39 protein-coding genes, 1 tRNA gene and 1 pseudogene (1 of these 41 cut by a window edge) are annotated in these 41998 nt (G+C 65.9%); 29 read left to right on the top strand and 12 right to left on the bottom strand.

Annotated elements, in window-relative coordinates:
- Window positions 1–534: 534 nt before the first annotated feature.
- The 4 genes from OIU93_RS06135 to OIU93_RS06120 all read left to right on the top strand — a co-directional run bounded on the left by OIU93_RS06135 (window position 535) and on the right by OIU93_RS06120 (window position 3336).
- Window positions 535–798, top strand: coding sequence for a phosphoribosyl-ATP diphosphatase (locus OIU93_RS06135; RefSeq protein ID WP_264269195.1), 264 nt, complete (start codon window positions 535–537; stop codon window positions 796–798).
- Window positions 799–907: 109 nt separating this feature from the next.
- Entirely contained in the window at window positions 908–1756 is an 849-nt protein-coding gene (gene hisG, locus OIU93_RS06130) for an ATP phosphoribosyltransferase (RefSeq protein WP_264269194.1), read from the top strand.
- 67 nt (window positions 1757–1823) lie between these two features.
- Window positions 1824–2594 (top strand): imidazole glycerol phosphate synthase subunit HisF, encoded by a 771-nt coding sequence (hisF, locus tag OIU93_RS06125; RefSeq protein WP_264269193.1) that lies wholly within the window; start codon window positions 1824–1826, stop codon window positions 2592–2594.
- Window positions 2569–3336, top strand: a complete 768-nt coding sequence (locus tag OIU93_RS06120; RefSeq protein ID WP_264269192.1) for a GNAT family N-acetyltransferase — start codon at window positions 2569–2571, stop codon at window positions 3334–3336. The genes hisF and OIU93_RS06120 overlap by 26 nt, the downstream gene beginning before the upstream one ends.
- Here the strand turns inward: OIU93_RS06120 and OIU93_RS06115 are convergent.
- Window positions 3333–3902 carry a TetR/AcrR family transcriptional regulator gene (locus OIU93_RS06115; RefSeq protein WP_264269191.1) on the bottom strand — a complete coding sequence of 190 codons (570 nt, stop codon included), beginning with the start codon at window positions 3900–3902 and terminating at the stop codon, window positions 3333–3335. The two genes, OIU93_RS06120 and OIU93_RS06115, sit on opposite strands and share 4 nt — an antisense overlap.
- 160 nt (window positions 3903–4062) lie before the next feature.
- Between OIU93_RS06115 and OIU93_RS06110 the strand changes: the two genes are divergently transcribed.
- Entirely contained in the window at window positions 4063–6066 is a 2004-nt protein-coding gene (locus tag OIU93_RS06110) for an amidase (RefSeq protein WP_264269190.1), read from the top strand.
- 22 nt (window positions 6067–6088) lie between these two features.
- On the opposite strand, the gene OIU93_RS06105 is transcribed toward OIU93_RS06110, so the two are convergent.
- Both OIU93_RS06105 and OIU93_RS06100 read right to left on the bottom strand, forming a co-directional pair.
- A complete protein-coding gene (locus tag OIU93_RS06105; RefSeq protein ID WP_264269189.1) occupies window positions 6089–6721 on the bottom strand; it encodes a TIGR03085 family metal-binding protein in 633 nt (210 codons plus the stop codon).
- A gap of 267 nt (window positions 6722–6988) precedes the next feature.
- Window positions 6989–7207, bottom strand: a pseudogene (locus tag OIU93_RS06100) (hypothetical protein); the annotation flags it as partial.
- Between the two features lie 102 nt (window positions 7208–7309).
- On the opposite strand from OIU93_RS06100, the gene hisI reads away from it, so the two are divergent.
- The 11 genes from hisI (at window position 7310) to pyk (ending at window position 22567) form a co-directional block, all read left to right on the top strand.
- On the top strand, window positions 7310–7711 hold the full coding sequence (hisI, locus tag OIU93_RS06095) for a phosphoribosyl-AMP cyclohydrolase (protein WP_264269188.1): 402 nt from the start codon (window positions 7310–7312) through the stop codon (window positions 7709–7711).
- A 46-nt stretch (window positions 7712–7757) separates the two neighbouring features.
- Window positions 7758–9317, top strand: coding sequence for an anthranilate synthase component I (locus OIU93_RS06090; RefSeq protein WP_264269187.1), 1560 nt, complete (start codon window positions 7758–7760; stop codon window positions 9315–9317).
- Window positions 9314–9919, top strand: a complete 606-nt coding sequence (locus OIU93_RS06085) for a Trp biosynthesis-associated membrane protein (protein ID WP_264269186.1) — start codon at window positions 9314–9316, stop codon at window positions 9917–9919. Before OIU93_RS06090 ends, OIU93_RS06085 begins: the two co-directional genes overlap by 4 nt.
- A gap of 113 nt (window positions 9920–10032) precedes the next feature.
- Window positions 10033–10284 (top strand): HGxxPAAW family protein, encoded by a 252-nt coding sequence (locus OIU93_RS06080; protein ID WP_264269185.1) that lies wholly within the window; start codon window positions 10033–10035, stop codon window positions 10282–10284.
- A 2-nt stretch (window positions 10285–10286) separates the two neighbouring features.
- The gene (gene trpC / locus OIU93_RS06075) at window positions 10287–11117 is read left to right on the top strand and encodes an indole-3-glycerol phosphate synthase TrpC (RefSeq protein WP_264269184.1); all 831 of its coding nucleotides are present in this window, start codon (window positions 10287–10289) and stop codon (window positions 11115–11117) included.
- A gap of 65 nt (window positions 11118–11182) precedes the next feature.
- Window positions 11183–12463, top strand: coding sequence for a tryptophan synthase subunit beta (trpB, locus tag OIU93_RS06070; RefSeq protein ID WP_264269210.1), 1281 nt, complete (start codon window positions 11183–11185; stop codon window positions 12461–12463).
- Window positions 12460–13254, top strand: coding sequence for a tryptophan synthase subunit alpha (gene trpA, locus OIU93_RS06065; RefSeq protein ID WP_372342875.1), 795 nt, complete (start codon window positions 12460–12462; stop codon window positions 13252–13254). Before trpB ends, trpA begins: the two co-directional genes overlap by 4 nt.
- Entirely contained in the window at window positions 13251–14282 is a 1032-nt protein-coding gene (gene lgt, locus OIU93_RS06060; protein ID WP_264269182.1) for a prolipoprotein diacylglyceryl transferase, read from the top strand. The genes trpA and lgt overlap by 4 nt, the downstream gene beginning before the upstream one ends.
- A 646-nt stretch (window positions 14283–14928) precedes the next feature.
- Window positions 14929–19533, top strand: a complete 4605-nt coding sequence (gltB, locus tag OIU93_RS06055) for a glutamate synthase large subunit (protein ID WP_264269181.1) — start codon at window positions 14929–14931, stop codon at window positions 19531–19533.
- Window positions 19526–20983 (top strand): glutamate synthase subunit beta, encoded by a 1458-nt coding sequence (locus tag OIU93_RS06050; RefSeq protein WP_264269180.1) that lies wholly within the window; start codon window positions 19526–19528, stop codon window positions 20981–20983. Before gltB ends, OIU93_RS06050 begins: the two co-directional genes overlap by 8 nt.
- A 66-nt stretch (window positions 20984–21049) precedes the next feature.
- Window positions 21050–22567 (top strand): pyruvate kinase, encoded by a 1518-nt coding sequence (gene pyk / locus OIU93_RS06045; RefSeq protein WP_264269179.1) that lies wholly within the window; start codon window positions 21050–21052, stop codon window positions 22565–22567.
- Between the two features lie 85 nt (window positions 22568–22652).
- Here the strand turns inward: pyk and OIU93_RS06040 are convergent, their stop codons facing one another.
- Together OIU93_RS06040 and OIU93_RS06035 are read right to left on the bottom strand one after the other, a co-directional pair.
- Entirely contained in the window at window positions 22653–23060 is a 408-nt protein-coding gene (locus tag OIU93_RS06040) for a RidA family protein (RefSeq protein WP_264269178.1), read from the bottom strand.
- A gap of 374 nt (window positions 23061–23434) precedes the next feature.
- Window positions 23435–23515, bottom strand: a tRNA-Leu gene (locus OIU93_RS06035).
- Between the two features lie 157 nt (window positions 23516–23672).
- Here OIU93_RS06035 and OIU93_RS06030 point away from each other — a divergent pair.
- From OIU93_RS06030 to OIU93_RS06015, 4 genes are all read left to right on the top strand, one after another.
- A complete protein-coding gene (locus OIU93_RS06030) occupies window positions 23673–24293 on the top strand; it encodes an ANTAR domain-containing response regulator (RefSeq protein ID WP_264269177.1) in 621 nt (206 codons plus the stop codon).
- A gap of 179 nt (window positions 24294–24472) precedes the next feature.
- Complete coding sequence (locus OIU93_RS06025; protein WP_264269176.1) at window positions 24473–24781, top strand: hypothetical protein; 309 nt, start codon at window positions 24473–24475, stop codon at window positions 24779–24781.
- A 193-nt stretch (window positions 24782–24974) separates the two neighbouring features.
- Window positions 24975–25181 (top strand): hypothetical protein, encoded by a 207-nt coding sequence (locus tag OIU93_RS06020; protein ID WP_264269175.1) that lies wholly within the window; start codon window positions 24975–24977, stop codon window positions 25179–25181.
- A 49-nt stretch (window positions 25182–25230) separates the two neighbouring features.
- Window positions 25231–25659: a VOC family protein gene (locus tag OIU93_RS06015; RefSeq protein WP_264269174.1), complete on the top strand. Its 429-nt coding sequence runs from the start codon at window positions 25231–25233 to the stop codon at window positions 25657–25659.
- Window positions 25660–25677: 18 nt separating this feature from the next.
- Here OIU93_RS06015 and OIU93_RS06010 read toward each other — a convergent pair whose 3' ends face one another.
- The gene (locus OIU93_RS06010; protein ID WP_264269173.1) at window positions 25678–26298 is read right to left on the bottom strand and encodes an L-threonylcarbamoyladenylate synthase; all 621 of its coding nucleotides are present in this window, start codon (window positions 26296–26298) and stop codon (window positions 25678–25680) included.
- Window positions 26299–26645: 347 nt separating this feature from the next.
- Between OIU93_RS06010 and OIU93_RS06005 the strand changes: the two genes are divergently transcribed.
- The 3 genes from OIU93_RS06005 (at window position 26646) to OIU93_RS05995 (ending at window position 28801) form a co-directional block, all read left to right on the top strand.
- On the top strand, window positions 26646–27851 hold the full coding sequence (locus tag OIU93_RS06005) for an inorganic phosphate transporter (RefSeq protein ID WP_264269172.1): 1206 nt from the start codon (window positions 26646–26648) through the stop codon (window positions 27849–27851).
- Window positions 27851–28090 carry a hypothetical protein gene (locus OIU93_RS06000; RefSeq protein WP_264269171.1) on the top strand — a complete coding sequence of 80 codons (240 nt, stop codon included), beginning with the start codon at window positions 27851–27853 and terminating at the stop codon, window positions 28088–28090. The genes OIU93_RS06005 and OIU93_RS06000 overlap by 1 nt, the downstream gene beginning before the upstream one ends.
- Before the next feature lie 147 nt (window positions 28091–28237).
- Window positions 28238–28801, top strand: coding sequence for a dihydrofolate reductase family protein (locus OIU93_RS05995; RefSeq protein ID WP_264269170.1), 564 nt, complete (start codon window positions 28238–28240; stop codon window positions 28799–28801).
- Here OIU93_RS05995 and OIU93_RS05990 read toward each other — a convergent pair.
- Together OIU93_RS05990 and OIU93_RS05985 are read right to left on the bottom strand one after the other, a co-directional pair.
- Complete coding sequence (locus OIU93_RS05990; protein WP_264269169.1) at window positions 28798–29367, bottom strand: adenylate kinase; 570 nt, start codon at window positions 29365–29367, stop codon at window positions 28798–28800. The two genes, OIU93_RS05995 and OIU93_RS05990, sit on opposite strands and share 4 nt — an antisense overlap.
- Window positions 29360–29878, bottom strand: a complete 519-nt coding sequence (locus OIU93_RS05985; RefSeq protein ID WP_264269168.1) for a hotdog fold thioesterase — start codon at window positions 29876–29878, stop codon at window positions 29360–29362. The genes OIU93_RS05990 and OIU93_RS05985 overlap by 8 nt, the downstream gene beginning before the upstream one ends.
- Before the next feature lie 85 nt (window positions 29879–29963).
- Here OIU93_RS05985 and polA point away from each other — a divergent pair, with 85 nt between their 5' ends.
- The 5 genes from polA to rpsA all read left to right on the top strand — a co-directional run bounded on the left by polA (window position 29964) and on the right by rpsA (window position 37815).
- Window positions 29964–32594 (top strand): DNA polymerase I, encoded by a 2631-nt coding sequence (gene polA, locus OIU93_RS05980; protein ID WP_264269209.1) that lies wholly within the window; start codon window positions 29964–29966, stop codon window positions 32592–32594.
- Entirely contained in the window at window positions 32594–33898 is a 1305-nt protein-coding gene (locus tag OIU93_RS05975) for a GNAT family N-acetyltransferase (RefSeq protein WP_264269167.1), read from the top strand. Before polA ends, OIU93_RS05975 begins: the two co-directional genes overlap by 1 nt.
- A gap of 53 nt (window positions 33899–33951) precedes the next feature.
- Window positions 33952–35247 carry a GNAT family N-acetyltransferase gene (locus OIU93_RS05970; RefSeq protein WP_264269166.1) on the top strand — a complete coding sequence of 432 codons (1296 nt, stop codon included), beginning with the start codon at window positions 33952–33954 and terminating at the stop codon, window positions 35245–35247.
- Between the two features lie 4 nt (window positions 35248–35251).
- On the top strand, window positions 35252–36166 hold the full coding sequence (locus OIU93_RS05965) for a polysaccharide deacetylase family protein (protein WP_264269165.1): 915 nt from the start codon (window positions 35252–35254) through the stop codon (window positions 36164–36166).
- Window positions 36167–36348: 182 nt separating this feature from the next.
- Window positions 36349–37815, top strand: coding sequence for a 30S ribosomal protein S1 (gene rpsA / locus OIU93_RS05960; protein WP_264269164.1), 1467 nt, complete (start codon window positions 36349–36351; stop codon window positions 37813–37815).
- 158 nt (window positions 37816–37973) lie between these two features.
- Here the strand turns inward: rpsA and OIU93_RS05955 are convergent, their stop codons facing one another.
- The 3 genes from OIU93_RS05955 to OIU93_RS05945 form a co-directional block, all read right to left on the bottom strand.
- Window positions 37974–38267 (bottom strand): hypothetical protein, encoded by a 294-nt coding sequence (locus tag OIU93_RS05955; protein ID WP_264269163.1) that lies wholly within the window; start codon window positions 38265–38267, stop codon window positions 37974–37976.
- Window positions 38233–39531, bottom strand: a complete 1299-nt coding sequence (locus tag OIU93_RS05950) for a S8 family serine peptidase (protein ID WP_264269162.1) — start codon at window positions 39529–39531, stop codon at window positions 38233–38235. The genes OIU93_RS05955 and OIU93_RS05950 overlap by 35 nt, the downstream gene beginning before the upstream one ends.
- Before the next feature lie 131 nt (window positions 39532–39662).
- Entirely contained in the window at window positions 39663–40232 is a 570-nt protein-coding gene (locus tag OIU93_RS05945) for an isochorismatase family protein (protein ID WP_264269161.1), read from the bottom strand.
- Window positions 40233–40338: 106 nt separating this feature from the next.
- On the opposite strand from OIU93_RS05945, the gene OIU93_RS05940 reads away from it, so the two are divergent.
- Complete coding sequence (locus OIU93_RS05940) at window positions 40339–41130, top strand: PIG-L deacetylase family protein (protein ID WP_264269160.1); 792 nt, start codon at window positions 40339–40341, stop codon at window positions 41128–41130.
- 29 nt (window positions 41131–41159) lie between these two features.
- Here the strand turns inward: OIU93_RS05940 and OIU93_RS05935 are convergent, their stop codons facing one another.
- On the bottom strand, window positions 41160–41998 hold the 3' portion of the coding sequence (locus OIU93_RS05935; RefSeq protein ID WP_264269159.1) for a methyltransferase. It continues 301 nt past the right edge of the window; 839 of the gene's 1140 nt are visible here — the last part of the coding sequence; its start codon lies beyond the right edge, outside the window — the gene reads right to left on this strand; the stop codon is at window positions 41160–41162.

The following is a 41998-nucleotide window of genomic DNA, read 5'->3' as shown; positions in this document are numbered from 1 at the left end:
CCATCGTGGAACACCCGCCGACAGCGAGGCCGGCACCCTTCCCGTGCCCAAAAACGAAACCGCCCCCGTCCGTCGCCAGCAGACGACGACCGGGGGCGGATCGGTGGATCAAGGCTTAGCCAGACCGGATTGTCCGTACGGACGAACCACAGGTCCTGACGCAGCAATCGTGTCGTGATGCCCCATTGTTGCGCTCGGTCCGCCCTGCGGTGGCTTCCATGAAACCGAAGCCGCCACCGGCCACGTGAGGGGAGGGCATGAAGGTGTGCGTGAAAACCCCGATAGATCGGCAACAGCCCCAGTCGACATCAGTAGTCCGCAGCCCTCCCGGCAGCCCGGCATCGCGGGAACCGATCTCGCAAAAGTGGACTTTCCCGCCATGCCGGCGAGCATCATCAGTGGTCGTGGTGCACTATGGCGGCACGCCTGCGACCTGTGCCAGGGCCGCGTCATGTTGAGCCGAGCGGGGGAGTGCTTCGTCACATTGGGGGTGCGGTAGTGAATGCGGCCAACGGGCCAAGATACCCTGACTATGTGAAAACTTTTGACACCCTCTTCGCCGAGCTCTCCGAGAAGGCCAAGACCCGCCCCGAAGGTTCGCGTACGATCGCCGAACTGGATTCCGGCGTGCACGGCATCGGAAAGAAGGTCGTGGAGGAAGCCGCCGAAGTGTGGATGGCTGCCGAGTACGAGACCAACGAGGCCGCCGCCGAAGAAATCTCCCAGTTGCTTTATCACCTTCAGGTGATGATGCTGGCCAAGGGCCTGACTCTGCAGGACGTTTACAAGCATCTCTAGCCGCCGCTTTCGGGACGCCCTGTCCTCCCGTGCCGCGGTGGCCAACAGGCACCATTTGTTGTCCTACATGCCGTAATACCCCCCCAGAGCCTGAAAAGAGAACCGCATCATGTTGCGAGTAGCCCTTCCCAACAAGGGAGCCCTGTCCGAAATCGCCTCGACCATGTTGTTGGAGGCCGGATACGTCCAGCGCCGCGACAACCGCGAACTGGTCATGGTCGACCCCGACAACGACGTGGAATTCTTCTACCTCCGTCCCCGTGACATCGCCGTGTACGTCGGCGGGGGCATCCTCGATGTTGGCATCACCGGACGCGACCTTTACCTGGACGCCGAGGTCAACGACCACGTCGACGAGGTCCTGCCGCTGGGTATCGGTGCCTCCACCTTCCGCTTCGCCGGCCCCGCCGGGACCTTCACAACCCAGCAGGAGCTCCAGGGCAAGCGCATCGCGACCAGCTACGACGCGCTGCTGCGCCAGTACCTGGAAACCAACAACATCGCCGCCGACGTGGTCCGCCTCGATGGTGCCGTCGAGTCCTCCGTGCGCCTCGGCGTGGCCGACGCCATCGCCGACGTCGTGGAGACCGGCAACACGCTCAAGGCAGCCGGCATGGCGGTCTTCGGCGATCCCATCCTGCAGTCCGAGGCAGTGCTCATCGGTCGCACCGGCCGCACCCCCGCCGGGCTCGAAGTCCTCAAGCGCCGGCTCACCGGCGTGCTGGTGGCCCGCCGCTACGTCATGCTCGACTACGACGTGCGCCGGGACCTGGTCGACGAGGCCACCCGGCTGACCCCGGGACTCGAGTCGCCGACGGTTTCCCCGCTGCAGGACTCGGACTGGGTTGCCGTGCGCGCCATGGTCAAGAAGAGCCACACCAACAACATCATGGATGAGCTGTACAACATCGGCGCCCGCGCCATTCTTGTCACCAACATCCACGCCTGCCGCATCTAGTGCCCGGCCCGCATCCCGGGCCCCGGAACATTTCCCCTTCATTGCTTCTCTAGGAGTTGATCCCCTCATGGCCGTTGCGATCCGCGTGATCCCATGCCTCGACGTCGATGCCGGACGAGTCGTCAAGGGAGTGAACTTCGAGGGGCTCCGGGATGCCGGGGACCCGGTGGAACTGGCCAAGCGCTACAACGCCGCCGGTGCCGATGAAATCACGTTCCTCGATGTGACGGCCTCCTCGGCCAAGCGCGAAACCACTTATGACGTGGTGGCCCACACGGCGGAGGAAATTTTCATCCCGCTAACCGTCGGCGGTGGAGTGCGCGCCGCCGAGGACGTCGATCGCCTGCTGCGTGCCGGCGCGGACAAGGCCTCGATCAACACGGCTGCCGTCGACCGCCCCGAGGTCATCAACGAAATCACCCAGCGCTTCGGATCCCAGGTGCTGGTGCTCTCGCTCGATGCCCGGCGCACCACGAACCCTGACGTCGAATCCGGTTTTGAGGTCACGACCCACGGAGGACGCACCGGCACCGGCCGCTGTGCCGTGGCCTGGGCCAGGGAAGCCGCTGAACGGGGCGTGGGGGAAATCCTGCTGAACTCGATTGACGCCGACGGCACCAAGGACGGCTTCGACCTTGAGATGATCCGCGCGGTCCGCGCGGCCGTCACCGTGCCGCTGATTGCCTCCGGCGGTGCCGGGGCACCGGAGCACTTCCCGCCGGCGATTGCCGCCGGCGCCGACGCGGTGCTTGCCGCCTCGATCTTCCACTTCGGTCCGGACGACATGATCAAGCAGGTCAAGGACGCCATCCGTGAAGCCGGTTTCCCGGTTCGCTAGTCCTGCGTCACTGGACGCCGTGATGTCCCGGGGATGGCGGGCACTTGAGGAGGAAGACCTCTCCGGGTGGGTGTGCCGCTTTTCCTCGGGTGTCACCCGCCGGGCCAACTCGGTGCTTCCGTTGTTCGGTCCGCCCGACACCAATGGCGCAATCGACGAGGTCGAAGCCGCCTATCGGCGCCGCGGGCTGCCGCCGGTCTTCCAGATCAGCCCCGATTCCCTGCCGCAGGACCTGGACTCGATGCTTGGTGCCCGCGGTTACTCACTTGCATCCCCGACCCTGGTGCAGGTGCTGAAACGCGAGGACTATGCGCGGGCCGTTGTCGGCGAGCCCGACCCGGGGATCGTCCTCCAGGATGCACCCTCCGAGGCATGGCTGAAGGCCCTGTGGGAATCCGAGGGACCGCATTCGCCCGCCGCACAGGCCGCCAGCGTCCGGATCCTGGGCAATACACCCTCCGTCTACGCCTCACTGGTCATTGAGGGGAGTATCCATGCCATTGCGCGCATGGCCTTGGTGGAAGACCTGGGCGGCATCTATGCCGTGGCCACCCGCGAGGAATCGCGTTCCCGGGGATACGGCCGGGCCGTGATGCGGGCCCTGGTGGCCGAGGCGGCCCGCCGGGATCTGGCAGGCCTCTGGCTGCAGGTCGTCGAGGGGAACTCGATCGCCGCCGGACTCTATGCATCCCTGGGATTTGAAACGGTGTCGCGCTACCACTACCGCCAGCTGCCGGCCTAGGCCGTCGCCGGCAGGAGTGCCTCCAACCCCCGTTCGAGGGCCGCACGTGCCGCAGCGGTGTCCAGCTGGTTCGATAGCCAGCGGCCGGAAATGCCTTCGACCAGGGCGGTGAGCAAAAGTGCCGTATCCCGGCATTGCCCGGTCCCCGCCCCGGTGTGCAGCTTGACCAGTTCCGCGACGTGGGACTGCCACGCCGCAGTGGACGTGGCCAGATGCCCGGCCAGCGGCGGCTCGAAGACCGCGATTGCCCTGATCTCGTTCCACACGATCGACTTCGCGCGCACCGATTCGTCGTCCTGGATCTCGGCCAGCAGCAAATCCCGCAGCAAGCCGCGGGATCTGCCCCCACCGGCAGCTTGTTCCCCGCGTTGGGCCAGCGAGTCCGCGTTCACATACTCCAGGGTGGCCGCCAGCAGTCCATCCCTGTCGGTGAAATGGTAGTAAACCAGCCCCGTGGACACGCCGGCCTGTTTGCAGACGTCTTGCACGCGCATCCCGCGGACCCCGTCACGGGCGATGCAGATGCTGCACGCCTCGAGTATCCGCTGCCTGGTGTCATTGGCCATGGCCGGTGCCGCATCTTTCCCTTGGTGGCCCGGGGTCTTCCCGAACCGTTGACCACACGCTATCTTTAACTGAATATCCAGTCAATTTTTTGTGTGCTCCTCCCCGTCGGACATCTCGATCGCGCAGGGCCGGAGCACCCCTTGTGAAGGGAACCCGATCATGGCCCTGCCGTTCAGCATCCACGAAGCCTCCATCGAGGGCGTCCTGCGTGCGCTCGATGACGGCACCGTCACCGCCGTCGAACTGATCGCCGCCCACCTTGCCCGGGTGGGACGCTTCGACAGGTCCACGGTGTGCCTCAACGCCATGGCCGTGCTGAACCCCAACGCCTTCTCCGAGGCCGCGGAATCCGACCGCCGCCGCAGTGCCGGCCGGGGCGGTTCCCTGGAGGGGGTGCCATTTACCGTCAAGGACAGCTACATGGTCGCCGGGCTCACCGTGGCTGCCGGTTCGCCGGCATTCAAGGACCTGGTGGCCAAGCACGACGCTTTCACTGTCGCACGCATCCGCGAAGCCGGGGGAGTGCTGGTGGGCAAGACGAACATGCCGCCCATGGCCGACGGCGGCATGCAGCGCGGTGTCTACGGGCGCGCCGAAAGCCCCTACAACGCCGACTACCTGGCGGCTGCCTACGCCTCGGGGTCCTCCAACGGATCGGGAGTCGCCACCGCGGCCAGCCTGGGGGTCTTCGGCATGGGAGAGGAAACCGTCTCCTCGGGCCGCAGCCCGGCCTCCAACAACGGCCTTTGCGCCTACACCCCCTCGCGAGGTGTCATCTCCATCCGCGGCAACTGGCCGCTCTTTCCCACCCGCGACGTCGTGGTCCCGCATACCAGGAGCATGGATGACATGTTCCGGCTGCTGGACGTGATCGTCGCCGACGATCCGGAAACCACGGGAGACTTCTGGCGCCACCAAAAAGCGGTGCCGCTGCCTGCTGCCTCGGCCATCCGGCCCGGGAGCTACGCGGAGCTGGCCGATCCGCAGGCCCTGTCCGGCAAGCGCTTCGGCGTGCCCCGCATGTATTTGGGCCAGGACCCGAGATTCCCGGTCAACCCGCGCCCCAGCGTCCTGGAACTCTGGGACGCCGCGCGCTCCCGCCTGGAGGACCTGGGCGCCACCGTCGTCGATGTCGACTTCCCGCTGATCGAAAAGTACGAGGGGAAGACCCCGGGTGGCGAACAACTCGGTGCGCTGGGCATCTTGCCCGAGGGGTGGATGGAGATGGAATTCAATGAGCTCCTCGCCCATGGATGGGACACGTTCCTGCGGGAAAACAACGACCCCGCGCTGAACAGGCTGGCCGATGTCGAGCATCTGCAGATCTTCCCGGCCCCTGTCGGATCGCTCCCAGACCGCTATGAAGAGGTCGAGGACTATGAAAACCGCTACCGCGACGTGGTGAAGATGGCCGCCGACGGGCTGCCGGACCCAGCCACGCTGCCCGGATTCCCGGACGGGCTCAAGGCACTGGAAAAGCTGCGCAAGGAGCTATTCGAAAATTGGCTCGCCGAGCATCGGCTCGACGGTGTCGTCTTCCCTGCCAACGCCGATGTCGGGGCAGCGGATGCGGACACCAACCCGGAATCGGCGGACAGGGCCTGGGAGAACGGTGTCTTCTTTTCCAACGGGAACTACGCCCTGCGTCATCTCGGCATCCCCTCGGTCACCGTGGCCATGGGGCTGATGCAAGACACCGGCATGCCGGTGGGACTGACCTTTGCCGGCCCCGCCTATTCCGACAACGCGATCATGGGCTGGGGGTGGGCGTTTGAGGACGCCGGCACCTTGCGCCCGGTTCCGTCGCTGGCGCCCGAGCTTGAAGGGGACCGCCACCGGGCAGCTTTCCGGGGACGGCCAGGCGCGCAACCGCCGGAAATTTCCATTCAGGGTCGCCTCGATTCCGGAAACCGCATAGGGGGCACCCTGCGGCTGCTGCTGGAGGGTGAAATCCGTGCGGCGGCGGACGCGGTGATTCGGTTGACGGTCAACGGCGAGCCGACCACGGTGATGCGCACGGGCAGCACCTGGAATGCCACGGCAATCCTCCCGGCGGCAGGGAAGCCGGCGGCCACTGGATCAAACCCGGCGGGCAGGATCCTTGCCGTTGTGCACGTGGTGGAAGGCCGGGGAATGGCGGGGGGAGACTTCGTGGAGGTCTAGTCCCGACTGCCCAAAGTGGTGGCTAGAGCGAGACCGAGAGCAGGGCGATGGCCTCTGCTGCACCCTCGAACGTCACCAGTGCTTCCTCGCGTCGTCCCGAGGCGTGCAGCAGGAGTTCGCCCGGGCGACCGGTGATGGCCACCGAGGTGCTGGCCTTGCGGGCCACGTGGCGTTGCCCGTCGGGGCGGACCAGGATGATACCGACATCCACGCCGCGGTAGTAGTGCGCGGCCCGGCGCACCAAGTCCTCCCACAGGAGATCCTCGTACTTGGCGTCAAGCGCACGGGGGACCCAGCGGTCGGATGCGCGGCGCACATCCTCGGTATGGATGAAGAACTCGGAGAGGTTCGCCGAATGGTCCACCCGCGGGTTGGACAGGGGTGAAAACCTGGGGGCGCCGCGCAAGAATTCGTTGACGAGGCTGGCGTAGGCGTCGCGGTTCCCGGCCACGTCCGCACGCCGGTCCAGCTCGGCCTCCATGCGGTGCGCCAGTGGTTTGATGACCAGTCCCGCAGCAAGCAGGGACTGCTCCCGAATGATCAGGTGCGCGGCGAGGTGGCGGGTCTGCCATCCGGCGCACAATGTGGGAGCCGTCGGCCCTGCTGCCAGCAGGACTTCGGCCAATACTTCACGCGAGGCTGGGACGAAATGCATCACTTCGAAACTAACACGTTCGGGGGCGCATGGAGCTTCTATTTCGCTCCGCGCCCAAGCCGCGTCAGAACGGTCCGCCGCGAATGGACCATTAAGCACGGCATTGGTGTCGAGTGCCACGCTCCCGGCATCGGGACGCAGGAGGAGTGCCTGCCCAGTCCTCCATGGCGCGGGGACCGAGCCCGGGCACGAAGCGCGGGTGGACACAAGTGGACGAGACGGCAGGTGCAGGCCCGACCCGAGTCCCACGCCAGGCTTGCGCTGGATTCCGGCGACGTGGTTCTTGACCGTGCCCGGTGACAGGAAGAGCGTCTCGGCGATCTCCGCTGTGGTCCTCGCCCGGGCGACGAGGCAGGCGGTTTCGTCCTCTACCTGGCCACCGCAGGCGCGCTCGGAGCCTTGCCCACCCTCGGGCTGGTGCAGCACCGGGGGAGGTCTCTCCCCGCTGGATGATCGGCGTGCGGGGCCGGCGGGTTCCGACCCCATGCGTAGGCCCAACGGCTGAGCTCCCGGATGCGCGGTGAGGCCAACGGGCGTGAAACGTGTTTCGGGACGGGTTTCACCGCCCGTGGCACTAGACTGGTACTGATGTCGCAGAACCCAGCCTTCGCCGCCCCCGCCTCCGTTGACGGGAAACTGTCCGCCCAGATTTCCGCCGCCCTGAAGAAGGACGAGGCCGGGCTTGTCGCGGCCATTGTCCAGCAACATGGCAGCGGCGAGGTGCTGATGCTCGGATGGATGGACGAGGAGGCGCTGCGTCGCACCCTGACCACCGGGAGGGTGACCTTCTGGTCCCGGTCCCGCAACGAATACTGGCGCAAGGGCGACACCTCCGGCCACTCCCAGCTGGTCCGCTCAGTGGCACTTGACTGCGACGGCGACGCCTTGCTTGTCATCGTCGACCAGATCGGCGCGGCCTGCCACACCGGGACGCGCACCTGCTTCGACGGACGCGAACTGCCCGCCGTCGTGGGCCGACGCGTTTCCTGACCTTTCCACCCGCTCCATCCGCACACGCAAGGACCATTCTTCGCTTATGCAAGCTCTCGGCGCCCTGACACCCACCCGCGAGGAATTCCGCGCCCTCGCCGCGGATCGCCGCGTCATTCCCGTGACCATGAGGGTGCTGGCCGACGCACTGACACCCATTTCCGTCTACCGCCGGCTGGCCGGCGGACGCCCCGGCACCTTCCTGATGGAATCGGCCGCGGCCGGGGGAGTGTGGTCCCGCTATTCCTTCATCGGCGTGAATTCGCCCGCGACCCTGACCACCCTTGACGGCCTGGCCCACTGGCAGGGCACCCCGCCGGCGGGCATGCCCAGCGAAGGCAACCCGGTCGAGGTCCTGCGCGACACCGTCCGCGCCCTGCGCACCGAACCCCTGGACGGCCTGCCGCCGCTGACCAGCGGCATGGTCGGCTTCATCGGGTGGGAGGCGGTGCGCCACTGGGAGAAGCTGCCCAACCCGCCGGCGGACGACCTGCACCTGCCCGAACTTGCCATGAACCTTGTCGGCGACATGGCAGTGCACGACAACACCGACGGCACGCTGACGCTCATCGCCAACGCCATCAACTTCAACGGCACCGCCGACGGCGTCGACGGCGCCTACGACCACGCGGTACAGCGCCTCTCCGGGATGCTAGACGCGCTTGGCGAGGCTGCGGAAAACCCCGTCTCGGTCCTTTCCGGAACCGATGTGCCGGCCGATACGCTGATGAACGCCGTCACCCACTCCTGGGACGAGGACTCCTACCGCCGCGCGGTGTTGCGCGGCAAGGAGGCCATCGTCGAGGGCGAGGTCTTCCAGGTCGTGGTCTCGCGCCGCTTCGAGCTGGAGACCCACGCCGATCCGCTGGATGTCTACCGGATCCTGCGTGGCACCAACCCCAGCCCGTACATGTACCTCTTCACGCTGCAGGACGCCCACGGCAAGGCGTATTCCATCGTTGGCTCCTCGCCCGAGGCCCTGGTCACGGTCAACGACGACCACGTGGTCACCCACCCGATCGCCGGCTCGCGCCCGCGCGGGGCCAACTACGAGGACGACCAGCAGCACGAGAAGAACCTGTTGGCCGACGAAAAGGAACGCGCCGAGCACCTGATGCTGGTGGACCTCTCGCGCAACGACCTTTCCAAGGTCTGCGTGCCCGGTTCCGTCGAGGTCACCCAGTTCATGGAGGTCGAGCGCTTCAGCCACATCATGCACCTGGTCTCCAACGTGGTCGGCAAGCTGAAACCGGGCACCGACGGCTACGACGTGCTTGCCGCGACCTTCCCCGCGGGGACCCTCTCGGGGGCGCCCAAGCCGCGGGCGCTGTCGCTGCTCGATGAACTCGAGCCCTACCGCCGCGGCATCTACGGCGGCGTGGTTGGCTACCTGGACTTCACCGGGGACATGGACATGGCCATCGCCATCCGCTCCGCGCTGATCAAGGGCAACCGGGCGTATGTGCAGGCCGGCGGCGGCATCGTCGCGGACTCCGACCTCGACGCCGAGGCCTTGGAAACCATCAACAAGTCGGCAGCCCCCCTGCGGGCCGTCTGGGCCGCAGGGACCATGGCGCCGGCACAAGTGGACGGCACCCAGGCATGAGCGAGGAAACCAAGCCGCGCAGGGGATCCAAGCGCAACGTCATGCTCCTGGGCCTTTTCGGCGCGGTCCTCGCGCTGGCCACCAGCACCCGGACCTGGATCAACGTCCAGCCGGAGGTCGGCTCGGTAAAGATTCCGCTCATCGAAGTGGCGGGATCCGACGCCGCGGCCGCAGTGGCGGCACTGGCAGTGGTGGCCCTGGCCGGCTCGCTGGCAGCAATGATCGCCGGCAAGGTGGCCCGCTGGATCATCGCAGCGATCCTGCTGCTGGTCGGCGGAGGAATCATCGCCTCGGCTGTCGCGGTGCTTGCCGACCCGGTGCTGGCTGCAACGACCAAGGTCGGGGAAGCCACCGGGCTGAACGCCTCCGGCGGCGCCTACGACGTGACCTTCTGGCCCTGGGCCGCTGCGCTGGCCGGCGCGGTTCTCGTGGCCGACGCGGTGCTGCTGGCTGTGGCCGGACGACACTGGGCCGGATCCCGCAAATATTCCCGCGACGCCGCAGCAACGGCCGCGGGGCGTCCGGACGCAGCGTCAAATGGCCCAATCGACGAGATCTCCGGCTGGGACTCGCTGTCCCGCGGGGACGATCCCACCGGTTAACGCGCACACGACGCAACATGGCATGCCATCGCTGCAAAGAATGGCAGAATGGAAGCCAAGAGATTTATCGGGAAAAATCCCGATTCGCACGAGGTGAGTAGGAGTATCCCACCATGGCTAACGCCAACACCCAGATCGATCCAATGCACGCCGAGGAAATCGGACACGGCAACTCCAAGGCCGCATGGTCAATGGTCTTCGTCATGTTGATCGGCTTCGTCGTCGGCTGCATCGCCTTCGCCGGACACAACCCGACCTTCGTCTACGTTGGCTGCGCCATCGTGGTCGTCGGCCTGATCGTCGGCTGGGCCATGAAGAAGGCCGGCTTCGGCGTCAACGGTTCCAGGTCCGGCGACTCGCACTAGCCGTGAGTGTACTGACAGATATCATCGCGGGCGTTCAGATCGATCTGGACGCCCGTCGGTCCATCATCGGCCAGGAGCAAATCGAGGCGGCGGCCGCGGCGGCCGTTCCCGCGCTCGACGCCTACGCTGCCCTGGGCGGACACCTTGACGCGTCCCAACGCGGAAACACGCTGCACGTGATCTCCGAGGTGAAGCGAAAGTCGCCCTCCAAGGGCGCCCTTGCAGACATCGGCGAGCCAGCCGAACTGGCCGCCTCCTACGAGGCCGGCGGTGCCTCCGTGATCTCGGTGCTGACCGAGGAGCGCCGCTTCGGCGGATCTCTGGCCGACTTCGACGCCGTGCGCGCCGCGGTGGAGATCCCGCTGCTGCGCAAGGACTTCACCGTCGATCCCTACCAGATCTTCGAGGCCCGCGCCCACGGCGCCGACCTGGTGTTGCTGATCGTGGCGGCCCTGGATGACGCGCAATTGCGCGAGTTCCTGGACCTGACCCATGCCCTGGGCATGAACGCCCTGGTCGAGACGCACACCGAGGAAGAAATCGCCCGTGCCGTGAAGCTCGGGTCAAAGATCATCGGCGTGAACGTGCGCAACCTCAAGACGTTGGACGTGGACCGCGAGAACTTCTCCCGGCTTGCCGCCCACATCCCCTCCGGCGTCGTCATTGTGGCCGAATCCGGCGTGCGCGACGTTGCCGACGTCGAGCACTATGCAAGCCACGGAGCAGACGCGATCCTGGTGGGAGAGGCGCTGGTCAAGGACAACGACCCGCGCGCGGCGATCGAGCGCTTCATTGCCTCCGGGACCGCCGCCAAGCCAGCCCGCGCCAGCTGACACACCCCCCCCACACACCCCTCGAAGAATTCCTGAGCAAGAGAAGGATGCGCCAGATGAACCCGATGACAGGTGACCAGGACACGGGCGAAAGCCAGTCCGAGTCCGCCCCCTCCCACTCGCTGCGGCATGCCGCGGGCCCGTACTTTGGCGCCTATGGCGGACGCTGGATGCCCGAGTCGCTGATTGCCGCCATGGACGAGCTCAACGAGACGTTCGAGGCAGCCAAGGCCGACCCGGAATTCATTGCCCAGGTCAAGGACCTGAACAAGAACTACACGGGCCGTCCCTCCCTGCTCACCGAGGCCAAGCGCTTCTCCGAAGCCGCGGGCGGAGTGCGAGTCTTCCTCAAGCGCGAGGACCTGAACCACACCGGCAGCCACAAGATCAACAACGTCCTCGGCCAGGCCCTGCTGGCCAAGCGCATGGGCAAGACCCGCATCATTGCCGAGACCGGAGCGGGCCAGCACGGCGTTGCCTCGGCCACCGCAGCTGCCCTCATGGGCCTGGAATGCGTGGTCTACATGGGCGCGGAGGACACTCGCCGGCAGGCGCTGAACGTGGCGCGCATGCGGCTGCTCGGTGCCACCGTCATCCCGGTGACGGCAGGCTCGCAGACGCTCAAGGACGCCATCAACGAGGCCCTGCGCGACTGGGTCGCCAACGTGCACAACACCCATTACCTGCTGGGCACCGTCGCCGGCGGACACCCGTTCCCCGCCATGGTCCGCTACTTCCACGAGGTCATCGGCGAGGAAGCCCGCGAGCAGATCATCGCCCAGGCCGGACGCCTGCCCGACGCCGTGGCTGCCTGCATCGGCGGCGGTTCCAACGCCATCGGCCTTTTCCACGGCTTCCTGGATGACCCCTCGGTGGAGCTTTACGGCTTCGAGGCCGGCGGCGACGGCGTCGACACCGGCCGCCACGCAGCGGCCATCACGCTGGGCCTGCCGGGCGTGCTGCACGGTGCCAAGAGCTACCTGATGCAGGACGACGACGGCCAGACCGTCGATTCCCACTCCATCTCCGCCGGCCTTGACTACCCGAGTGTCGGCCCGGAGCACGCCTACCTGGCGGACATCGGACGCGTGAACTACGAGCCGGTCACCGACACCGAGGCCATGGACGCCTTCTCGCTGCTCTGCCGCACCGAGGGCATCATCCCGGCCATCGAGTCCTCCCACGCCCTGGCCGGCGTGCTGAGGATCGCGCAGCGCAAGATCGCCGCCGGCGCGGTGCCGAAGGAAACCATCATCATCGCCAACCTTTCGGGCCGCGGCGACAAGGACGTGGGAACCGCAGCGGAATGGTTCAACCTCATCGACACCGAAAAGGACGCCAAGTGAGCCCCGTATCCAAGAGTGCCGCGGCGATCGCCGCAGCCCGCGCCGAAGGCCGCCCGGCGCTGATCTGCTACCTGCCCGCCGGCTTCCCCGACGTGCAGGGCACCATTGACGCAGCCGTCGCGATGGCCGAGAACGGCGCCGACATCATCGAGGTCGGGATCCCGTACTCGGACCCCGTCATGGACGGTTCCGTCATCCAGGCCGCCACCGTGCAATCCCTGGCCCAGGGCTTCAAGGTCGCCCAGGTCTTCGACATCGTCAAGGGCATCACCTCCCGCTGTTCGGCCACCGTCATGATCATGACGTACTGGAACCCTGTGCTGCGCATGGGCGTGGACGAGTTCTCCCGCCGCCTGGCAGAGGCCGGCGGCGCCGGGCTGATCACCCCGGACCTGGTTCCGGACGAGGCAGCCGAATGGATGGAGGCCTCCGACAAGTACGGACTTGACCGCGTCTTCCTGGTCGCACCGTCCTCCACCGAGGCCCGCATGAAGGCCACCGTGGAAGCCAGCCGAGGCTTCGTCTACTGCGTCTCCGTCATGGGCGTCACCGGCGCCCGCGCCGAGGTCTCCGACGCCGCAGCGGCAGTGGTCACCGCGGCCCACGCCGCCGGCGCCGAAAACGCCTGCGTCGGGCTCGGCGTCTCGCAGCGCAAGCACGTCGAAGAGATCGGGGCCTACTCCGACGGAGTCATCGTGGGCACCGCACTGGTTGCAGCCCTGCGCGACGGGGGAGTGAAGGCGGTAGCCGAGCTCACCGCGGAACTCAGCGGTCGGACAGTGAAGGCATGATGCAGCTGGCTGTGGCGGGAACCAACGTACTCGCCTCGATCCCGAGCCCTCCGGCGGAGTTCTCGAAGTTCTCCCTCGGCCCGTTGACCATCCACGCCTACGCCATCTGCATCATGTTAGGCATCATCGCCGCCATGTGGATCACCGCCCGCCGCTGGCGCGCCAAGGGCGGACCGGAGGACGTGGTCTGGGACATCTGCATCTGGGCGATCCCCTTCGGGATCGTGGGCGGGCGGCTGTACCACGTTCTGGTCACCGATCCCGACTACTACTTCGGCTTCAACGGGCAGAGTGCGCACCTGGCCGAGATCCCGCAGATCTGGGCCGGCGGCCTGGGCATCATGGGGGCCATCAGCCTCGGCACCGTCGGTGCACTGATCGCCTGCCGCCGTGCCGGAGTGCGCCTCTCGGCGTTCCTGGACGCGGCTGCTCCCGGCGTGCTGCTCGCCCAGGCCTTCGGGCGCTGGGGTAACTGGTTCAACCAGGAGCTCTTCGGTGCGCCCACCACGTTGCCGTGGGGCCTGGAAATTGATCCGAACAGCTTCAACTTCCCCCCGGGAATCCCGGCCGGAACGCTGTTCCATCCCACGTTCCTCTACGAATCACTGTGGAACGTGGCGGGGGTCCTGCTGCTGATTGCGCTGGATCGCAAGTTCAAGCTCCGCCGCGGGGCCATGTTCTGGTCCTACCTCATCTGGTACGGCATCGGCCGCATCATCATGGAAACCATGCGCATCGACGCCGCAGACACCATCTACATCCTGGGCATCGGGTTGCGCGTGCACATGTGGCTGGCCATTGCCATGGTTGTCCTGGGCGCCACCGGACTGGTCTTCGTGTTCCGCAAGCTGCGCCCGCAGCCGGATCCCGGTGTCTATCTTCCGGGCCGCGAGCCCAAGGCCGAGGTGACGGAATCCGCCAAGCCCGCAGATGCCGCCAAGCCAACGGACGCCGCGAAGCCAGCCGATCACGAGAACGGCAGCGCCAGGGACACCGGCGAGGCCGGCCCCGAAGCGGGAAACAAGTAGCACTTCGGCACCCGCCGAATCCCGATCCGCGATAACCAAGCCAAGACCGGTCCCCTCCTTCCCATCCGGAAGGAGGGGACCGGTCTTTTCCGTCCGGGCGCCTGGCCACCTCGAGCGGCACCACTCGGTGTCGAAGCCCGGAGTCGGGTTCGCCGGGAGGTCCTTGTCCGGTGTTCCCGTCGGAAAGGACCCCGTCGCGAGGACATCCAACCCTTGATACCTGCAGTGGAGACGAGGAAGATGAAGGGATTCATATCGCATTGAGACGAAACTTTGCGGAAACTTTATTAATCCAAGTCAGCAACGGTTTGGTAGCATGTACGAAAACTGTTGGAAACATAAGTGGGTGCAAATCCGAAACATGCCGGTGCTACTCTTTTTTCACCGTGGCAGCAGTGACGGGCGCGGAATACCCATACTCCGCCACCCATGCTGTCGGCGACCACAATGATGTGGAAGCACCCAGTTCGCGCTCCACCCACCAGGGGAGCGCGCGGATGACGTCCACGTATCGCAGGTGTCACCCCCCACCCCACCGCACGGCCCCCGATTCGGGGTGCCGATTAGCGAGCCCCCTAGCCTTTCCTCGGCCAGCGTCGCCCGAAGATCCAGAACCTCTGCCCACACACCGAGAAAGGGACCACTCATGAGCATGACCGGAGTCCAACTTAATGCCTCACCGCATCCAGGCGAGGAGGTTTTCTCGCCCTACACCCGGTTTGCCGATGTACCGGAAGCCCAAGGGCTCTATGACCCGGCAAACGAAAAAGACGCGTGTGGCCTGGCGGTCATCGCCACGCTGACGCAGGAGGCCACCCACGAGATCGTGGAGCAGGCCCTCGAGGCGCTGCGCCGCCTCGAACACCGCGGCGCCGTGGGTGCCGATGCAGGCACCGGCGACGGTGCAGGCATCCTCACGCAGATCCCCGACGCATTCTTCCGCGCCGTCACCGGCATCGACCTGCCCGCCCCCGGCCGCTACGCCGCCGGCACCGCGTTCCTCCCGCAGGAACCGGCACAGCGCGCCGCCGCAGTCACCGCCCTCGAAGAGCTTGCCGCCGAGGAAGGCCTGTCCGTGCTCGGCTGGCGCGACGTCCCGGTGAACACCGAGGCCATCGGCGCCACCGCCCTGGGCTGCATGCCGCATTTCTCCCAGCTCTTCCTGGGTGCCGCCCAGGAGCACGACAAGGACCTTGACGCCCGGGTCTTCCGCATCCGCAAGCGCGCACAAAACAAGTTCGGCGTGTATTTCCCGTCGCTCTCCTCGGCCACCATGGTCTACAAGGGCATGCTCTCCACCGAGCAGCTCACCGAGTTCTACCCGGACCTGGGCGATACCCGCTTCGCCTCGCGTCTCGGGATCGTCCACTCGCGCTTTTCCACCAATACCTTCCCCTCCTGGCCGCTGGCCCAGCCCTTCCGCACCATCGCCCACAACGGCGAGATCAACACGGTGAAGGGCAACCGCAACTGGATGCGAGCCCGCCAGTCACAGCTCGCCTCGTCCCTGCTGGGCGAGGTCCCCGAGGAACTCTTCCCCATTTGCAGCCCCGGCGCCTCCGACTCGGCATCCTTCGACGAGGTCGCCGAACTGCTCATGCTCTCCGGGCGCCCCGTCGCCCAGGCCATCATGATGATGATCCCGGAGGCGTGGGAAAACCACGCAGCCATGGATGCCGACCGCCGCGCCTTCTACGAGTACAACTCGATGCTCATGGAGCCCTGGGACGGGCCCGCAGCCGTGTCCTTCACCGACGGCAAGCAGGTCGGAGCCGTGCTTGACCGCAACGGCTTGCGTCCGGCACGCTACTGGGTCACCACCGACGGACTGGTGGTGTTGGCCAGCGAGGTCGGGGTCATCGACCTTGATCCGGCGCTCATCGCCGCCAAGGGCCGAGTCGCCCCGGGCAAGATGTTCCTGGTGGACACCGAAGCCGGGCGCATCATCACGGATGAGGAAATCAAGTCGCAGGTTGCTGCCTCGGCGCCGTGGGCCCAGTGGGTCAACGAAAACAAGATCAGCCTGACCGACCTGCCGGACCTGGAGCACGTCAAGCACAACTCCGCCTCCGTGCAGATCCGCCAGCGCACCTTCGGCTACACCACCGAGGAGCTGCGGATCCTGTTGGCCCCCATGGCCTCCGCCGGCGCCGAGCCGCTGGGCGCCATGGGCTCCGACACCCCCGTCGCGGTTCTCTCGGACCGCTCCCGGCTGCTCTTCGACTACTTCACCCAGTCCTTCGCCCAGGTCACCAATCCGCCGCTGGACTCGATCCGCGAGGAGCTTGTCACCTCGCTGGGCACCAGCATTGGCCCGGACGGAAACCTGCTGGCCACCGGCAAGATCGATGCCCAGCAGGTGTCCCTTGACTACCCGGTGATCACCAACGACGACCTGGCCAAGATCGCGAACATCCGCGATGCCAACGGCGGCAAGGTCGCGTTGCGCGTCCGCGGTCTCTACCGTCCCGAGGGCGGCGAGTCCGAGCTGCGCTCCCGCCTGCAGGAAATCTGCGAAAAGGTCTCCGCCGCCATCAACCGCGGCGTGAAGTTCATTGTCCTTTCGGACAGGGACTCCAATGCCCAGTGGGCGCCGATCCCGTCGCTGCTGCTCACCTCCGCGGTGCACCACCACCTGCTCAAGAGCGCCAACCGCACCAAGACCTCCCTGGTCATCGAGGCCGGCGACGTACGCGAGGTGCACCACATTGCCGTGCTCGTGGGCTACGGCGCCTCCGCCATCAACCCCTACCTGGCCCTGGAATCGGTCGAGGAAATGGCCCTGCAGGGCGAACTCGGCACCGTGACCCCGGCCAAGGCGCAGACCAACCTGATCAAGGCGCTGGGCAAGGGCCTGCTGAAGATCATGAGCAAGATGGGCATCTCCACCGTCGCCTCCTACTGCGGTGCCCAGACCTTCGAGGCGCTGGGTCTGTCCCAGCGCGTGGTCGACCAGTACTTTACCGGCACCTCCTCACAGCTCGGAGGCGTGGGCCTTGACGTCATCGCCACCGAAACCGCGATGCGCCATGCCGGTGCCTACCCCAGCGATCTGAACCCCGAGCCGCACCGCGTGCTGGAAACTGGCGGCGAATACCAGTGGCGCCGCGAGGGCCCGCCGCACCTCTTCAACCCCGAAACGGTCTTTAGGCTGCAGCATGCAACCCGCGAACGCCGCTACGACATCTTCAAGAAGTACACCCAGGGCGTCGACGACCAGGCCAAGGGCCTGATGACGCTGCGCGGGCTGCTGGACTTCAAGCTGGACGATCGCACGCCCATCGACATCGATGCCGTGGAGCCCGTCTCCGAGATCGTCAAGCGTTTCGCGACCGGTGCGATGAGCTACGGCTCGATTTCCGCCGAGGCGCACGAGACCTTGGCCATTGCGATGAACCGCCTGGGCGGCAAGTCCAACACCGGCGAGGGCGGCGAGGACGTGGAGCGGCTGCTGGACCCCGAGCGCCGCAGCGCTGTCAAGCAGATCGCCTCCGGCCGCTTCGGCGTCACCAGCATGTACCTCACGCATGCCGATGACCTGCAGATCAAGATGGCGCAGGGTGCCAAGCCCGGCGAGGGCGGCCAGCTCATGGCGCAGAAGGTCTACCCCTGGGTGGCCCGCACGCGTCATTCGACCCCCGGCGTCGGGCTGATTTCCCCGCCGCCGCACCACGACATCTATTCGATCGAGGACCTGGCCCAGCTGATCCACGACGCGAAGTGCTCCAACCCGGGTGCCCGCGTCCACGTGAAGCTGGTCTCCGAGGTCGGCATCGGCACCGTCGCGGCCGGCGTCACCAAGGCCAAGGCCGACGTGGTGCTGGTTTCCGGCCACGACGGCGGCACCGGTGCCTCCCCGCTGAACTCGCTGAAGCATGCGGGCGTGCCCTGGGAGCTTGGCCTGGCCGAGACCCAGCAGACGCTGATGCTCAACGGGTTGCGCGAACGTGTGACCGTCCAGGTCGACGGCCAGCTGAAGACCGGCCGGGACGTCGTCATCGCCGCCCTGCTGGGAGCAGAGGAATTCGGCTTTGCCACCGCACCGCTGGTGGTTGCCGGCTGCATCATGATGCGCGTCTGCCACCTGGACACCTGCCCGGTGGGCGTTGCCACGCAGAACCCGGAACTGCGCCAGCGCTTCACCGGCCAGGCCGACCACGTGGTGAACTTCTTCGAGTTCCTCGCCCAGGAAGTCCGCGAGCTGTTGGCGGAACTCGGTTTCGCGAGCCTCGAGGAAGCCATCGGCCAGGCCGAGCTGCTGGACACCCGCGCCGCCGTGGGCCACTGGAAGACCCAGGGCCTGCACCTGGAGCGGATCTTCGACACCGCCGGTTCCAAGGAAGGTGCGCCGCGCAGACGCACCGGGTCCCAGGACCACGGCCTGGACAAGCACTTCGACAACCAGCTCATCGCCGCGGCCGCCCCTGCCCTGGAGCGCCGCGAGCACGTTGTTCTTGACCTCCCAATCAAGAACACCGACCGCTCGGTGGGGACCATGCTGGGCCACCACGTCACCCGCACCTTCGGGATCGACGAGCTGGCACCGGGCACCATCAAGGTGACGCTGCGCGGGCATGCCGGCCAGTCGCTGGGCGCCTTCCTGCCCGCCGGCGTGGAACTGCACCTGGTCGGCGACTCCAACGACTACGTTGGCAAGGGCCTTTCCGGCGGACGGATCACCGTCCAGGCGGATGCGCGCAGCGCATTCAACCCCGCGGAGCAGGTCATTGCCGGAAACGTCATTGGCTACGGCGCCACCAGCGGCGAGCTGTTCATCGGCGGCATGGTGGGCGAACGCTTCTGCGTGCGCAACTCCGGCGCCACCGCGGTGGTCGAGGGCATCGGCGACCACGGCTGCGAGTACATGACCGGTGGAACCGCGCTGATCCTTGGCGCCACCGGGCGCAACTTCGCCGCCGGCATGTCCGGCGGCGTGGCCTACGTCCTGGACCTGGACGTGGCGGCGCTGAACCCGCTCGCCGTAGCCAACGACGACCTGCTCCTGTCCGGTCCGGACGAAGCCGATCTGGCGTTGATCAAGGAGCTGCTGACGCAGCAGGTGGAGTACACCGGTTCGGCGCTGGCAGCCAGCCTGCTGGCCGACTGGCCGGTGGCCGCCGCCCGCATCACCAAGGTGCTGCCGCGCGATTACGCAGCCGTCTCACAGGCACGCAACGATGCCGCCAATGAAGGATTCGACCCGGATTCAGCCACTGTCTGGAACCGGATTCTGGAGGTGACCCGTGGCTAATCCACGTGGATTCTTAGAGGTACGCGAACGGACAACCCCGCCCAAGCGCCCCGTGTCCGTGCGCATCATGGACTACAAGGAAGTCACCGAGCGGCAAAACGCCACGGTGCTTACCGCGCAGGCCGGACGGTGCATGGATTGCGGCATCGCGTTCTGCCACAACGGCTGCCCGCTGGGCAACCTCATCCCGGAATGGAACTCCCTGGTCCACCAGGGCCGGATGGACGATGCGGCCGAGCGCCTGCACGCCACCAACAACTTCCCGGAATTCACCGGGCGGCTGTGCCCGGCACCCTGCGAGTCCTCCTGCGTGCTGGGAATCAACCAGCCGGCCGTAACAATCAAGCAGGTCGAGGTCGAAATCGCCGACACCCTGATTGCCTCGGGCGGACTGGACCCGGTCCTTGCCGTGCGCCACACCGACATGCGCATTGCCGTGGTCGGTTCCGGCCCCGCCGGCCTGGCAGCTGCCCAACAGCTGACCCGCGCCGGGCACACCGTCGCGGTGTATGAGCGTGATACGAAGATCGGGGGACTGCTGCGCTACGGCATCCCCGACTTCAAGATGGGCAAGGACGTCCTGGAGACCCGCCTGGCCCAGATGGAGGCCGAGGGAACGGTGTTCCGCACCGGGGTTTCCGTGGGCACGGACATTGAGTTCGAGCAGCTGAACCGGCTCTACGACGCGGTCATCGTGGCCACCGGTGCAACCGTTCCGCGGGACCTTCCGGTTCCGGGGCGCGAGCTTTCGGGGGTCCACTTCGCCATGGACTACCTCGTGGATTCCAACGAGGTGGTTGCGGGCGAACGCGATACCCTGCGCATCGACGCCAAGGGCAAGCACGTGGTCATCCTCGGCGGCGGCGACACCGGGGCGGACTGCCTGGGCACCGCCATACGCCAGGGCGCCGCTTCCGTGACCACCCTTGCCATCGGGGCCCAGCCCTCGACCGAGCGCCCGGGGCACCAGCCCTGGCCCATGTCTCCGACCCTGTTCGAGGTCCAGTCGGCGCACGAGGAAGGCGGTGAGCGGTCATACTTGGCCGCCACGGTCAACTTCACGGGAGAGCACGGAAGCGTGATGGGTGTTACAGTGGCAGAGACCGAATTTATTGACGGTCAGCGCCTTCCGAAGCCGGGCACGGAGCGGGTCATACCCGCCGACCTCGTCTTCCTGGCACTCGGGTTCACCGGACCCGAGACTGCCGGTCTCATGGAACAGGCCAACACCGAGTTTGATGACCGGGGCAGCGTCGCCCGCGATGGTTACTACATGACCAACACCCCCGGGGTGTTCGTGGCTGGCGACGCCGGACGCGGACAATCCCTGATTGTGTGGGCCATCGCCGAGGGACGATCCTGTGCCGCGGCGGTGGACAAATACCTGATGGGCGAAACCCGCCTTCCAGCCCCCGTTGCACCAACGGATCGGGCTATCAGCATGTTGTGAGACGGATGCACCTCTTATGCGGTGTTTTCCCGACCTGAGGAATGGAAAGGCAGATAGGCTAACCGTATGAGACGCGCAAAGATTGTGGCCACTTGGGGCCCGGCGATCGGCACCTACGACAAGACATTGGCAGTGCTCAAGGCGGGTGTTGACGTCGCACGCTTGAACATGAGCCACGGCGACCACTCGATGCATGCCGAGAACCTCGGCAACGTGCGGGCAGCGGCCGAGGAGCTCGGCCGGCCGGTCGGCATCTTTGCCGACCTCCAGGGCCCCAAGATCCGGCTGGGCCGATTCGTGGGCGACGCCAAGCACATGCTGCACGTGGGGGACACCTTCACCATCGTGATCGCCGATGTCCTGGGCGACGGAACCTTCTGCTCCACGACGTTCAAGGGCCTGCCCGAGGACGTCAACGTCGGCGACATCCTCCTGATCAACGACGGCAAGGTCGCCCTGCGCGCCACCGCCGTCGATGACGAGAAGGTCGTCACCGAGGTCGTCGTGGGAGGGGAGGTGTCAAACAACAAGGGCATCAACCTCCCCGGGGTCGCTGTCAACGTTCCCGCCTTGAGCGAGAAGGACGAGGACGACCTGCGCTGGGCCATCCGGGCCGGCGTCGACATGGTCGCCCTGTCCTTCGTGCGCAACGCCTCGGACATCCAGCGCGTGCACGAGATCATGGACGAGGAAGGCCGTCGCCTTCCGGTGATCGCGAAGGTTGAGAAGCCGCAGGCTGTCGACGCGATCGAGGAAATCATCGACGCCTTCGATGCGATCATGGTTGCCCGTGGCGACCTGGGTGTGGAGCTTCCCCTCGAGGAGGTCCCGCTGGTGCAGAAGCGAGCCATTGAACTGGCCCGCCGCTGGGCCAAGCCGGTCATCGTTGCCACCCAGGTGCTCGAATCCATGATCGAGTCCCCGACGCCCACCCGCGCCGAGGCCTCCGACTGCGCCAACGCCGTCCTCGACGGCGCCGATGCGGTCATGCTTTCGGGGGAGACCAGCGTGGGCGAATACCCCATCGAAACCGTCGAGACCATGGCGCGGATCATTTCCTCCACGGAAACGCACGGTCTGGACCGCATCCCGCGCCTGGGCTCAAAGCCCAAGACGCGCGGCGGTGCGATCACCCGCGCCGCCGTGGAGATCGCCGACCAGCTGGATGCCAAGTACATCGTGGCGTTCACCCAGTCCGGCGACTCGGCCCGACGCCTGTCCCGGTTGCGCCCCAAGCGCCCGGTGCTGGCGTTTACGCCGCTGCCACAGACCTACAACATCATGACCCTGATGTGGGGCATCCAGCCGCGTCTGGTCGAGTACGCGGACCACACCGACAAGATGACCGCACAGGTCGACCGCGCACTGCTGGCCGAAGGGCTTGCCGAGATCAACGACATTGTCTGCATCGCGGCCGGTTCCCCTCCAGGCCAGGCGGGCTCCACCAACTCGCTGCGCATCCACAAGGTCGGCGACCTCGCAGATGCAGGCCAGCTCGGTGACGGCAAGCCGATGCCGGCACGCGAGAAGGTCGGGCCGTGGGACTCCGAGAACGTAGCGGGCCCCGAAGCCATCTCCATCTAGTCCAGGCAAGCCAAGGCCGGATTTTCATCGCGGTTCCCGTTGGGGGATCGAGGTGGGAGTCCGGCCTTCGTGCTTTGCGCCCGTATCAGTCCAGCACGGCGGCGACCGCCTCGATTTCCACGAGCTGGTGGTCGTATCCGAGGACGGTGGTGCCCATCAGGGTGCTGGGAACGTCGTGGTTTCCAAATGCGGCACGAACGACCTCCCAAGCCGCCACGAGGTCCTTTTGCGTTGATGAGGCAACCAGCACGCGCGTGGAGATGACATCGGGCAGGCCTGCTCCGGCCGCTTCCAAGGCGATTTTCATGTTCTCGATGCATTTGGCCGCCTGGGCCGCGTAGTCCCCGATTCCGGCGGTGCTTCCATCCTGATTGAGCGGGCAAGAACCTGCCAGGAAAATCAGTCGTGCATTGGCCGGCGCCGTCGAGGCGTAGGCATATTGCGCAACATTGCTGAGCTGCTGGGAGCGAATCAAGGTGACTGCGCTGGGCATCGCGGTCCTATCTGTGTGTGGGGGCGAATTGGGCGTGAACGATTCAAGCCTAACCATTGGGTGTTTCGCCGTGACAGCCTGATCCTCGATGCGTCGTTTGGCCTCGAGCGCTCCTGGCCGCGGCAGGTTTCGATCTGCGGTCGCAGGACACGTCTCCAGCAGGCTCCACATGCGTCCCGAGGAGCACCGCCGTGACGGACACCTTGGGCGACGTGTTCACGCATGGCTCCGGAGCCATGCGGCGAAAGGGGAAAATGCATTTGGGATTGCATTTTTCCTGAACTCCCGGCAGGAACGGGGGCGTTGGGGGTGCCGGGCCCGGACAAAAGAAAAAGACCCCGATCCTTATGAAATAAGGGATCGGGGTCGTTTTGTGCCCGAGGTGGGACTCGAACCCACACACCTTTCGATACTGCATTTTGAGTGCAGCGCGTCTACCATTCCGCCACTCGGGCGGGCACAATTCGAAGCAGCGAGAATAAGCGTAACCGATAATTGCTTTGCGCTGAAATCCTCGCGTCCTTGCGGTTATCCACTGTACATGCAGATAGGCTTAACGACGAAACCGAGTACTGATGATGCCCCCGGTCACGCCGGGATTGAAGGAGCACGATGAGCGACCTGCCCGAAGTTACCCGAATTGCGGCCGAGCCCAACACCGGCGCGCCCCGCCGCGTCATCGTAGCCGAGGACGAGACCCTGATCCGCTTGGACATTGTCGAGATCCTGCGCGGAGAGGGATATGAGGTGGTTGCCGAGGCTGACAACGGCGAAAAGGCCATCGAGCTGGCTCGGGAGCACAAGCCGGACCTGGTGCTGATGGACGTCAAGATGCCGGTCATGGATGGCATCACCGCTGCCGAGACCATCGTCAAGGAACGCATTGCCCCGGTGGTGCTGTTGACCGCCTTCAGCCAAAAGGAGCTGGTGGAACGTGCCCGCGAGGCAGGTGCCATGGCCTACGTCGTCAAGCCGTTCACCCCGGCCGACCTGGTCCCCGCCATCGAGATCGCGATTTCCCGCCACGAGGAAATACGCGCCCTTGAAAAGGAAGTCGGAGACCTCACCGAGCAGTTCGCGACCCGCAAGCTGGTCGAACGCGCCAAGAGTCTGCTGACGACCAAGATGGGTCTGACCGAGCCGGAGGCATTCCGCTGGATCCAGAAAACCTCGATGGATCGCCGCCTGTCCATGCGTGAAGTAGCAGAGACCGTCATCGACCAGGTCAAGTAGCCGTACCCAAGAGACGCACCATACGGGGCCGCGGGAACCACTTGATGGTTCCCGCGGCCCCGTCTTCGTTCCACCCCCCTGGACGCCGAAATCAGGTTGCATCGATCGGCCGCACCCCAGAGGCAATGGCAGCAAGCTGTCACGACGAAAGGGCGACCGCGCCAAAACCGGATTCGCCGATGGGTGAACGATTCGAACTCTCCGGCGCCATTGACGGCAACAGCCAGCGGGCCGCGGTGAACCAGGTTGGTGCGTCGCTGCGCAGGCTGGTCGTCAACGGGGTTGAACTCGTCCAGGGCTATCCGCAGGAAATCGCGGCCCCTCGGCTGCCGGCATTGCGCTGGTTCCTTGGCCCCACCGGGTGGCCGGGGGTGCATGGTCCTACCGGGTCCATGATGAGCAGCTTGCGATCGCGGAGCCAGCCCGCGGCAACGCCATTCATGACCTATTGCGGCATCGCAGCTATCGTCAGATCGAACGCACCATAGGCAGCGTGCTGCTGGCGGCGGATATTTCGCCTGCGCCGGGGTACCCCTTCGAACTGGCCACGTCGGTGCACTAAGAGTTGCTGGCAACCGGACTCCAGGTCACCCACACCCGTGGACCGGGCTGCGCTTCGAAGCCGACGGAAGCAGCAAGCACGGCCTGCAGTCACCCGACGGGAGCCGGGTGGAACTGCACATGGACGCGAATTTCAAGTTCATCCAGGTGTTCACCGCCCCGGCGTTCCCGGGTACAGGGGGACCGGTGCGTGCCGTCACCCTGGGGCCGATGACCGCGCCGGCAAATGCCTTCAACAACGGGATGGGCCTGCGCTGGCTGGCTCCGGGCGAGACCTGGGAAGCCTCGTGGGGGATTGTGCACAGGTCCCCGCAGTCCTTCCGATGAATAATGGACTCGAGAACAGTTAAACCGCGTGGAAGGAAACCGAAACCTGATGAAAACCCAAGGTGTAGTCCTGAGCCTAGCCGTGACGGATGCCGGGCGTTCGCTGGCCTTTTACCGCGACGTTGTGGGTATTGAGGGCGCGAAGCCGGCCATGGGCATGGTTTGCCTGGAAATGCCGGGGATGACGATCTTTTTGGCCGAGACCGAGGCGTTCACGAAGTACTCGCGTGAAGCCATGCGCACGCCGTTGCTTCCCGTTCCTGCCACCGACGCCTTCCTTAGCTGTGCCATCAGCACCGTGGCAGAGGTCGACGACATCCTTGCCGCCGTTGCCGGATCGGCCGGGAAGGCATTCGCTCCCCATGAGATCAAGCACGTCAATGGCCGGATGCAGTATGTTGGCACCTTTGCCGATCCCGACGGCCACCTCTGGCAGTTGGTTTGCAATCTCACCGATGTGCACGGGAATGCCGTCTAGCGACGCCCGGACTCCTCGTTATTCGAAGCGAGAGGGATCGCCCAGTCCCACGCGGGCAATGACGGCCTCGCCGCTGGAGTAGTCGACCACGGTGGTCGGCTCGATGCCGCATTCCCCCGAATCAATGACGCCTTCGACCACATGGTCCAGCGCTTCCTTGATTTCCCATCCCTGCGTCATCGGATCCTCATCGCCCGGAAGCAACAGCGTGCTGGAGAGAATTGGCTCGCCGAGTTCCTCCAGCAAGGCGCGCACCACCGGATTATCGGGGATGCGCACGCCAATCGTTTTTTTCTTGGCATGCATGAGGCGCCGCGGCACCTCCTTGGTCGCCGGGAGGATGAATGTGTAGCTGCCCGGGGTGACCGCCTTGATGTTGCGGAACACCTGGTTGTTTACCTCCACGTACTGGCCCAGCTGGGCAAAGTCCTTGCAGACCAGCGTGAAGTGGTGCTTGTCGCCGACCTGGCGAAGCATCCGGATCCGGTCCAGCGCCGCGTGGTTGCCGATCTGGGCACCCAATGCATAGCAGGAATCGGTCGGGTAGGCGATCAGCCCGCCATCGCGTATCAGGTCCACGGCCTGCGCAATCGCACGTGGCTGCGGGTTATCGGGGTGTACGTCAAAGAATCTGGCCATTGAACGAGCTTACGGCTCCGCGCCGATTCGCGCACCAAAACACCTGAACCATCTCCATCGCTCTCCTCCATTGCAAGTGTGGGCCCGAAGTCTCCGTGCCCACCTGGCCGGGACGGGCTGCCCGTGAAGTCGCTCACGTTGAAGCGGCGGTGCCCCCGCGCAGTGCCTAACCACGGGCGGCTGAGGTGTGCCGAGCCCCTCCCCGGGAAATTGACTAGATCGGAGCAGGCCATATGATGAATCTGCGACTTAGGTGAACGGAACCCCAACATTGGGTAAACAATGCGGGACTTCGGAGTAGCCAGCGCGACTCGGCCCTCGCCCGCAATCCCACGATTGGTTTATACATGGATCTGACGCTTATCGTCGTCCTGGTCATTGCACTTGCCCTGTTCTTTGATTTCACCAACGGCTTCCACGACACCGCGAATGCGATGGCCACGCCGATCGCAACCGGTGCAATCAAGCCCAAGGCCGCGGTCGCGCTGGCCGCGGTCCTCAACCTTGTTGGTGCTTTCCTTTCAACAGAAGTCGCCAAGACCATCTCCGGCGGCATCATCAAGGAAGGCGGGGAGACCGGCGTGCAAATCATGCCGGCCATGATCTTCGCCGGCCTGATGGGCGCCGTCGTCTGGAACATGGTCACCTGGCTGCTGGGTCTCCCGTCCAGCTCCTCCCACGCACTCTTTGGCGGACTGATCGGTGCAGCGATCGTCGGTGCCGGCTTCGGTGCCATTGACTACAACGTGCTGATGTCCAAGGTTTTGCTCCCGGCACTGGTCGCGCCCGTGATCGCGGGAACCTCGGCGTATCTGTGCACCAAGCTTGCCTACTCGGTGACCAAGCGCCAATCCGGCCTGGCGTCCCCCAAGCGCGGCGGATTCCGCTACGGACAGATCTTCTCCTCCTCGCTCGTGGCATTGGCACACGGCACCAACGACGCCCAGAAGACCATGGGTGTCATCACCCTGACCCTGGTGGCTTCGGGTATGCAGGATGCGGGCACCGGCCCGCACTTCTGGGTCATCGCGACCTGTGCACTGGCCATCGCGCTGGGCACCTACATGGGCGGCTGGCGCATCATCCGCACCATGGGTTCAGGCCTGACCGACGTCAAGCCAGCCCAGGGGTTTGCCGCCGAGACCTCCACCGCCGCAGCCATCCTGACTTCCTCGCACCTGGGCTTCGCCCTGTCGACGACGCAGGTCGCCTCCGGATCCGTGATCGGTTCCGGGCTGGGCCGCAAGGGAGCGGAAGTCCGTTGGGGAACAGCTGGACGCATCGCGGTGGGCTGGCTCTTCACGCTCCCCGCGGCCGGGATCATCGGCGCCGCTGCCGCCGGGCTTGCCCACTTCGGCACCGGCGGACTGGTCATTGTGACCGTTTTGGGAGTTGGCTCCCTGTTGGTGATCTGGGTCCTTTCGCGCCGTGAACTCGTGGGCCACCACAACGCGATCAGCGATGTGGATGTCTCCGGCGCGGCAGTGAACATCCCCACCAAGAAGGAGCGTCGCAAGATGGAGCGCGCCAAGATCAAGCAGGAGGTCAAGTAGTGGCAATTCAGTGGGATGCATTCCTGATCGTCGCGGTCATCACGTGGGCCTCTGCGCTTTTCATCGTCGGCGCCTACTCGTTGGGCGTGCGCATGCTCGCCGTGGGCGAGGACGCCCAACGCTCCGCCATGCCGGCCAGGCTTGCGGCCTACGGCTGCTTTGCGCTGTGCGGCCTGGTCGTCATCTTCGGCATCGTTCTCATCGTGCCCTCGCTCAGCGCAAGGATCCTCGGCGCCTAGGCAAAGCCGCATCGCACTTTCGCCCTCCCGGAACCAATGATCCGAGAGGGCGAAAGCCGTTTAAGCCACCTGACTCGGCTTCCGGACCACGCCGACCCGGTGCGGATTCCTTCTGCGGCGGGCCGTGGCGTGGTTAGGATGGGCACCATGACGCAATTTAGGTATTTCGTGGCGGCCTCGACGGATGGCTACATCGCCGATGAAAACGAACGACTCGACTGGCTCATGGACTTTGACGGATTCGCCGGGCAAGCCGAAAGCTACGATGCATTCATGCAGGAGATCGGCGCAATCGCCATGGGGGCGGACACCTATTCCTGGATGCTCAACGAAGTGCGCGACAAGTGGCCCTACCAGGGGCTTCCGGTGTGGGTCTTCGCTCACCGGGAACTGGCTGCGTTCCCGGGCGCCGACCTGACCTTTGTGCGCGGGGACGTGACCGAATGGGCCGGGGACATCGCACGCAGTGCCAACGGGAAGGACGTCTGGGTGGTGGGCGGCGGCTCGCTGGCCGGGCAATTCGTTGACGAGGGGCTCCTCGACGAGATATTGCTCTACTCCATGCCCGTCCTGCTCGGTGGCGGGCGCCCGCTCTTTGCTATGCGTGGCACCGCCAAGCTCGATCCCACGTACACGCGTGAGTATCCGGGCGGGATTCGCGAGACCAGGTTCATGGTGAAAAAAACCCCGGGCCAGGACCGCGAATACTAGGACCGCAACCCACTCGCGCGTGCCTCCAGCTCGGCCAGCCACCGCCTGGTCTCCCGGGGACGGGAGAATCGTTTGACGCGTTCGGCGCCCAGCGCGGTTTCCAACTCGCGCATCTGCCGGCGCTTCGGACCGAAGCTCTTGAGGTGCCAAAGCACGATGGAGTCCCGGTCTAGCATCCTTCTCCAGGTCTCAACGTTCCCGTTGCACACCGATTCCCGGTGCTTGATCCGCTTCACTGTTCGCACCAGAAGCCGATACAGCGACAGGGCGCGGGGATAATCGAGGCATACGACGAGGTCGGAGCGGCCGATGATGTCCTGGCGATAAGGCCCGTATGCCGAATCGAAGATCCACTGCGGGGCGTTGGCAGCCTTCAGCGCGAGAGCCTTCTGCTCCGACTGGTCTCGCTGCACCCAGCCCGGCAGCCACCCGAACTCGTCATCCACGTAATGCACCGGCATCCGCAGGATGCGTCCAAGGTCCCGGGCGAGCGTGGTTTTGCCGCTTCCGGTGGCTCCGTGGCAGAGAATGCGTTGCGGAGCCTGGCCCCCCGCTTGATCAGCCATCAAGCAGCATGTTGGTGATGCGGGAGGTGCACAGCCGCCTTCCCGCATCATCGCTGATGATGATTTCATGGGTGGTCAGCGTGCGCCCCAGGTGGATCGGTGTGCAGACCCCGGTCACCAGGCCGGTGACCCCTGCCCTGTGGTGGGTGGCGGAAATATCCACACCGACCGGTTTCTTTTCGCCCTTGCCGTGTACCGCCGCGGCGAAGGAACCAAGGGTCTCGGCCAAGGCCACCGAGGCGCCTCCGTGAAGGATGCCTGCGACCTGCTGGTTGCCTTCCACCGGCATGGTGGCAACCACGCGGTCGCGGGTGATCTCCGTAAAATGGATGCCCAGCTTCTCCACCAGGGTCCCCACGCCGTGGCTGGCAAGCATCGGCCACATCGCCTCGGGTACCCCGTGTTCGAAGAGCTGACGGGCAAAGGGATTGACCGGGTGCGCCCCGTTGGCGGCAAAGGTGCCAGATGTCTCGATGGCCGCTGCGTTGTCTTGAGTGAATTTATTGCCCATGCCAACTAGGCTGGCACCTGTGAGCGAATCAACCAAACTTGTGGCAACCGAACCCCAGCGCCTGCTCGTCATTGACGGGCACTCCATGGCCTTCCGTGCCTTCTACGCCCTGCCGGCCGAAAACTTTTCCACCGACACCGGGCAGCACACCAACGCGGTGCATGGCTTCGTGTCGATGCTGCTGACGATGATCCGCCAGCAGAAGCCCACCCACGTGGCCGTGGCGTTCGACTTGGACACCCCCACATTCCGCTCACTGGAGTACACCGAATACAAGGGCGGGCGCAACAAGACGCCCGAAGAATTCCACGGGCAGATCGACCTGATCCAAAAGGTCATGGAAGCCATGAACATCCCCACCATCACCATGGACGGCTACGAGGCCGATGACATCATCGCCACCCTCGCCGCACAGGGCGAAGCCGCCGGCCTGGACGTGCTGGTGGTCTCCGGTGACCGTGACGCCTTCCAGCTGATCACCGAAAAGACCCTGGTGCTTTACCCCAAGAAGGGGATCTCCGACATCCCGCCGATGGACGGGGACGCCGTCGAGGCGAAGTACTTCGTACGTCCCGAACAGTATTCGGACCTCGCGGCCCTGGTCGGCGAAACCGCCGACAACCTCCCGGGGGTGCCCGGGGTGGGACCGAAGACCGCCGCCAAGTGGATCAATCTTTACGGCGGGCTGCCGGGCATCCTGGAAAACATCGATGCCATCAAGGGCAAGGTCGGCGACTCGCTGCGCGAACATGTGGAAAACGTCACCCGCAACCGCCGCCTGAACCACCTGCTGCGCGACCTCGAGCTGCCGGTTGCCCTCGAGGCCATGATCCTGGATCGACCCAACCGCGAGGCCGTCGAAGAACTTTTTGACGCGCTGCAGTTCAACACCCTGCGCAAGCGCCTCTTCGACCTTTTCGGTGATGATCCGCAGGATGCCGCCGAGGAAGCCGAGATCCCCGCCCACGAGATGCTCGGCGACGCAGCCGCGCTCGAGGGATGGTTCGCCGCTCACGGCGCGCAGCTGCTGGGCGTGCACGCGGCCACCGTCGGGGGCGTCGGCGGCACCGACGTGGTGGGGCTGGCGTTCGCCTCCAAGGACGCCACCGCCTACGTCTCCCTCGAGGAAATTGACGGGGAAACCGAGCAGGCACTGGCCAAGGTGCTGTCCTCGGTCAGCCACTCCAAGGCCGTGCACGACTTCAAGGGCACCTACAAGATGCTCAAGAACCGCGGCCTTGAGCTGGCGGGAGTCACCGACGACACCATGATCACCGCCTACCTGATCCAGCCCGACCGCCGTAGCCACGACCTGCCGGACATCGCCCAACAGCACCTGCGCATCTCGCTGGACGATTCCAAGGCACCGGCCAGCGGCCAGCTGGCCTTGGACTTCGAGGGCCCGGATCTTGCCACCCCGGCGGTCCGCGCCGCCCACGCGGTGCGCGAGTTGAGCCAGCACCTCGCCGGCATGCTCGTGGAGCGCGGGGGAGATGCCCTGCTCAAGGAGCTGGAGATGCCGCTGTCGCTGATCCTGGCACGCATGGAAATGTCCGGCATCGCCATCGACACCGCCAAGCTCGACGGGCTCTTCGAAGACTTCACCGTGACCATCAACCGGGCCACCGAAGAGGCCTACGGGGCCATCGGCCACGAGGTCAACCTCTCCAGCCCCAAGCAGCTGCAAGTTGTCCTCTTCGAGGAACTCGACCTTCCCAAGACCAAGAAGATCAAGACCGGCTTCACCACCGACGCCGAGTCCCTGCAGGACCTCCTGGTCAAGACCGGGCACCCGTTCCTTGTCGCGTTGATGGCCTACCGCGACGCGACCAAGCTGCGCCAGACCGTCGAGGGCCTGCGCAAGGCCGTTGCTTCCGACGGCCGCATCCACACCACTTACGCACAGACCGTCGCTGCCACCGGGCGCCTGTCATCGCTGAACCCGAACCTGCAGAATATCCCGGTCCGCTCCGAGGAGGGTCGGCGCATCCGCGAGGTCTTCGTGGTGGGCGAGGGCTACGAGACGCTGCTGACCGCCGACTACTCGCAGATCGAAATGCGCATCATGGCGCACCTCTCCGAGGACGAGGGCCTGATCCAGGCCTACCAGGACGGCGAGGACCTGCACCGCTTCGTCGGCTCGCACGTCTTCAACGTCGAACCTGCCGATGTCACCAACGAAATGCGCTCCAAGGTCAAGGCCATGAGCTACGGCTTGGCCTACGGCTTGAGCTCCTTCGGGCTGTCCAAGCAGCTGAAGATCTCCGTCGACGAGGCGCGCACGCTGATGAAGGACTATTTCTCGCGCTTCGGCGCGGTGCGCGACTACCTGCGCGCCGTGGTGGACCAAGCCCGCAAGGACGGCTACACCGAGACCATCTTCGGGCGCCGCCGCTACCTGCCGGAGCTGGCCAGCGACAACCGCCAGCTGCGCGACATCGCCGAGCGCGCGGCGCTGAACGCCCCGATCCAGGGCTCGGCCGCCGACATCATCAAGCGTGCGATGCTCGGCGTCGAGGAAGGCCTGGCCGAAGCCGGCCTGAAATCCCGCATGCTGCTGCAGGTCCATGACGAACTCGTCCTCGAGGTCGCCGCCGGCGAACTGGAAAAAGTCGAAAAGATCGTGCGGGAAAGGATGGGCGCCGCCGCGGAGCTCAAGGTGCCCCTGGATGTGCACGTGGGCATCGGCACGTCCTGGCAGGACGCCGGGCACTGATGCTCACCCGGCAGCTGCGCATCGAGGAGGTCCCGCTGGCCCGCGACGCCCACACCGGCGCCGCGTCCGGCGGGTATGCCGCCTGGCTGAACACGGGCCGGGAGGGGTTCCACCAGCAGCCCGCCACCGCGGACCAGGTGGAACAGATGTTCCAAGCCCACGAGGTCGATGCGCGGGTGCTCACCGGGGTCTACGACGATTCCCTGCCCGCCGATTGGGTGGACCCGCTGGTGCCGGTGGCCACCTACGCCAGTTTCGCCAAGACGCTGAACGTCGGGGCGTCCCTGGTCCCCGCGCACCTGGTCACCATGGTCACGGTGCGTCCCACGCACCGCCGCCGCGGCATCCTGCGTGAACTGATGACCGGGGACCTCGCCCGGGCCAAGGCCGCGGGTTACCCCGTGGCCGCGCTGACCGCGTCCGAGGCGACGATCTACGGCAGGTTCGGCTTCGGCCGGGTCACCGAGCAGCAAACCCTGCACCTGGATGTGCGCGGGGACGTGCGCTTCCACGCAGCGGCCAGCGGATCGGTGCTGCAGGTTCCGCCGCATGTGCTGGGCACGGTTGCCGGGCCCGTATTCGAGGCGTTCCACGCATCCCGCCGCGGCTCGGTCGGGCGCCAGGAAGCCTATCTCCGCCATGCCACTGCACGCTGGGGCCAGGAGGGGCCAGACCCGGATCCGAAGCTGCGTGCCGCCGTGTACCTGGATCCGGCGGGGGAGATCCAGGGATACGTGACGTATGTGTTTGCCGGCTGGGATTCCAAGCCTTTGACGCTGAACGTCCGTGACCTGGTGGCCACCACCGAGGTGGCCCGGCGCGAGATCTTCCGTTTCCTGTCCAGCGTCGATTTGATCGAGCGCATCAGCCATCCCTTCGCCGCCGCAGACGACCCGCTGGGCTGGGCGCTGGAGGACCCCTCGCGGGTCAGCTACACCGGACGCGAACACTGCCTGTGGGTGCGGGTGCTGGATGTCCCCGCGGCTTTCGCCGCGCGGGAGTACCGCGGATCCGGGACCTTCACGTTGCGCGTCGCCGACCCGCAGGGCCTGGTTGCCGGGTTCTACGCCTTTGCGATCCGCGACGGGCGGGCGAAGGTCACCGAACTGGACGAGGACGGACCGGCCGACTTCTCCTGCGGTGCAGTTGCCCTGGGCCCGCTGCTGCTCGGCGCCTGCGGGATCGGGGACCTGGTCTCCGCCGGTCTGCTGGAACCCGCCGAACGCGCCCTGCCGGCAGAACCTGCCGCATTGTCCGAACTGCTGGACCTGCCGGGCGTACCCCACGCCATCAACGGTTTCTAGCTCCACGCCAACGCCTGCCCTGCCCCCGACCCCAGGAAGCAAACGCCACGATCATGAGTGAAGATGCCGCGATTCGCATTGAAAGATTCGAGCCCGAGCTCGTAGACGGTGCACCGTCCGCTGCAACCGTCGAATTCCTGAAGGCGGTCAGCCGCGGATTCCATGAATCCCAATTGGATGCCGACGAGTTGAAGATCCTGGCGGGGCTGGAAATCGCCGAAAACACCACGTTCACCGCCGTCTACGACGACTCTGCGGTGCAGCCCTCGCTGCACGCAGCGGCTCCCGTCGCCACCTACGCCGCCTTTCCCGGAACGCTGAACATCGGCGGGGGAAACCTGATGCCGGTGCACCAGATCACCTCGGTCACCGTCAGTCCCACGCACCGTCGCCGTGGCCTGTTGCGCCGGATGATCACCCTTGACCTGTCCACGGCCCGCGAGCAGGGCGCGGTGTTTGCGGCGCTGACCGCCTCCGAAGCCACCATCTACGGCCGCTTCGGCTTCGGCCGCGCCACCCAGCGTGCCCGCTACACGCTCAAGACCCGGCAGGGCGCGTCGCTGCGCGTCGAGCCTGAAGGCAGTGTCGTTGCCGTTGCCCCGGAGGAGCTGAAAAAGTACGCCCCTGCCATCTTTGCCGCGGCACACGCCCACACCCTTGGTTCCATCAGCGCCACCCAGTTCGACGTGGGCCAGGCCGCTGGCCAGTGGGAGGACTACGACTCGCTCAAGCCGGTCAAGAACCTGCGCGCAGCCCTGCACCTGGACGCAGACGGCAAGCCCGACGGATTCATGAGCTACCAGTTTTCCGGGTGGAAGGTCGACCCGCCCACCATGGAAATCGGCCAGATGTGCACCGCATCGGGCGCCGCCCGCCGCGAGCTGGTTGCCTACCTCGGTGCCCACGACCTGGTGGAAAAAATCACCGGGCGCGGACCCGTCGATGACGTGTTGCCGACAGCGCTGGAAAACGCGCGTGCCTACAAGGCCACCGCGCTCGGGGACCACCTGTGGCTGCGGATCCTGGACCTGGAGACCGCGCTGGCGGCCCGCACCTACGCCGGCGACGGGCACATCCGGCTGCGCGTGCACGATTCCCTGGGCATGGCCGATGGAACCTGGGAACTGCGCGTCAAGGAATTGACGGCCGACGTGCGCCGGCTCCCGGACGACGGTGAACCAGATGTGAGCGTGGATGTCCGCGACCTTGCCTCGCTTTACCTCGGTGGGTTCAGCGCTGCGCACCTGGCCCAGGCCGGTGTGCTCAAGATCCATGTTCCCGGTGCCGTCCGGACCCTCGATTCCCTGTTCGCCACCTCCACGATTCCCTACTGCCAGGCGGATTTCTAGATTTATGACCAACCTGCTTTCCAACGACCCCCAAGTGGGTCGCCGCACCATGCTCGCCGCCCTTGTCGGGGTGGGCACTTCCATCCTGGCCTCATGCGCCGTTGACCCGGAATCCCTGCCCGGAACCGGCCCCGAGCCTGCTGCTTCCCCCTCCGCCTCGGCGCCCGGAGCGCCCCCGGCGCCGAGCGCTCCCATGGCCGTGCCCAGCCGGAAAGCGATGGTTTCCGCCTTTGCAGGGAAACCGGCGGGCTCGTTCGGGCTGGAGGCCCAGGGCATCCAACTTGATCTTCCCGCTGCGGCGCGCGGCGCTGCCCTCACCTTCGACGCCTGCGGGGGACTCCTTGGCGAAGGCTACGACGCCAGGCTGATCAAGGAGCTGCGTGCGCATCGCACTCCCGCCACGCTTTTCGTCAATCGCCGGTGGGCCGCGGCCAACATATCGCTGATGCGCGAACTCGCTGCGGACCCACTCTTTGAGATAGCCAACCACGGCACCTCGCACGCGCCTCTGGGCAGCAGGGGCCAGGCCGCATACGGAATCCGCGGTACCGCCTCCATCGCCGAAGCATACGACGAGGTCATGGGCAATCAGCACTATCTGGCCGACACCTTCGGGATCCAGGCCAGGTTCTTCCGTTCCGGCACCGCCCACATGGACGTCTTGGGTGCCGCCATGTGCAGGGAACTGAGCCTTGTCCCGATGAACTTCACCGTCAATCTGGATGCCGGCGCAACGTTCCCCGCTTCCGGCGTCGCGGCGCAAACTGCCTTGTTGGGAGCCCGTGACGTGGGGATCGGCCATTTCAACCGCCCGTCCTCCGGTACTGCGGCGGGCGTTGCCAAGGCCCTTCCGCGCCTACTGGATTCCTTGGAATCCAGGAAATTGCGCCTCATGAAGCTTTCCGAGGCCTTCGCCTGACACGGAACCGGGACGACTTGACAAGAACGTCGGTTCCCGTTTTGACCCTGCGGGTCCGGGGGAATAGACTGAGGGGGCGTGTTTCGGCTACTGCCGTGCCCGCACCCATTCTAAATTCGGAATATGCCGGGACTTCCGGCTGACCGACTCACCCAGACTATCCACATCGGAGTCCCTACTACATGACCATCACCTCCAACGAGAAGACCAGTGCCCCGGTCGTTGCAATCAACGACATTGGCTCTGCTGAAGACTTCCTCGCTGCCGTCGACGCCACCATCAAGTACTTCAACGATGGCGACCTCGTCGAAGGCATCGTCGTCAAGGTTGACCGCGACGAAGTTCTGCTCGACATCGGTTACAAGACCGAAGGTGTCATTCCTTCCCGCGAACTTTCCATCAAGCACGATGTTGACCCGGGCGACGTTGTCGCCGTCGGTGACAACGTCGAGGCCCTCGTCCTCACCAAGGAGGACAAGGAAGGTCGTTTGATCCTGTCCAAGAAGCGTGCTCAGTACGAGCGTGCCTGGGGCGATATCGAAAAGATCAAGGAAGAAGACGGCGTCGTTACCGGCACCGTCATCGAGGTGGTCAAGGGCGGCCTTATCCTCGACATCGGCCTGCGCGGCTTCCTGCCGGCATCGCTCGTCGAAATGCGCCGTGTGCGCGATCTGGCTCCGTACATCGGCCAGGAAATCGAAGCCAAGATCATCGAGCTGGACAAGAACCGCAACAACGTTGTTCTTTCCCGCCGTGCCTGGCTCGAGCAGACCCAGTCCGAGGTTCGCTCCACGTTCCTCAACAAGCTGGAAAAGGGCCAGGTTCGTCCCGGCGTCGTTTCCTCCATCGTCAACTTCGGTGCATTCGTGGACCTTGGCGGCGTAGACGGCCTCGTCCACGTTTCCGAGCTGTCCTGGAAGCACATCGACCACCCGTCCGAGGTTGTCGAAGTTGGCCAGGAAGTCACCGTCGAGGTTCTCGAGGTCGACCTGGACCGCGAGCGTGTTTCGCTCTCGCTCAAGGCCACCCAGGAAGATCCGTGGCAGACCTTCGCCCGCACCCACGCCCTCGGGCAGGTTGTTCCGGGTAAGGTCACCAAGCTTGTTCCGTTCGGTGCATTCGTGCGCGTCGAAGACGGAATCGAAGGCCTCGTGCACATCTCCGAGCTGGCCGTGCGCCACGTGGAGCTTGCAGAGCAGGTCGTCTCCGTTGGCGACGAACTGTTCGTCAAGGTCATCGACATCGATCTCGAGCGTCGCCGCATCTCGCTGTCCCTCAAGCAGGCCAACGAGGGCGTCGATCCGGAAGGTGCCGAATTCGATCCGGCTCTCTACGGCATGGCCGCAGAGTACGACGAAGAGGGCAACTACAAGTACCCGGAGGGCTTCGATCCGGAGACCAACGAGTGGCTCGAAGGCTTCGAGACCCAGCGTTCGGCTTGGGAGCAGCAGTACGCTGACGCCCAGACCCGCTGGGAAGCCCACAAGAAGCAGGTTGCACAGCACCTTGCCGACGACGCTGCAGCAGAATCGGCTCCGGCCGAGTCCGCTTCCTCGTCCTACTCCTCGGATGCTCCGGCAACCGAGGCAGGTACCCTGGCTTCCGACGAGGCCCTCGCCGCACTGCGCGAGAAGCTTGCCGGTTCCTAAGGAACGAACTTTTGGTGGATCACTGATCCACCTGAAGTAGACGACAAGAACCCCCGCTCCAGCAATGGAGCGGGGGTTCTTGCAATTTTCCGGTGGCTTGGGCGGTGTGGCCCCCGGAGGTCGCGGATTCGCCCGGGGCGTCTCCAAGCCCTCCTGCGCTACTGGATGTCGCTATCCGGCGGGTTGATGCGGAACCGCCGTTCAGGGTCGACGGATTGAACGCCTTCCACCCCGGCCAGCGTCGTGCGCTTGGCTTCCTCGGCCCGGCCGATAATCTGGCCGAGGGTGCCGAGCACCCTCTCGACCGTCATGCCTGCCGATTCGAGCTGCCCGGTGACTTCCTCCACCCGGCCCAGGTACTGGCTCTGCACGGTGACGATGTAGCCGACGGTTTCCGCGGGCTGTTGCCCCGGGTCATCACCCATGGCCGTAAAAGCTTTCAGATGCGTCATCCTCCGAAGGTTCACTGGACACCGGTTCGGACACCGGTTCGGGCACCGGCGCAGGTGCCTGCTCCCGGATCGGTGGCGGAGCTTGCGCCAGGCCCGCCCCGACGTCGACGGAGAATTGTTCGAGCCGTTCGGACTCTTGGACGAGTTCCGCCCAGAGTTCCCTGCCCCGGTAACCGGTGGCCTCGGACAGGAGCGCCGCAACGCCGGCAACATGCGGGGTAGCCATCGACGTGCCGCTGATGGTGTTGTAGCGCTGGGCACCGGGCCAGGAGGAATAGACCTTCACTCCGGGGCCGGAGACATCGACCTGGCCCCCTCGGCCCGGCAACGTGCGGGCGGAGAAGTCGGCGACGAGCAGGTTTTCGTCAAGTGCGGCGACGGACAGGATATAGGGGCTGTTGGCCGGTGCGCCGACGAATCCCGGGTTGCCCGCCGACCGACGGGCGTTGTTGCCGGCCGCGGCGACGATGAGGGTCCCGCGCTCCAGGGCACGGTGGCCGGCGGCGACATAGGGCGGGTGGACCTCCCGCACGTCGGCACCCAGCGACATGGAGATGATGTGGCAGTCGTTTTGCAGGGCCCAGTCGATGCCGGCGAGGATCCCGGTATCGGAACCCGAACCCTCGTTGCTGAGCACCTTGCCGGCGAAGATGGAAGCCTCCGGGGCCACGCCGTAGGCCCTGGCTCCCGGCAACGGGCGCGGTCCGCAGGCCGTGCCGATGCAGTGGGTGCCGTGGCCGTGCCCGTCGTGGGAATCCTCGCCCTCGATGAAGGACATGGTGATGACGTCGCGTCCGGCGAAATCCGGGTGCGCGGCGTCAAAACCGGTGTCCAGCACCGCAACGCGAATCCCCCGCCCGGTGTAGCCGGACTCCCGGGCACGCACCGCCTGCAGGCCCCAGGTCAGCTCGTCGTTGTCTGCGAAGGGCGGTCCCGCAGCAATGCCCGGCTCCGGGGCCGGGCTCGAGAGGATGTGGTACATCAGTTCCGGGACGATCCTCAGCGGCATGTTCCGCGAATCGCAGCGGGCCTGCAGTTCACCGAGCTGGGCTGATTCCCCGCCCACGACAGCCACCCCGAGGCGCGGGAAGTAGGTGTCCAGCGAGAAGCCCTCCCGTTCCAGCATGGTCGGCACCTCCTCCTGGAGCGTGCGGGCGCCGAACCTCTCCCCGGCGGAGGGGTGGGGGTCGGCAAAGACGACCACGTACCGTCCGGGGACGGGAGTGGCGGCGTTGGCTGTGAGGGATTCGTCGGAAATGAACAAGGCTTGCTCCTCAATGCGGGGTGCGTTGCCGTCCGGCGGTGGCCGTCACGACAACCCTGGGTTGGATCTCCTGCGTGACAAGTTTCTAGCACCCTACAGCCCGGAAGGGGGCCTTGGGTAGGGCGAACGGTTCAGTCGTTCAACACCACGGGGCGGAACCCGACCTCCTCTGAGCGTTCCAGCGAGAAATCCTGGTTGGGGTAGTCCAGCGAGGCAAAGTAGGCGTTGGTGTGTGCGATGATCTGGTCCCCTGTCAGGCTCTGGCCCTCGAAGGTCGACGCCCCCGTCGTGTGGGCATCGCGCACCACCGTGACGTCGTAGCCCATGGCCGCCGCGCGCCCGGCCGTGGTGCGCAGGGAGTAATCCGATTGCGCGCCGCAGACCACCAGTCGCCCCACGTCCCCGGCGATCAGGGAGGCGTGCAGCCCGGTGCCGGTGAAGGCATCGCGGTACGACTTGTGGATCCGGTGCTCCCCGTCCAGCGGCTCCAGTGCGGCGACCATCCGCCACGGCGTCGAGTGGCGCTCGAATTCGCGTTCATCCTGCACCCAGTACACGGGGGTGCCGGTGTCGCGGGCCCGGGCCAGGAGGTCCTGGATGCGCGAGATGACCTTCTTGGGGTGCACGCAGTATTCCATCACGCCGTTTTGCATGTTGATGATGACCAGTGCGGTTTTCGTTCCTTCAAGTGACTCGTCCATGGAAGCAGTATTGCACCCCCTGGCGGACGCGGGTGACGGCGCGCCCGCGGAAGGGCCGTGCCCGCCGCACTGTTGCGCGGTGTCGGCCGGGACTAGAATTTGCCCCATGAACGAGCCGCATACCATCGCGGTCGTCGTTGCCCATCCCGACGACGATGCGTATGGTTGCGCGGGTTCCATTGCCATGCACGAACACGACCCCGGATTCCGGTTTGTGCTGGTGCTGGCGACCGACGGGGCTGCCGGCCAAATCTCGGCCGGCGTGCCGGTGACCCCGGGAACCCTCGGCGCCTGGCGGCGGGAGGAAAGTGCCAACGCGTGGCGTGCCCACGGCACCATCCCGGTGCGCCATGAATGGCTGGGCTACGACGACGGGCGTCTGGCGGAGGTCGACTTCGAGGAACTGGTTGCGCGGGTCCGCACGATCCTGTTGCAGGAACGGCCGCAGGTGGTGGCGACCTTCGGTCCGGACGGGATCACCGGGCATCGCGACCACATCGCCATCGGGGCCGCCACCGACGAGGCGTTCAGGCGTGCCCGCGAGGTCCCGGGGCCCGGACTGCGGCGCCTGGTCCATGGCGCCATCCGCGCCTCGGTCTTTGAACGGTGGAACACGGTGCGCCGGCGCACCGGTGCCGTGGTGTGGGATCCGACGATCGAATACCACCTGCGCCCGGTCCCGGACGAGTCCATCGACATCGAGGTCGACACCTCCACGGTGTCCTGGCGCGTGGTCGCCGGGCTGCTGGAACACCGCAGCCAGCGGGACGTGCTGATGGACCCGGGAGTGACCGTCGGCCGGTGGCAGCGCGTGGTTTCGCGCGAGCCCTCGGTCATGGCCTGGCCACGCCGCGCCGCCGGCGAACCTCTGCTCACGGACCTCTTCCAGGGGCTCTGAACCCCCGCGTTCACGGCCCGGACGGAGCGCTACCTCTTGGTCGACGCCGTCACGGTGAACTTCGGGTTCCGCGCGACTTGGCGGGTGGGTCCCACCAGCTTTTCCAGTTGCCCGCGGTAGCCCAGGTGCGAATTCCAGACGCACCACAGCTCCCCGCCGGGCGCCAGCACCCGTCCGGCATCGGCAATCAGCTTCAAGGCGATCCCCGCATGCACGGTGTTGCCCATGTGGAAAGGCGGGTTCAGGACCACGAAGGACTCGGAGGCGTCTGGCAGCGAGGCCAAGGCGTCGTCCTGCACCGCGGTGATCCGGTCGGAGAGGTCGTTGGCGGCCGCGGTGGCGCGCGTGGAGGCCACGGCCGAGGCCGAGTGGTCGGAGGCACGCACCGTGAGGCCCGGATGCCCCAAGGCCAAAAACGCGGCAATGGTCCCGTTGCCGCAGCCCAGGTCCACGGCATGCTGCGCGTCGCCCGGTAGCGACAGGTGCTCGAGCAGGAAGCGGGTCCCGGGATCCAGCTTGGCTCCGCCAAAGGTCTGCGCGTAGGCGCGCACCTGCAGCGGTTCGGGCAACCCCAGGTCGTGGCCGGCCCGCAGCGGAAAGCGCGCTGCGGGGCGCTGGGCCGCCGGGCGGACGGCGGTGGCGGTGAGCACCCGGGACTTCTGGCGTCCCAGCGAGGCGGTGACCGAGGCGAAGTAGCGGCCCAGCACCTCGTTCATCGACAGGCTCATGTGCTTGATGCGCCCGGCGGCCATCACCGTGACGTCGGGCCCGGCATGTTCTGCGACGAACGCCAGCATTTCCTCCAGCGCGTCCAGCGACCGGGGCAATGCCACCAACACCAGGGCGGCGCCTTCAAGCAGTTCGCGGC

Origin of the sequence: Paeniglutamicibacter sp. ZC-3 (genome assembly GCF_025847175.2) — a bacterium.
Classification (GTDB): Bacteria; Actinomycetota; Actinomycetes; order Actinomycetales; family Micrococcaceae; genus Paeniglutamicibacter; species Paeniglutamicibacter sulfureus.
Note: the sequence above shows the minus strand (reverse complement) of the source record. Positions and strands in the feature narration are given on the sequence as shown.

Excerpts from the sequence above, each read along its gene's own strand:
- OIU93_RS06005 (WP_264269172.1), top strand. The coding sequence starts at position 26,646 with ATGGATCTGACGCTTATCGTCGTCCTGGTCATTGCACTTGCCCTGTTC.
- OIU93_RS06025 (WP_264269176.1), top strand. The coding sequence starts at position 24,473 with ATGGGTGAACGATTCGAACTCTCCGGCGCCATTGACGGCAACAGCCAG.
- OIU93_RS06020 (WP_264269175.1), top strand. The coding sequence starts at position 24,975 with ATGGACGCGAATTTCAAGTTCATCCAGGTGTTCACCGCCCCGGCGTTC.
- rpsA (WP_264269164.1), top strand. The coding sequence starts at position 36,349 with ATGACCATCACCTCCAACGAGAAGACCAGTGCCCCGGTCGTTGCAATC.
- OIU93_RS05995 (WP_264269170.1), top strand. The coding sequence starts at position 28,238 with ATGACGCAATTTAGGTATTTCGTGGCGGCCTCGACGGATGGCTACATC.
- OIU93_RS05940 (WP_264269160.1), top strand. The coding sequence starts at position 40,339 with ATGAACGAGCCGCATACCATCGCGGTCGTCGTTGCCCATCCCGACGAC.
- polA (WP_264269209.1), top strand. The coding sequence starts at position 29,964 with ATGGCCTTCCGTGCCTTCTACGCCCTGCCGGCCGAAAACTTTTCCACC.
- gltB (WP_264269181.1), top strand. The coding sequence starts at position 14,929 with ATGAGCATGACCGGAGTCCAACTTAATGCCTCACCGCATCCAGGCGAG.
- OIU93_RS06105 (WP_264269189.1), bottom strand. The coding sequence starts at position 6,721 with ATGCATTTCGTCCCAGCCTCGCGTGAAGTATTGGCCGAAGTCCTGCTG.
- OIU93_RS06040 (WP_264269178.1), bottom strand. The coding sequence starts at position 23,060 with ATGCCCAGCGCAGTCACCTTGATTCGCTCCCAGCAGCTCAGCAATGTT.
- OIU93_RS06015 (WP_264269174.1), top strand. The coding sequence starts at position 25,231 with ATGAAAACCCAAGGTGTAGTCCTGAGCCTAGCCGTGACGGATGCCGGG.
- OIU93_RS05965 (WP_264269165.1), top strand. The coding sequence starts at position 35,252 with ATGACCAACCTGCTTTCCAACGACCCCCAAGTGGGTCGCCGCACCATG.
- hisI (WP_264269188.1), top strand. The coding sequence starts at position 7,310 with ATGTCGCAGAACCCAGCCTTCGCCGCCCCCGCCTCCGTTGACGGGAAA.
- OIU93_RS06080 (WP_264269185.1), top strand. The coding sequence starts at position 10,033 with ATGGCTAACGCCAACACCCAGATCGATCCAATGCACGCCGAGGAAATC.
- OIU93_RS06085 (WP_264269186.1), top strand. The coding sequence starts at position 9,314 with ATGAGCGAGGAAACCAAGCCGCGCAGGGGATCCAAGCGCAACGTCATG.
- trpB (WP_264269210.1), top strand. The coding sequence starts at position 11,183 with ATGACAGGTGACCAGGACACGGGCGAAAGCCAGTCCGAGTCCGCCCCC.
- hisF (WP_264269193.1), top strand. The coding sequence starts at position 1,824 with ATGGCCGTTGCGATCCGCGTGATCCCATGCCTCGACGTCGATGCCGGA.
- OIU93_RS06090 (WP_264269187.1), top strand. The coding sequence starts at position 7,758 with ATGCAAGCTCTCGGCGCCCTGACACCCACCCGCGAGGAATTCCGCGCC.
- OIU93_RS06110 (WP_264269190.1), top strand. The coding sequence starts at position 4,063 with ATGGCCCTGCCGTTCAGCATCCACGAAGCCTCCATCGAGGGCGTCCTG.
- OIU93_RS05955 (WP_264269163.1), bottom strand. The coding sequence starts at position 38,267 with ATGACGCATCTGAAAGCTTTTACGGCCATGGGTGATGACCCGGGGCAA.
- OIU93_RS06115 (WP_264269191.1), bottom strand. The coding sequence starts at position 3,902 with ATGGCCAATGACACCAGGCAGCGGATACTCGAGGCGTGCAGCATCTGC.
- lgt (WP_264269182.1), top strand. The coding sequence starts at position 13,251 with ATGATGCAGCTGGCTGTGGCGGGAACCAACGTACTCGCCTCGATCCCG.
- OIU93_RS06010 (WP_264269173.1), bottom strand. The coding sequence starts at position 26,298 with ATGGCCAGATTCTTTGACGTACACCCCGATAACCCGCAGCCACGTGCG.
- pyk (WP_264269179.1), top strand. The coding sequence starts at position 21,050 with ATGAGACGCGCAAAGATTGTGGCCACTTGGGGCCCGGCGATCGGCACC.
- OIU93_RS05945 (WP_264269161.1), bottom strand. The coding sequence starts at position 40,232 with ATGGACGAGTCACTTGAAGGAACGAAAACCGCACTGGTCATCATCAAC.
- OIU93_RS05970 (WP_264269166.1), top strand. The coding sequence starts at position 33,952 with ATGAGTGAAGATGCCGCGATTCGCATTGAAAGATTCGAGCCCGAGCTC.
- OIU93_RS05975 (WP_264269167.1), top strand. The coding sequence starts at position 32,594 with ATGCTCACCCGGCAGCTGCGCATCGAGGAGGTCCCGCTGGCCCGCGAC.
- hisG (WP_264269194.1), top strand. The coding sequence starts at position 908 with ATGTTGCGAGTAGCCCTTCCCAACAAGGGAGCCCTGTCCGAAATCGCC.
- OIU93_RS05985 (WP_264269168.1), bottom strand. The coding sequence starts at position 29,878 with ATGGGCAATAAATTCACTCAAGACAACGCAGCGGCCATCGAGACATCT.
- OIU93_RS06030 (WP_264269177.1), top strand. The coding sequence starts at position 23,673 with ATGAGCGACCTGCCCGAAGTTACCCGAATTGCGGCCGAGCCCAACACC.
- OIU93_RS05990 (WP_264269169.1), bottom strand. The coding sequence starts at position 29,367 with ATGGCTGATCAAGCGGGGGGCCAGGCTCCGCAACGCATTCTCTGCCAC.